A 57671-nucleotide genomic window follows, 5' to 3' on the forward strand; every position below is an offset into this window, starting at 1 on the left:
TTACGGAGCAGGGGGGATTCGAACCCCCGGTACCTCGCAGCACAACGGTTTTCAAGACCGCCGCCTTAAACCACTCGGCCACCGCTCCATAATCGGACTGTATATTAGACCAGAATAACGGCGAATGTCAATACTATCACCGTAGCCGTTTCGATTTTTCTTTTACATGGGAACCTTTAAAAACTTATTTGCATAAATTTTTTATTTTTTTTGCAAAAATACCGTAAATTTCGAGCCATTTTTGAACGCGTGCTTTATATATCAGGTACAAGATCAAAAGAGACCGGCGCCGCTTGAATGCGCCTATCCGCTCTCTTATTTTAGGAGGCTATTATGCACAATTTGAATTCGTTGATTATCGAGGGAAATGTGGTCCGCGATCCCGTTGTAAAGGCTACGCCTAAGGGAACACCGCTCTGCGTGTTTTCCATTGCGTCGAACCGCTTTTTTAAGCAGGAAGACCAAACAACTCAGGAAACTTCGTTTTTTGATGTTGAAACATGGGCACGGCTGGCGGAACTCTGCGGAGAAAATTGCACAAAGGGGCGCGGCGTGCGGGTTGTCGGGCGCTTAAAGCAAGACCGATGGGTTGGCAACGACGGTAAACACTACAGCAAGATTAAAGTGGTAGCCGAACACATCGAATTTAAGCCGGTGTTTAAAAACGGTAGACAACCTGCCGATGCGTTAGACGATATGCGCGAAGAAGCCTTACAAGAACAAGAGGCCGTGCCCGCTTTTTAAGAAAAATGCCGGTGCTTCCGAATACGGAAACGCCGGCACACACTGCTGATGGGCATCTCTAAAAACTCGGTTAGATTTTTAGAAGATGCTTCATCAGCAAAGCTGATGACGAGTTTCAATTTAAGTCTCTATATTATAATGACTTAAATTGAAACATCGCAAATTAAATCGCTATCAGAGTAACGCAACGTACGGCAATTACTTCCGGTCTTTATTTGGTGCGCTGATTTTTGATTTGCTCGATCGCGTAATCCATAGCCTGATTAAAAAATTCTTGGGGCGGTTCTTTAATAAATCCGCTGTCCATAAGCTGCTGCGTCAGCGCCCTGCTTTCGGCAATTTCGGCCTTAGCCTGTTTAAATGCTTCATCCCATGTAATGGTGATGCGGGCAAGTCCTTCTTTTATCGCCTGCATTGCGACATCGGCGGCTTCAACGGCAAAGACATCCTCGTCATCCATTTTTACAACAATATTATCGGGAGTAATTCCTTTTTTCTCCGAATAGTCGGCAATGGAGTGCGCACAACGGATTGCCATACCGTCGGAAATTTTACGTGCACGGACAAGCAGGGCTCCTTTTAAAATTCCGGGGAAACAGATGGAGTTGTTGATTTGGTTCGGAAAGTCTCCGCGTCCGGTACCGGTGATAAAGGCGCCGGCAGCTTTGGCATCGTGCGGCCAAATTTCGGGGATGGGGTTTGCACAGGTAAACACAATGGGTTTATCCCCCATTGAGGCAATCTGCTCCTTGGTTACCGTGTTGGGGCCCGGCTTGGATAGGGCGATCAGTACGTCGGCGCCTTTCAGCGCTTCGTCAAAGCTGTTTATCCGCTTGGGGTTTGTCGCTTGGCACAGCTCCCATTTGCGGTAATAGCGTGCGTCCGCTTTGATGTCATCGCGGCCTGCATGGAGTGCCCCTTGAGAATCGCAGATAATCATCTTTGCAGGATCGCCGCCGTCCTGTAGGATGAGGCGTGCAATGGTGGTGTTGGATGCGCCCGCTCCGAGCAATACGATGCGGCAGTCTCCGATTTTTTTGCCTGCAAGTTTAAGCGCATTCAGCAAACCTGCAAGCGTAATGCAGGCCGTTCCTTGGGCGTCGTCGTGCCAAACGGGGATATCGCATTCTTCCCGCAGCGTGTCCAGAACTTTAAAACAGTCCGGCTGCTGAATATCTTCCAAGTTGACCGCGCCGACGCTCGGTTCCAGCATTCGTACAAAGTCGATAATCTTATCGGGGCAGTGTTTGCCGGCGGGGAAGTTGTATTTTTTTTCTTCGTGGGGTTTAACGTAGGAATCGATGCAGATGGGATAGGCGTCTACACCACCCAAATACTTCATCAGCATACATTTACCTTCCATAACGCCGAGCCCGCCGGAAGGAGAGCAATCCCCATCGCCCAATACGCGGGTGGAATCGCTGACAACCGCTACAAGGTTGCCGCGGTTGGAAAGCATAAACGAGCTGTCATGATTATCGCGGATACCGGTAGAAACGGCCGATACGCCCGGTGTGTACCAAACGTTGAACCAGTTAAATCCATAGATTCCGCATTTCGGGACGGTTTGCAGCTTTCCCCCATAAAATTCGTGTGTTAAAAGCGAAAGCTTTTTTAAAAAGAGCGTCTTCGCCGCCGCTTTTTCATTTTCCGTAAAGTCGGAAGGAAAATGTTCCGTAATAGACTGTAAATCTTTATCAATAGTTTTCATTCTATAAGTGTATCACGCTTGTACCCACTCTGCAAGATGAAGGATTCTTAATTAACGCCCCTCTCCGTAAGCCTTTTGAAATATACGACGAAGTAGATGCGCCGTATATTTCAAAAGAGGTCTACTTGCGCCGAAATTATCCCTTATGTTACTATATGCTCCATGTTTCAACATTATAAAAAATATATAGCGGTTACAGTATATGTATTAGCAGCAGTGCTGCTCGCCGCACAGACGGTAAGCGGTAAAAAAGATATTGCTGTTTTTAGGCTTTCTCATTCGGGGGATGTCCCTTCCGAAGTAGCGGCAAGAATAGATCAACGGATTATCGGCACCGTTACTTCGTTTAAACGGTTTAACGTTATCGGTATGCAGTACCGGCTTAACTCAAGCAATGTGGCATCCTTTATCGATCAAATTAAGGGGATGAAAGAACATCAATCGGAAGTTCCCGAGACGGTATTATCGGGCGAAGAAGCTTTTACCCGTGCCGATTGGGAACGTCTCACCGGTGCTTTTCTCGTGTTTGTTCCGCGGATTACCGCCTATGATGAAAACCTTGTATTTGAAGAAATCAAAGTTGAAGATAAAAAAGTTATAAGGAAATACTGGACGGTCAGAATAGAAGGTACACTATCCATCCTCGACGTATCAGGATCTGCAGGAGAACGGGTTATACCGCTGTCCGTTAGAGAAATTTCCAAACGGCGTTCCGATGCTATTGATGCCGCAATCGATTCCTTGGAAAGTTCGGTATACGCCGCTATCAAATTTCAACCGGAATTTGCATTGGCAAGCGGTGTACTGGCGGTAGATAGGGAAAACAATACGGTTACAATCGAGCTTGGAAAAGACATCGGTATAAAGGAAGGCGATGAATATATACTTCAAAAATCCATCGCAGTCGGCGGGAAGCAGTCGGCAAAGGAAACAGGCTTTATAATTATTTCCGAAGTGCATGATACTTTTTCGATTGCAAAGGTCATTTATGCCGACCAACCGATTGTCGAAGGAGATGCGGTTAAAGAGCTTTTAAATTCCAATATCATGCTGAACGGATATGTGGGGATAACGGCTCCCGTTACCGGCGTGATGACAAAGAACTCGGCAGAATATCTGCGCATCCAACCTACATTCGGGATACGGATGGTATATAAACCGAACTTTCATTTCAGTCTATCATTCGGATATGAATATGCAATTCAGCAGCCTCTTGGAGGTTCCGATGTGTTGAGCGCCAAGCCGATGCGTCTTACGCCTTTCGGAACAGGCTATTTTGGATTTGGCGTTTATAATTTCTATGCATCGCGATTTAAGATTACGCCGGAACTGCAGTTCTGTTTTTCGGGCACAGCCGTTTCCGCTCAAACCGATTTATCCAACCCGAAGTTTAAAGACCCTATTACGGCGTCCCAACTCGGCGGGAGGCTCCTTGTATCAGCGGACTATTTTATTTCCCGAAACTGGACGGTAGGCGCCAGCGCAGGAGTGGGGTATATGCATAATTTACTAACCCCGCAAAAGGCAGCCGATAAATTGCAAGAAAGCAGTTTAACTCCGGATCCCGGACTCAAAAATGTGAATACTTATACATGGGACATTTTATCCTCACACATAAACTGTTATTTCTTTATTGGAATAACGGGACGGTTCTAAAAATAGATACGCAAACGGAGGAAATTATGAAAAAAACAATCGCGCTATATGCACTGCTGTTAACGCTGTTGACATCATGTGTTGTTGTACCGGCCGTACCGCAGTACACGGGCATCAATCCTTATTATTCGGCGTCGGGAGAGGGATATTCGTTCTTAGAGGCGCTCAACCAAGCCAAGGTAAACGCCCTGCAGCTTGCAATTATCGACCTTATCGGAGCTACGGAAGAAATGCAGAGCCGCGGTAAACTGCATCCGTTTTTTTATACGGGCTCTAATCCGAACACCTACCTTGAAACCGATTACCTGCGTATTTTACGGCGCGGTGAAACGTATCGCGGATATTATTGCGAGATCTCCGTACCGGTAAAAATGGAGGACATACGCCAAACACTCAATATGATCGGTACGTATCCTGCAAAGGGAGGGAATATTCAATCAAACCCCGAAGTACTCGATGCAAAAACAAAGAGCGCATTGCAGGGGAACAATGTCGGCTTTATCAGCGAATATGTCGATAGTATGTTGTATATGGTTGTGCCGAATCAGAAAGCAAAAGACGGGAGTACGTTTTCCAAATCTGCCGTCAACATGGCAAACAAATACTTACTTGACAACGGATACCGCGCAGTCGATTACGCTGCTGTAGAAGCATTAAAGTCGGACAGCGCTTCGCTGTTTGCGCAAGAACCGGACACGGCAGATCTTTCGGTGGTGCAGTGGATTGCGCAAAAACTCGGTGCAGATGTCTATATTGAAGTTGACGGTTTTGTACAGGGCGGCAGAGAAACCGGCGGTTATTACGGCAAAGCCGAGGTCAACTTAAAAATGTATAATCCTTCAACAGGGGAATTACTGGGAGCCGTACCCTACAGCAGTCCAAAAACTTTCGACCGTGCCGGCACTGAAGCCGCAGCACAAAATGCGATAAAATCGACAGTGTTTAAGGCGATGGGTGTTGCCGTCGATCAAGCTAAAAAAGCATTGATACGGGATTATGCGCAAGGCATTCGGTACGAAATCACTATTAACAATACTGCCGACAGTAAACTGATGAGTGCATTCCGGAATGAATTAAAAAATAAAGTCGAAACGATACGGGTAGTGCATCAATCCGCCGCTCAAACGAAATATGCGGTACAGTATTTCGGCAGAATTGAAGATATGGAGAATATCGTCTATACGGCGGCGGAAAGCGTCTCCGGCCTTGAAAATATGTCGTTGATTATGATTCGGGGCAAAACGCTTATGTTCCGGCTGGAGCGGTAAAAAAGAGCTGAGGCTCAAAGCCCTATTGCCGATTTTGCTCTACGTCAAAACACGGTAAACCGTCTTATTGCACAATAGGTATGAAACGGGTATAATAACTCATAATTCTTAATTATGAATTATTGTAGGAGCGACAATGAGCGAAAATAAATTGAAAGTTCTCGGTTGGATAGGAACGGCGTTATCCGTTTCCATGTATGTATCGTATATCCCGCAGATTATGGATAACTTGAACGGAAATAAAACCGTTTTTCTCCAACCGATGGCCGCAGCAATAAATTGTACGATATGGGGTTTATATGCATTGCTGAAAGATAAACGGGATTACCCGCTTGCAGCGGCAAACGCTCCGGGCGTTATTTTCGGATTGATAGCAGCCATCACCGCTCTATAAGGCTGTCATTATTGAGATGAAGCACCATATTGATTTCGTCTCGGTAGCTGCCGTCTTTTAATTTGTATGCATCGGGAAGCCGCCCCCATTCAATAAAACCGAACCGCTCATACAGCTTTTGTGCCCGTAGGTTATCGGAATAGACGCCAATAGGGGATACTCTTTTTCAGCATATATCATACTTAGTCGCCATTGTGCCCTGCACGCTATGCAAGTTTTTCTTCTCTTTGAAGCATTATAAATGCAGTAATAATAAATACTTCGCATAGCAATATCGATCTTTCCGCATAGTATTGTATTGTAATAAATCCGACGGCAACACCGATACCGAAACTTGCAATGATAAGCAGATACTTAAAAAACGAATGCAGGTATTTTACGTCTTTTACTGCACGATACTTTGCGAGGTTTATCATACTGCTTTTTAAGTTACCGGTAATCATGGTTGTCGCAATCGGATTACCGTCGACTTTATCGAAGTTGGCTACTTGCAGCGCTGCAATAAAAGAGATAACGGCATTAATAACATCATGCCCAAAATACGTGCCGGTTAATCCGATTGCAGCGATGGTCAATACTTCAAATATCAATACTATAACTATCCGAGTAGAGTTTTTAACATAATGCTTGTTCTTAACAAACTCTGAAATAAATATGCCGAGCGCAAACGTAGCAATCGGTAAAATATATTTAAGGGATTTATGCAGTTCCCTATTAGCGGCCGAGATAAACAACAGCACAACATTACCGGTTTGTGCGTTTGCAAATACCCTACCCTTTAACAAATAAGAGTAAGCGTCCAAAAAGCCTCCCACTAATGAGAGGCATACGCCGATTACGATATTGTCATGCAGTTTTTCTTCTTGTATTTGTACTGTATCCACCTGTAAATCCCGTTGGAACATCTTTGCAAAATTGAAAACTTTTTAGAACTACCGGTATGATATGGCTAAACTTATCACCTGTCAACGGTTGCAGAAACAGAGAATCTTTCCGTAAGCATTCCGTAAGCCTTTTGAAATAGCCTGTTGAACAGTGTACGTCCGTGTACACTGTTCAACGACAAGTTTTTCTCACGAAAAACTTGCTTTTGTTCAATTCCACGGGCATCCATGTCCGTTCTGAATTTACAAGGCGCGAGAAAAAATTAACCGCAGGCGTATCTTTGATACGTTGAGGATTAATTTTTTCGAAGCAACGAAGGAGATACCCGCATATTTCAAAAGGAATTTCCTTTTGTCTTGACCAAGATACGCCGATACTATAAAAGTAAGGTCTTAACAGGAGGAGTAGTATAATGGCAGCTAAAATAGGCATAAAACTCGCGGACGGATCGTTCCTTCCCATTATGGACGACGATTTCTCCGCCTCTGAAACGCTTGAATTAACTACGGTACGCGATGATCAGCGGAGCGTACAAATTAATTTATTCAAAAAAGAAGATGATACTTCAGATCCCCTATATATAGGTTCACTCATTGTTGAAGATATTCAGGAGAAGGCAGCGGGGGAACCGACAATAGAATTGAAGTTGGCACTTGACGAAGACAAAAATCTTTCCGCCGAAGCTGTTGATAAAGATTCAGGTTCTCATCAGACACTGCGCGTATCGTTGGAAACGTTTGCAGATCAAGCATTCGACGATGTCGATTTTGATTTAAGTTCGGAAACTGCAGACGCCGATATTGATCTTTCTACAACGCCTACGGACACCGATGATAACTCCGACGCCCATCATGAGTTTTCAGCTTCAACTTTTTATACGGATGAAGACGATGAAGAAGGACATCCGCCGAAACGCGGAATGCCTATTTGGCTTTTAATTCTGCTTATTCTGCTGGGTATCGCCGCGTTAGTGCTCGGTATTTTGTTGCTGACTAAAAAGAATCTTGCCGAAGCAACCGGACCCGGCACTATCCAACCGGACATCGCTACGGTCATCCCGTCGCAAAGAGTACCGGTGCAAGAGCCGGCCTCATCCCAACCGGAACCTTCGTTACCGGCGGATACACCGGTAACCGAACCGCCTGCCCCTCGACCGGCTGCACCTAATCCTCCGGCTCCGGCAGAACCGCCGGCTCCGCAACAGCCTATTCAACAAAAAACTCCGGCGCCCCAAGAGCCTGCAAAACAGGAACAACCCGTTAAGCCGGCAGCACCTGCGGTAAAAGAACCGGCCGCTTCCGCCCCTGCACAAAAGGCAGTCCGCTATAAGATCCGTTGGGGTGATACGCTTTGGGATTTATCGGAAACCTATTACCGCAATCCATGGCTATACACCAAGATTGCAACGCATAACAAACTTAAAAATCCTGATTTAATCATTTCGGGAACCTATATTGAAATTCCTCCGCAGTAAGATGCTCTTTGACAAGCAAGAACGTTCCATGCGTTCTTGCTTGCGCCTTTTTCCGTTCCGTTTTTCTCTTCTTTGTCTATTCCTCTTTGCCGGTTCTACCGCTGCCTGTGCAGCCGATAGAGATGCTGCTTTGTTAAAAGATTTAAAAGCAGGAAACTACGATTTCTTTTTAAAGGCCGACAACGCAGCCTACCGCAGCATCAAAATGATGGGACACAGCAGCGCCTACTATGTCGGTCTTCATCTAAAACATGCAGGATACGAACAAGCCGCCCGTTTTTACTTTGCACTCGGCAAAAGGCTGTATGAATCGCCGCTGAACCGCTTGTGCCGCGAAGAATTATACGAAACGGGCACTCCTGCCGAGCGTTTGCAGTCGGTAGAAGAACGCTTGCAGGAACTTTCCAAAACAACCGGCGCCGCAGGGCAGAGCGAATCCGTACAGTCAGAAAAAGACCGTTTAAACCGCTTGAAAGTCCGGCTCCTTTTGCAAACGGGCGCTTACGGCGAAATTGAACAATCGCCTGAAACGCTCTATCTTACCGGCTCGATGACGGCGGAACTCGCGAAAGCCTTCCCGCAGTTCGGGAAGAACATGCCGCCGTTTTTGTATAAACTTGCCGAAGCCCGCATATTGACTTTTGAAAAACGCTACACGGAAGCGTGGGTATCGGTACAGGATGCATTCGGCATGGAGCATACGGTTGCGGAACTCGCCTATCCCGAACTGCTTTCCGACATCGGCAGGGCTGGCGTTTATGGAGCAGAAAACGCTGCCGATGCAGCCTCTTTTTTTGAAGATTTTGCAATGCAGGTACGGAGCGCCGCCGCCGAAGGGCAGCTTTCCCGTGCGGATGCGCAGCGTTGCCTTTTTTATAGCCTGTTCTATGAGGCCCGATGCAGGGTAAAACTCGGCGGGACAGAACAGCACGAGCGTGCCTTAACGCTTTTTTCGCGGGCGGCGGAGCAAGCAAGCACCGACTCCGGCCTTGATTCCGCTCTGTGGTATTATTTGGATACCATGCGGATGCGGAGCCTACCCCGTTACCTTAAAGCGCTTGCGGATACGGCAGAGCGCTGGAAAAACCCTACATGGTATGCCGATTTGGTACAATCGCTGCGGGCACGGCTGACTGCGGCTAAAGATTGGAAAAACTTGGAAACGCTCTATGATGTGTTGGCAAAAACAGATCTGCCGGAGCAGCGGGCTGCCGTTGCTTATACGCTTGCCTGCGCCGGTTCGCTTCCGCAAGAGCGGACAGCTCGTTTACTGCAAGAAGCCGCCGGTGAATCGCACGATGCGCTGTATTACCGGATCTTGGCAGCGTACCGGCTCGGCGGCGCTCAGCTGTTGGAAGACACCTTCCAGCTCCGCAGCAAAAACGCTCAAACACAGCCGATCGGGCAGGCACAGCCCGGGAATATGCAAAGCAGGCAGAATGGACAGGCGCAAGCCGGCGGCGTTCAAGCTCAGTCCGGTATGCACGCCGACAGCAGTCAAGCGCAATCAGGCGGATTTTCCACCCAAGAGGCGCGGACTTATATCGACGGCTTGCTTCATTTCGGTTTATACGATATGGTCTATCCCCGCATTGCCGCCGTGTATCCGTCAATTCCCGCCGAAGAAGCGGTAGCCGTTGCCCGTACGTTAGCCGGTGAAGGCCGTTACGCCGATTCAATCCGGTTAATAGCTTTCTCCTTAAAAAATCAGGAAGATACGGCAACTACGGAGCAGCTTGAGCTCTTGTATCCCCGGCCGTGGAAGGAAACCGTTTCCAAGTATGCCGCCGAATACCGGCTGCCGGAATATCTGCTCTATGCATTAATAAGAAGCGAAAGCTTTTTTCAGCATCGGGTTATATCGGGAGCGGGAGCCGTCGGCCTTACTCAGTTAATGCCCGCTACGGCTTCGGACATTGCACGAAAATTAAAAGTTACGGATTACAGCCTGACGGATCCCGAAATAAATATCAGATTCGGCGCATATTATCTTGCGGAAATGATCCGCCGATCCGATAACCGTATTATGCCTGCCTGCTTTGCATACAATGCGGGTATATCGCGAGTCCGCGGGTGGCAAAAAAAAGCGCACGGCCTTTCAGACGACCTCTTTTTGGAGAGTTTGGAATATGCCGAAACGCGGGATTACGGACGCAAAATACTGTCCGCCGCAGCGGTATACGGGGTACTTTATTATTCCGAAAAGCCGGAAGATATTGTACTGCTGTTTTTCCCGAATGCGCTGCGCAGCACTGAATAGCGGCCGCATCGGATAATTAAATTGATATTAAATTGATATAAAGAAGTTTTCAAAATCTTCTGCAAAGGAACTGATATGACGGTTATACAAGCAATTTTTCTCGGCGCCGTTCAAGGTATTGCCGAATTTCTTCCGATTTCGAGCTCCGGCCATCTCGCCGTAGCCGAATACTTTTTGGGGCATACCGATGTTCCCATTATCTTCGATATCTTGCTGCATATCGCGACGCTCGGTGCGGTCTGCATTGTGTTTTACAAACAGATATGGCGGCTTTTGACCGTACTCGGCCGGTTTATCATCAGAAAAAATACGCCGGAGGACAGCGCGGACCTAAAACTGATTGCTGCACTGCTTATTTCTACTGCCGTTACCGGTGTTCTCGGCATCGTATTGAAAGATGTTGTGCAGGCAAAAAATATGCTGTTTATCGCGGTCTGTTTTATCATCACCGGTATTGTGCTTTTGATTTCGTCTAAAATTCAGCCGAAATCCAATACAGCCGTACCGTCCGTATTGCAAGCGGTCATTATCGGAGCGGCGCAGGGCGTCGGAGTGCTTCCGGGGATTTCCCGTTCCGGCTCCACAATCGCAGCGGCGCTGTTAACCGGCGTAAGCCGTGAAAAGGCCGGCGAGTATTCTTTTCTTCTTTCCATTCCGGCCATTCTCGCAGCGTTTATCTTTGAGCTGAAATCGGCCGATACCATAAGCGGTTCTATCGGCGCCGCAGCGCTGATTGCTGGGATGCTGACCGCCTTTATCGTAGGTTTTTTCGCATTGACCTTTCTGCTTAAATTAATACGGAAGGGCAAGCTCGGCCTATTTGCGTATTATCTTATTCCGGCGGGAATCATATTGTTCGGCGCAGTCAGTATTTTTCATCTATAAAAAGCTGGGCAAAACGCATCAGGCACTTTTGAAAATATGCATACCGTCTACGGCGTTGCTGCACAAAAATAAATGCTCAACGTACAGCAAGTACGCCTTGCGCTTTATTTTTGCTTGCGCCTTGTATCCGGTACCACTATTTTCAAAAGGCTCACGGAAAGCTGATGTTTAAAAGTCACAAACTTTTATTCTGCGATTTGTAGCTATCCTGCCTGATGCGTTTGCCCGCTTATCGGAAAAAAATGTGCGAAATTTTATTCCTTAAAATTTCACACAGAGTGGAGGGGGGAAGTAACATCGATGGGAAACCGAGAAAATCGATTTAGAATATTAGCAGTTGTTTTAAGCGTGCTGTTTTTTTGCGCCGGTATTGTATTGACGCTCGGCATTTTTCTGCCGATTACCGGATTGGTTCCGGCGAGCTATAAGCTGTTTGCCGTAGGGCAGCGGATCTTTTCGGTATACGGCTTCTCTTCTTTTTTAATTCCGCTTCTCTTTTTATACGGAGCGGTATTGCTGCTGATTCCCGGCTGGTCGCGCGAATCGAAAGCAGTGCTGCTCGGGGTTCCGCTCTATTTTGTTACCGCAATCATCGGCGAACGGCTCATCTATATTTTTGTTCCGTCCGTTTCCATCCCCCTCATCAGGCAATTTGTAACCGTTTCGATATTGATCTGCGCATTGCTGCTCATCTGTTTTGAAATTTTTTTGATGCTGACACTGAGTGAAAAACTCTCCGGCAAACGTTTCTTTGTGCGCACTCCCTCTGTAAAAGATAACGCTGCCGAAACCGATACAGCTTCCGAACATGATACGGAAGAAGGCGGCGATACGGATGAAGAGCCTGCACTTCAAACGCCGCCGGTGGAAGCGGCGATGCCGACGACAGCAGCCGCAACAGAAGAAGAGGAAACGCCGACAGAAGCATCACTATCGACGCCGGAAGCTGCGGCAGCAAAAGCGGTGGAAGCGCCGGATTCGCCCGAAACGGAACAAGCCGCAGCCGAGTCTGCAGACGCTTCGGTTCCACAGCAGGGAACGGCAAACAGCGGGTTAACTCATCCGGTAGAAACGGCAGATACCGCAGCTGCTGCGCAATCGGAAATGATTCAAACCGAACAAACACCGCCGATTCAACCGGATGCTCCTGAAATGAACGCCGCCGCTAAAGTATCGGCGACAGGAGATGACCTTCCTTTATTGGAAAATATCGAGGAGGAAGAGCAGCCTCTCCCGCTGTCAACCCCGTTATCGGCGGTTATGGATATACGGGGAGAAGAGGCTGAACGCCCTGTCTTTGACCCCGCCGATCCCAACAACCTGTTTGCCAGCTTGGAAGAAATTACCGCGCCTGTCGAACGCATCAAGCGCACGGACTCTTCCGAACCGGAGCCGGAAATACCGACGCCGGATGCGCAGATATCCGCTGCGGCGGAAAAGACTTTTACATCGCCGGATGCGCAGATAGCGGAAACGACGGAAACCATTGGGCAATTTCACAGCGGAATACCAATACAGGAAGAAGCGCCGATTCAGGAATCCCCTGCCCCGACTTTGCCGGAAGGTGCAGCGGATTCCATACCGGAAATACCGGAGAGTGCCGCCCCCGCCGCTTCTCAAACGGATAGTATCCCGCAAGCAGTTTCCCATACGGAAACTGAGGAACCGGAAATGCCGCTTGTCTTTGTAAACGGCGTGCCGCTGCCGAACGGCCGCTCGGAAATACTCGACACTATGGTCGTTATCGATTCGGAAAAACCGGAAGCTGCGGCCGAAGAAACATCCGCTCATTCGGCGTCCGACCCATCCGTGCGGGACAATGCAGACACAGGTATTGCTATCGAAACGCAGGAAACCGATAGCACCATCGATATGGCGGATGCACAGATTGGAGAGGATATCGCCGTGAGCGGCTTCGATGTCCAAGATGAAGAAGATATCGAAGACAGTGAAGCGGAAACAGATATCGGCGCTGAAGCGGCGGTAGTATCGGATGAAAATACTATAGAAGCGGATCTTGCCATTGAGGATTTCGATGCACGGAGCGGAGAAAAAGCCGAAAGCGGTGAAGCGGCAATGGAAGCGGATGAGGAATTAGAACCGGGTGCCGATGGCGGCAAAACGGAAGCAGATACCGATAGCAGCGAATCGGAAGCGGATAGGGAATTAGACTCGAATGCCGATGAAGTATTTTTGGAAACCATCGACCAAACCGTACCGGTTATCCCGGCAAAACCGGTTCCGCCTCCGCAACCGCGTAAGAAATACGCCATTCCGTTTGACCTTTTAACGAATTATCCTGACGGTGAATACTGGGTTGTCGACGATGCGACAAGGCGATCCGCGCTGATGTTGAAATCTACCTTTAATGAATTTAAAATCGACGTATCCATTACCGGTATCCGCAAAGGACCCGTTGTAACGATGTTTGAAATGCTGCCGTCGCCGGGTATTAAACTTTCAAAGATTACCAATCTGCAGGATAATATCGCGTTGCGGCTTGCAGCCTCCAGCGTCCGTATCGTAGCGCCCATACCGGGCAAGCATGCAGTCGGTATCGAAGTTCCCAATAAAAAGCGTTCGATTGTCAGCTTTCGGGAGCTGATAGAAACGGACTTACCGGAAGCGGCTAAAATGGCTATTCCCGTTGCGCTTGGAAAAGACGTAACGGGGAACCCGCAAGTTTTTGATCTCGCACAAACACCTCACCTGCTCATTGCCGGTGCAACCGGTTCGGGTAAATCGGTTTGTGTTAATTCGATTATACTGTCGATTCTCTATAACCGCCGACCCGACGAGGTAAAGCTGATTTTAGTCGACCCGAAAATCGTTGAGCTAAAATTGTACAATGACATCGCTCACCTTTTAACACCCGTCATTACCGAACCTAAGCGGGCGTTCCAAGCGCTGCAATACGCACTGTGCGAAATGGAGCGGCGGTATGCTTTGCTCGACAATATGGGTGTACGCGATATCAAGACCTTTAATGCTAAAATAAAATCGGAGCGGATTGCGACGGAAGCGCTGCCTTATATCGTCATCATCATCGATGAATTTGCAGATCTTATGGCCACGTCGGGCAAAGAACTGGAAGCGACGGTCGCACGGTTGTGCGCAATGAGCCGCGCCGTAGGTATTCATCTGGTACTTGCAACGCAGCGGCCGTCCATCGATGTTATCACCGGTTTGATTAAGGCCAACATCCCAAGCCGAATTGCATTTATGGTTGCTTCAAAAACCGATAGCAGAATCATATTGGACGAGATGGGTGCGGAAAAACTGCTCGGCAAGGGGGATATGCTGTATGTAAGCGCGGCTCGTCCCTTCCCTACCCGTATTCAGGGAGCCTTTGTCTCCGAACAGGAAGTAGAGCGTGTCGTTGCCTGCGTAAAAGAATACTGTGAGCCCGAATACATCGATGAAGAAATTTTTGTCGATGATGATGACGAGCCGTATGACAATGCCGTATTCTCCGATGATAACGATCCGCTTTATGAGCAAGCGTTGGAAATTGTTACCTTTGCAGGAAAAGCCTCCGCTTCTTATGTGCAGCGCAAACTGAAAATAGGCTACAACCGCGCAGCCCGCCTTATCGAAGAGATGGAAGCCCGCGGCATCGTCGGCCCCGCAAACGGTTCAAAAGCCCGCGAAGTTATCAGACACGTGTAGCGCTAAAACTCAAACTGAATCCTTAGATTTTCCCCTTAACAAAAACGAAGTAGAAGGATTATAATTAAACTAGAGTTTTCATAAATAGGAGGAATTATGAACACAATGGTATTGGTTATCGTCATCGTATATCTTTTACTGATGCTTTTTATCGGTTGGGCATCTTCCAAAAAGATTAAAACAAATGAAGACTTTATGGTCGCAGGAAGACGGCTCGGCCCGATTTTAATGGCGGGAACATTGACCGCTACGGAAATCGGAGGAGGCAGCTCGCTCGGTGTCGCAGAAAAGTCCTTCACCAACTGGGGGTTAAGTGCATTTTGGTATGTTGCAACCATGGGTATTGCATATATTGTCCTTGCAGTATTTGCCCCCCGTCTCCGTCGAACAATGGTTAAAACCGTACCGGAATATTTTAGACGCCGGTATAGCGGTTCGGCCGGACTCATTACCGCCATTATTATGATTTTACCGCTGATCGGTTTGACAGCCTCTCAGTTTATCGCTTCGGCAACAATCGTATCTTTTATGCTGAATGTAAACTATTCCGTAGCAGTCATTATTGTTGCAATTGTCGTTACCGCGTATTCGATTATGGGCGGTCTATGGAGTGTTACCATTACCGATTTTGTACAGGTATTCCTGATTATCATCGGTATGGCGCTTGCACTACCGTTCTCTCTCAATCTTGCAGGCGGTATGCAGGCAGTCGTAGCAAATGTTCCTCCCGACACATTCAATCCTTTTAAAGGAATCGGTATAGGAGCAATTATTTCAATGGTTGTAATGTACATTGCATCCTTTTCAGTCGGACAAGAAGCGGTATCGCGCTACTACGCTGCCCGAGATGAAAAAGCTGCCGTACAAGGGTCAATTATTTCTGCTGTGTTGAACTTTATCTATGCTTTCATTCCAACGCTTCTCGGTATTATTACGTTGGCTCTTATCAATATGAAAAAGATAGACGGCGATGTCATACTGAGCCAAGGCCCTAGATACGCACTGCCTCACTTGGCGATGGCAACAATGCCCGCGCTGATTGTCGGACTTCTCTTTTCCGGTATTATTTCTGCAACAATGTCGAGCGCAGACTCTGACTTGCTGGGTGCAGGATCAATATTCGGCAACGATATTTATAAAATTTATATCAAGCCGAATGCAACAAGCAAAGAAGTTATGAGGGTTACCCAAATCACCATGCTCATAGTCGGTGTATTCGGTATGTTCATTGCGCTGTTCAACACCGGCAGTATCATTAAACTGTTGATGTTCTCGTTTACGTTGCGGGCAGCAGGGGCATTTTTCCCGTATATCATGGGGCTCTATTGGAAACAAGCTTCAAACATCGGCGCCATTGCCTCACTCATTGCAGGAAGTATTGCCGTTATCATCCTTGAACAAACAAAGATTTCGCTTTTCGGCCTTGATCCTATCATTCCCGGATTGGCACTCAGCTTTATCTGCTTTATTATCTGCAGCAAGATATTCAAACCTAAGACTGAAAGTCTTGATTTAGCGGAAGAAAAAGACTAAGTTGAGTCTTTCTTACTTGCGCCCTACCAGTATCATGGTACGGGCGCGCTCATTATAGGGGGAGCGGTCAAAATCGCCGTATATTTCGACGGAATGAAAGCCCGATAACAGCATCAGCTGCCGTAATTCGGTTGCGGCATAGAGGCGCTGCACGAAGGTATGGTCGGCTTTAAGGCCGTCTTTTGAGTAAAGCTGCCAATGCGAGCGCAAACCCTCCCACGCGCCTTCTACCGTAAAATCGGTAAGGACGGTATAGCCTGCCCGCTCGAACCATTCCCCGGCGGTAAAATCGCGTACGGCGACTTCCCGTCCCAGCATTTCGAGGATAAAACAGCCGTCTTTTTTTAGCGACTGTGCAATATTACGGATAATAAGCGCATCTTCTTCTATTGTCTTGCAGTAGCCGAAGCTTGTATACATATTGACCGCAATATCGAAGGATGCCGGGCGTATAAATTCCCGTAAATCCGCTTGTACCCACTCGATTGTTACATTTTCCGCCGAGGCTGCTTCCGCCGCCGCATCTAAGAACGGTTTGATAAGATCGACGCCGGTAACCTGCGCCCCAAGAATAGCAAGTTCAACGGCGATACGGCCTAAACCGCATCCCGCATCAAAAATTTTTAATTCCTGCGGCGGACGGTCGGCTCCGGCCAGTTTGAAAATTCCTTCGGCAACCGCAGGGGCTTCCTTCCAACGGGAGGTGTCAAACATAATAGGCGCATATTGCACCCAAAAAGCTTCATTTTCAAACCAATCGTTCATATCACGCCCCTCGTTTCTCCGTTTTTAGGTTCAGTCTGCCGCTTACGTTACTACTTACACTACCGCGGATTGATAGCCGTACTGTTTTGCCCCGCCTCCATGCCGGTATTTGTGTCGGGATTCATCTCGATTCGTAAGAACGTATCTAAACCGGCATTCCGATTAACGCTGCCGTCGGCAATCAACTTTTGCCTCAGCACATTGGCGCGATGATTTTCGGAATCCAGTTTCAGCGATTGATTCAGCAGCGCGATTGCCTCCGCGATACCGTTACGTTCCGCGTATATCCGTGCCGATTCGTAAAGCATCTTGCTTTTAGTCCGTTTATCGGGCACAAGCTCCGCAGCGCGGGAAAAAAACTTAATTGCCATATCGGGTTCATTGCGGGCATCATAGATATAAGCCTGATCAACCGCTGAGGGAATCCTGTATCGGCTCTCGGCTTCCGCCTCGGCAAAATTTTTTAACGCTGCGGTCGAATATCCCTGTACGGCACGCCGGATACCGTCATAAAACGCGTCTTCATAGTGATTATCCGCTTTGTCGATTCCAAAACAGGCATTAAAATCGCCGGAAGAAGCGAAATACCATCGTGCATACGCCTTTACCAGCGGATTATGAGGATGCGCTTCCAAAATTTTCCACATTTCTCCGTTTCCCCGCGTATAATTTTTCGGCTGAACATAGCGGTACCGGAATTCTTCCAGCTCGAACCGTATATCGTCTTTATCGGCATTCATTGCACTTTCAAGAACCTCTTCGGCGGAAAGGGTAAACGCAGAAGAAACAAACAGGCTTTTTTCCATCTCTAACGAGTAAAAATCCTTGCTTTGCAGATATTCGTCTAAAGGATTCTTTTGACTATGCGCCGCCTCTATAGCGGAGCAGGCGCGGACATACTGTGCAACAGCGGGATAATATCCCGGATTTTGCGAAATACAATCGATAAGAATTTCGGCTTTTTCTTCTTGGGTAGGAGCAGTCATCGCTAAATTATAAAAAACTTCACTTGAAGAGTCCGCATAACGGTCGACATACATTTGCCAAAAACCGCGAGCCTGATCCATATCGCCAAGCCCCGCGCTTGCATCCGCAGCAAGCAAAAGGTGGCGGCGGGCGTATTCAAACGCTTTGGGATTATGTTCGGGGAGCCCTGCCATATCGGCATACGCGAGGGAGTAGACCAAATCGTCCAGCACCGGCTGAAAATTTCCCATATCATAAGCCAAACACGACCAAAAATAGGGGGAACGGAGCGCTTCATCTTTGGCAATGCGGGAACGGAGCGCGGCAGCCTGTGCAATTTCCCCTTGATGAGCAAGCATTGCGGCGGCATTCTCCAAGAAAATATGTTCACCGGTCAGTCTAAATCCCTCCTGCCAAAACGGCACGGGTGTCCGGTATGTTTGCTTTATTTTATCCGCTTGAATAAGCGCTTCCGTCCCGATACCGGCATAAGAAGTACCCAACAGTGCTTCCGCAATGGCTGCAGCGTCTTCTATCCGATCTTCCTGTAACAACGTATGGGTGAGTGCTGCCTTGAGCATCGGGTCATCGGGGTGTTTTTTTAAACCTGTCTGCATGGATTGCAGGGCTTGAACAGGACTATGCAGCTGCAGTTCCCGTTTTGCAATGCTTAAATACTGAACAGGGAACCGAGCTTTTTTACGCAGTGCGCTGAGACTTTTCAGTGCTTTTTGCGTGTTGCCATCTTCAATAGTGCTGTCGATTGAATTCAGTTTTTGTTGAAAAAGCTCATTCTTATCCGCTTTTGAACATGCCGCTATAAGAATGCAGAGCAAAAAGCTTGCTATAAGAAAGAGCTTAGTTTTTGTCCTTTTCATGTAAGCAGTCTAAACACTCTCGTTTGATGCTGTCAAGTACTGCGTTTACAAACTTAAAAGAATCATCGGTACCATAAATACGAGCGATGGTAACCGCTTCGTTAATTACAATTCTTGGATCGGTATCTTGCTGAAAGAGCAGTGAATAGGTACCTAACCGGAGTATAGCCTTATCAACTAATTTAAGCCGGTTAAAATCCCAATTTTCCAAATTTTTAGCGATAAGCCCGTCAATCTCATCGATATGTTCAACAGCTCCTAAAAAAAGAAGCTGCGAAAATAAAAAATCCTCGTCATGCAACTCTTTACCGGTACGCTCAACCCATGGAAAGGGCAATAAATCATCAGGCAAAAGTGATCCTGCATCCCAAGCATAAAGCGCTTGAAATGCGAGAATCCTTCCGCGTCGTCTTCCGATTGCCATTTTTAATTTTTACCATGAAAGCGTTTTTTCAAGTTCCGCGCCGGTTTTAAATACGACAAAATTTTCAGGTTTACGGAGCTCGTTGGTAACCGAAACCAGCGCATCGTTGAGCGCTTCGTTTTGGCGCTGCATAATCACCATCTTTTTTATATACTCATAAAGACTGACATTTCCACCCGGTTCTACGACATCGCTTAATCCGAGTATTTTTGCATCTTTCTTTTCTATAACGACAAAGCATTGATAATTAACGGCTGTTTCAGTTATCGGCGAAACTTCCCCTACTTTCATGTTAAAAATTTTGAGGAGCTCGTCCATCGGAATACCGAGCTGTTCTGCTGCCAAGGAAGTTTTACTGACGAAAATTTCTCCTGCCTGATAAGTAAAATTTTTTTCCTGTGATTTAGTACGGATATCGGCAGTATCTTTAGGGTTTGCCGTCAGTTTCTTTTGAATGTCTTTAATAGTTTTTTCGGCAGCACTCGGCTTGTCTCCTTTCGGAGCTACCACCAAGAAGAGCTGTACCGTGTCGGGCTGTACGAAGGACTGCTTATTCACCTCATAATATGAACGGATTTGTTCGTCGGTCGGGCTTGGGATAGATTGAAGCTCTTTTTGTTTTTTCTGCATCACATACGCTTGCGCGGTCAGCTGTGTCCGTAAAAAGCTTTTAAATTCAGCAAGCGTCATACCGTTTTGCGCTTTCATATATTCGTCAAGCGACATATTGGTTTTTTCTTTAATCAGCTTGGCAAAATCCGCTTCGGATATTTGCTGCCCCAGTTGGCTGGATACGTATTCGTTGAAGTAATTGTTTACCTCCGAATCCATGATCTTTATTCCGTCTTTTTCGGCAGCCTGTACGATTAAACGCTCATTAATAAGGCCGTCCAGTGTCTGCTGCCGCTCTGCAAAGGTCATCTTACGTCCGATTTCCTTTTCCAAGGCGGAAACGCGGGTTTTAAGCTGGCCGAGCGTAATCGGCGCCCTACCAGTGAGTTTTACTTCTGCGATAGGCTGCAGGTTGGTTTGGGCAAATGCCCCTATAGACAAACTTAATGCAATAAGCAATGTAATTACGTTTTTTCTCATCATATCCTCTTCAGACTTTGATATTGTTAAACAAACAGGAAGCCGGTAAGTTACTGACAGGCATGCTCTGTGCCTATTTTATAAGTACCGCACGGATACGTCTGATACCCGCCGATGACGATTGTTCTTTTTGAATTACGAACTTACCCAATACGCCGGTGTGTTCTACGTGTGGACCTCCGCATACCTCTTTGGAAAAATTCCCGATGGAGTATACTTTGACGGTATCTTCGTATTTTTCACCGAAAAGCGCCATCGCGCCGGCTCGTTTTGCTTCTTCAAGCGGCATTATTTCCATGGTAACCGGTAAATCAGCTTGAATCTGCTCGTTGACAATACGTTCAACTTCCGCTTTTTCTTCGGCTGTCATAGGCTGCGGATGCGAAAAGTCGAAGCGAAGCCGCTCCGCCGTAATATTCGACCCTTTTTGTTCAACATGATCGCCGAGTACCATCCGCAGCGCCTTGTGCAAAAGGTGCGTTGCAGTGTGGTATGCGGTTGTTTGTTCGGAGTGATCCGCCAAGCCGCCCTTAAAAATCTGCTCGCTGCCGGCGCGGGAGAGCTCCTGATGCTTTTTAAAGGCTTCCTCAAATTCAGCTCTATCAACGGTTAAGCCCGATTCCCGCGCAAGCTCTTCGGTAAGTTCGATGGGAAAGCCATAGGTATCGTAAAGTTTAAACGCAAGCCGCCCGGGAATAATCTTTTTGGGATTTTTTAACAGGTTCGGCTTCATTTTTTCATATTCGGCTTCACCTTTTTTGAGAGTTTCGAGGAAGCGCTTTTCTTCGGCTTCGAGTTCGGCGGTGATAGTAACTTCTTTATCCTTTAATTCCGGATACGCACCCTTGTATTGTTCAATGACAACCTTTGCAGGGATTGCTAAGAACGTACCTTCGATACCGAGTTTTCTTCCGTGGCGGACAGCCCGTCTGATAATACGGCGGAGCACATACCCTGCACCGACGTTCGACGGTACTACCGCTTTCGGGTCGCCTAAAATAACGGTTGCCGCACGGATGTGGTCACAGATGATGCGGACGGATACGTCTTTCTCTGCATCGCTTCCATATTGATAGCCGGTTATTTTTTCGATTGCGGCGATAAGCGGCGTAAAAATCTCCGTTTCGTAGACGGACTTTTTTCCTTGCAGCATGGCAACCGTGCGTTCAATCCCCATACCGGTATCGACGCAGTGCCGCTCCAGCGTGTGATAGGAGCCGTCCTGTTCCTTGCGGTACTGCATAAATACGTCGTTCCATATTTCGACATACTTACCGCAGCTGCAGCCCGGGCGACATTCATGGCCGCAGGCAGGCTTTCCCGTGTCGATGAACATTTCGGTATCGGGACCGCAAGGGCCGGTTTCTCCCGCCGGGCCCCACCAGTTATCTTCGCGGGGTAAAAAGTGAATTCTTTCTTTCGGAATACCGAGCTTTTCCCAAATCTCCGCCGATTCGGTGTCGCGCGGAACTTTGTCATCGCCTGCAAAAACAGTTACCGAAAGAAGATCGATCGGAATATCGAGGTATTGGGGGCTCGTTAAAAATTCAAAGCTGTACCCAATCGCTTCTTTTTTAAAGTAATCTCCGAGAGACCAGTTTCCCAGCATTTCAAAAAAGGTGAGATGGGAAGCGTCGCCTACCGCATCGATATCTCCGGTGCGGATACACTTTTGATAGTCCGTTAAACGGGTTCCGGCAGGGTGCGGCTCCCCCATCAGATAGGGAACAAGCGGATGCATACCTGCGGTGGTAAATAAGACGGTGGGATCGTTTTCGGGAATTACCGACTTACCGGAAATTTCCGTATGGTTTTTACTCTTAAAAAATGCAATATACTTGGAACGTAGTTCATCTGCTGTAATGTGTTTATTCATATCTTAATATAGTAAAAAAAGCCATCGAACCTGTCAACTGTCCTTTTGAAAATAAACGGTGCATCTACTGGGTCGCTCGTTCAGCGAAGTACGTCCGTGTACTTCGCTGAACACAAGTTTGACCATTGTCAAACTTGATTCTGCTTAATACGAGCGGCATCCATGCCTCCGCTTTATTTTCGGCTAGCTCCTTGTATCTACACCGTCTATTTTCAAAAGCGTTGGCTATGCAGCACGGAGAAAAGCCTACAGCAATTCCGGTACACGGTTGAGCATAAGTGTTCAATCGAGCAGTGCCGGTATTCGCTTGCCGCCCGGTAGGTATACGGAATATTTAACGGGGTGTTTACTTCGCGCCTAACCGGCTGAGGGGCAAGATAGGGGGCATCAGTCTCCAACAACAGCCGATCGTCGGGCACCATGCGTACCAGCTCCGCTATTTCGGATGCTGTTTCCGCATTGTCGGCGTAGGTAATGGTAGCCGGAAATGAAAGGTACCAGCCACGTTCCAAAAAGGCCTCCGCTTCTTTTTTTCCGTATGAGAAACAGTGGATAACCCCTCGATGCCAACCTACTTCGTCGATGCAACGGAGCGTCGGCTCAAAGCCGTCACGGGAATGAATGATAACGGCCAAACCATACCGTTCGGCAAGCGCAAGCTGTTCCAGAAAGAGCCGCTCTTCTCCGGCAAGGTCTCCGGTTCCCGTACCGGCAGCTCCGGCATGGTTCCAATACCGATCGATACCGCATTCCCCGACTGCCGAATAGGACTGCCCGCTTTTTAGGATAGCCTGAATATCGGTTTCGAGCATCCGCATCGCCTCCGCCCGATGTTCGATAGCGGCACGTCCCGGCCACAGTCCCGCAGAAAAATGGATAAAATCGGGTACGTTTCCGGCTGCACCCCATGCATCGGCAACGGCCTTATACCGCGGCATAAAATCTCCGACATCGGTACCGATATCCATTATAAAAGGATATTTTTCTTCCTGCATTGCTTTCAGTATAAGCGGAAAATGCGCCGTCTTTTGTGAAATATGGCGTAAATGACAATGAGAGTCCGTGAACAATCTTGACCACCTCTATGATTTCCAGTATAGTATATCATCTTTGCCGGAGTGGTGGAATTGGTAGACACCAGGGACTTAAAATCCCTTGACTGGAAACGGTCGTACGAGTTCAAGTCTCGTCTCCGGCAGATTGTTCTATTTCCTACCGCCTTTCTAAACACGTCTTCCTTTTTAAACACATCTTCTTCCTTAATTTACGCTTAATTTTTTTTCTTCTTTTCCGATATTGTGTGTATGAAGCTATGGGAGGATCTTATGAAAAAATACCATGTTCTAACGGCTCTGCTTGGGGCGTTGTTCTTATTGCCCCTCGGAGCGGAAGAATTACTCACAGCAGAAACTTACGCATCTTATTACGGAGAGGCTTTTAACGGCCGGCCGACATCAAGCGGCGAAATTTTCGACATGAATGCTTACACGGCAGCTCATAAAACACTACCATTCGGCACTTTTCTTGAAGTAACCAATCTTGAGAACGGAAAGAAGGTGGTGGTACGTGTAAACGACCGCGGCCCCTTCGTTGCAAACCGCGAAATAGATTTATCAAAAGCAGCAGCCGAATCGCTGGGAATGATCAGCCGCGGGGTAACGCGCGTCTCGATTAAAAAGGTAGATTCGCTTGACCATGCCGCGCTCGTAGCAACAAACGACGTTTACAGTAATGAACCGGCAGAAAACGCACAAACAGAAGCGCCGGGCGTTTCCAATACACAGCCGGAAGTAGTACCCACTCAAGAGGAAGAGGCTTCCGATGTACCGGCTAAAACGTCCGACACGGAAGCGGCGCCTGCATCAGAAACAGCACAACTTGATACGCCACAAGCGCAAACAGCATCTGAAGGCAGCCAAGCGGAAAATACCGATACCAAAAAAGACACTGAAAAACCGGCTCCTGCCAAAAAGGCACAAGCTCCGACTCCGGTTTACGCTCAAGGCAGCTCCGGCGTGCTGTGGAGAATTCAGCTGGGTGCTTTTGTACGGGAAGAGAATGCACTGCGGCTTGTTGTGCAACTGAGAAAAGCAGGGTTTGACCCCGCGTACGAACGGACTGAGAAAACGGTACGGGTTGTGCTCCCGGGCATTAAGCCTAATGATCTTGAAAAAGTAAAAGAAGAGCTGGCAGCGCATTCTTTTAGAGATTATGTTATTCGACAAGAAAGCTGGTAAACGCTCCTTTTGAAATAAACGGTGCATCTACTTCGTTGCTGCGCACAAATTAATCCTCAACGTATCAAAGATACGCCTGCGGTTAATTTGTGCTCGCGCCTCGTATCTGCACCGTCTATTTCAAAAGGCGACCTTTGCAAATATACGGCGCATCTGCGCCAAAAGTGTACATCCGTGTACACTTTTGGCTGCGAGTTTCGTGCTGGGCACGAAACATCGCTTCTGTGTAGCACGAGCGGCATCCATGCCGCTACTGAAAACAGTCCTCGACGTACAACAAGTACGCCTGCGGTTAATTTTTTCTCGCGCCTCGTAAATTCAGAACGGACATGGATGTCCGTGGAATTGAACAAAAGCAAGTTTTTCGTGAGAAAAACTTGTCGTTGAACAGTGTACACGGACGTACACTGTTCAACAGGCTATTTCAAAAGGCTTACGGAAAGGGGCTCTTGAAATATGCCGCGCATCTACTCGTCGCATTGTGATATCATAAATTTATACCCATCTTACAACCGTACCGTAAGCCGTATGGAAAGTCCCGTTAAAAGCGGGTCGATAATCAGTGCAGAAAGCATCCCCTTTCCCGTAATCCACTCCGACTGTTTTGCAAGAGCCGGCGGCAGAATCGGAACCGGAATTATTCTTCCGGCGGAAAGCTCAACGTTCGGTGTAACGGCAAAGCCAATAGAAAAGTACAACAACAGCAGAGATGTCCCCGTAAGGGTCGGCAGCGGAGTGCTGCTTTTTTCTTCTTTTCCCTTAAACAGAAATGTTTTTTTCTCTTTTGAATGCAACACATCGCTACCGCTATCATCGACAATTGAATAAAATTGTACGGCGCTATAGAAGCGGAACCTCTCCGCCGTATAGCGGTAACTGCCGCCGAATCCCAGTACGGAGCCGCTGATGCTTATATCGCGATTGTAAAAGCGATAAGGGAACAGAAAATACCCTTGATTTGCCGCAGTAAGCCGAATAGAAAAAGTCCCCGAAAAATAGATATATGATGCGAAAAGAGAGAGCGCCGAATGCGCAGCAATCGGGACATAGATGGTATTTTGAAATGCAAATACTCGTGCGGCGCCTGATGCAATCGATTCTCCGGTCTTATTAGTTAGTACGCCTTGCAGCCTGAACGCCATTATGAGGCCTTCGTACCATTGGCTTAGTTTAAACCGATGGATTGAAGCTATCGCCTCCACAGATGGCTGGGCAATTAAGAAGTTGAGATCATGCAGTCCGATTGCGGCCTGTCCCCAATACCAGTCTCCGTCATAGCGGATACGGTAAGCGGGTAACATGCAAGAAACGCCTGCGCTATAGAACCGATGTACAAGATGCTCCTCCCGCAATTCGGTATTGGGGAGGCGGATGCGCAGCCGGTTCAGCTCCCATTCCGTCAGCCCTGCTCGAAGTCCAACAGCGCATACAGTCTCTTCTGTTCCGGCTTCCACCGCTGCGCTGCCGTGCCGAAACAGCGATTCTGCACTGGCGCCGGAAAAACCTGAAAGCAGCGTAGCGCTCCCTCCGGTTACGGCAACGCAGCCATACCGAAAAGGGAGCGATGCAGCCAACCGATTCCACGAAAAGGCTCCGCTGCCCTGCTGCGTTTTGATAACAATTCCTGCACTATTACTGTATTCAAGCGCAGGATATTCAAGTGCAGGAGCGCCGCCTCCCTCCGCTTGAGGTTCCGCATAAGCGGTACACACAAGCGGAATAATAAGCAGCGCTATGCAAAAAACTTTTTTCATTGTCCCGTTTTGGCGGTGTTATTTGTAGAAGTTTATAATTTTCTTTCCGGCATCATTGTTAAGCGGAATCCCGAAATCTACAAAAATCTCGCTATTGTTATTAAATTTTACCGTTACAAAATCATCCATAAATCTTTTGAGCGTAAGATTCATATACGGGACGCTGCCGTTTGCATCATAAATCTTCGGTTTTGAACCATCCATTTCAAAGAGATTGGACAGTTTGAAGTATTCATAGGTAAAGACCTTGCCCATATCGATTTCAAACGTAGTCAGGTAGACTGGTGCTGGGTGAGACTCTCCCGGCAGTGGTTCAGGGTATACGGGCGGTTTAGCAAGCGGATTGTTTTCTCCAATTAAGATATTCGCTTTGCGTCCTTCTGCTACTGCATCCCGGATTTCTTTTACCATTGCCTGTATAAAGGCTGTATTCTTTATAAGTTCTTCTTTTGCTTTAGCCGGAAGGGTTTCCGAATCGGTCAAGCTCTTGTATGCAGCCAACAGCAAGTCAGCGCCTTTTACGATATCATCCTTTGCATTAACAATTTTTTGCTGACTTCTACCTTTCAGAAAGCCGTTATTAAAGGGGTCCTGCTTTTGGTTATAGCTGCCAAGGTTCTTTAAGATTTCATCTTCTTTTTCCCAGTTCCACTTGAGGATGTTAAGGTCGGTATTGAATGAGTAGGACTGCACAAGCTCAAAAGCTCCTTTGGCAACGGTCATACTGCCGATAAGCCCTAAAAGCTGCTCTTTTTGCAGTTCAACATCAGTATCTTCCGGGAATATACGATCCTCGCCGCTCATACCCAATCGTTTGATGAGCTGCTTGTTGATGGTAACCGACTTAGTTGCATCAAGGCTGTTTAAAACAGTAGACGCATTGGTAAATTCTTTACCGAACAGAATACCATACAGTTCATCGATGAGCTGATCAACATTTGTACTGTCGCTGTGTTCAATAATATACGCAGGAATTTGCAAGAGCGGATTAAGTTCTTTATACCAGTCTGCTGCGGGCTTTAGTTCCGGATATTGCACATGCCAAGTGGAAACTTCTTCATACTGATAGTCATAAGTGATAGAGTTATTCCAATCCTCCAAAAAATATCCTTGCGTACCATCGAACCCCTGCATCTTGTCGACATCACTATGACCAACAAGATACGTTCCTCCGTCATCAAAAGCATCAACGATCAGATATTTCCCGCTATCCGGTGAATCATCGCGAGAATACCAGCGTTTCCGGTCTTTGAGCGGTGTATCGATAATTTTCTTTAACAATGCGTTATAGCCGAGCTCACTCCATTTTCCCGCTAATGGTCCGACCGTTCCCATTTCAAAGCGAGCGAGGTTCCCATTTACCGGAATACTTACCTTGGTAGCGTCTGGCGTATCTGCAATATGCCCTTTTACACGCTTGTAAGCAAAAGAGGAACTCTTCGAAAACGTAGAAACAGAAATGCTAATAGTACCATTCTCTGTCCTAGTCTGTGATCTAGTTTCGTCCTTAAACCAGTCGAGGTTTACCAAGGCATTGAGCTTTTTCGGATAGGTTGCAAAGCCCATTTTGTTCTGCATAAAATCGACGGTCTCCGGTTTTATGCTGATGGTTGCCAGCTGTACCACTGCGTAATACGCCTTGGTGGTGTTGTTTTGTTCGGCGTTATAGGCATCTTTAAACCATGCGAGTGCGGCATCATAATCCGGTTTTTCCCTGCTCAGTTCATCAATACCTGCTTTGATATAGAGCTTCCAGTCAGTACTGGAGGATGGATTTACTTCCTGTGTTGCATCAGGTTTTTCCGTTTCGGTACCGTCGGCATTTTTTACTAACGGAGTTACTTTCGGCTTTGTGCCTTCTTTTACACCGCCGGTCAGTACGATACCATTTTTTATATCGTCCACGGTAACCGTTTTTGTCTGCTCCTTCCCCTGCGCATCAGTCCATGTAATTTTATAGCCCGAATACGTGGTTCCATCAGGAGCTTTTGGAAATACATCGGCCGCGACCATCTGCTGCGCTGCAGGCTTTGTATTGTCCTGATTAGCTGGATTCTGCGGTTTTTGCGGATCATTCAGTCCGCCGCATGCCGTTATAAAGATACTTGCAGCAAAAAATGCGGCAAGCACACCGAGTGAAAACAATCTATGTTTTCTCATCGAAAATCCTCCTTGTAACAGATCCTCATAAGTGTCTGTTATACATAAACTTTCTTCTATATTATCCCCCCCCCCCTAGAAAGTCAAGCGAAAAAATTCATCCTATTACCACCGCTTGATGAAAAGGCTAAAAGAGGCGATACTATTGCGCATGTCGTATTTTATATATTGTACCGTCGAAGTTGTGATGCTCGTTTTAGGTTTGGTGTGTTTTTTTGCCTTGTATTTTATCCCTGCGGGGTACGGCAAGCTGATCGATAAAAAATGGGGATTCAGCTTTAACAATAAGGCGGCGTGGATGCTGATGGAGTGTCCTACCCTTATCGTTATGCTCTCATTACTGTTCACGCTTGACTATGCGCACAAACCGGTGCGGATAGTGCTTGTGTCATTTTTCCTTGCACACTATATTCAGCGCACGCTGATTTTCCCGATGCTGATTAAGGGCCACAGCAAAATGCCGCTTACAATAGTAGCGATGGGTATGGTTTTTAATACGGTTAACGCCTTTCTAATCGGTTTGTGGATTTTTTATTTTTCTCCTGCGGAGATGTATAGCCGGCACTGGCTTACCGATCCTCGTTTTATCCTCGGCGCGGTCTTCTTTTGTGCCGGTATGTTTATCAATATACAATCCGATTCCTATATCCGTTCGCTGAGAGCAAATGGAGACAGTAAGCATTACTATCCGTGTAAGGGGGTGTACCGCTACGTTACCAGCGCGAATTACTTCGGTGAATTGCTGGAATGGTTCGGTTTTGCCGTTCTCACGTGGTCATCCGCCGGTTTCTTGTTTTTATTTTGGACAGCCTGCAATTTAGTACCGCGCTCTCACGCACTGTATAAAAAATATGCACAAGACTTTCCCGACGAAGTTGCCCGCTATAAACCTAAGCGGATTATCCCCTTTTTGTATTAAGGGGGACATCTGAAACCCCTTAGATTTAGTTGCGGCGTTTTTCGTATACAGCTATATCCCGTGCATCCTCCGCGGAATACGATTCCGTTTCATCGGTTGTGTGGTCGTCATACCATAGTTGTGCATAAAACGGAATATGCTGCGCGAGTTTGCCGAAATTCCACGGCGGTGTGCTGCAGCATTCGGGACACCAATGCCCTGTTTTAAGCACTAAGTAGGGACTTGCTGCAAACCGATGACCGTTATGGCACTGCCATTGCAGCGGGCTGTACATATCGCCGCGGGTCATCGTTTTGTTGATGCACTCACCACCTCGGAAGGCTGCCGCCTGCTGCATATCTCCAATATCAAGCTCTGCCGTCCGTTTCGTTTCATCATAGCCGTGATTCAAAAGTACCGCGTTTGCTGCAAGCGATGCTTCGTCTTTCAATGCTTCGTAATCCAAAAATGTACCGGTTTCAGGATTTTGGTTTCTGCACAATAAAGGAAAGTTTTCCCAGCTGCGCGAAATTGCCTGATACGCTTCGAGCGAGCCGAAAAACGCATCTACTCTTTTTTTAAGATTGTGCGTTACCCAAAAGACCGGGGCATTGTTTGTGCGCAACAGCGGCATAATTGCGAATCGCTTAACGAGACGGGGAAACGGCTTACCCAATTTAAAATACCATAATTTTTTTTCTAGCTTGGAAAAAAACTCCTCAAAACCTTCATGCTGAAAATCAAGATATTTATTTAATATGTGAGAATCGGCAAACCACATACAATGAAAATTGCGGCTTGCATTCCATTCAGGCCGGAAAATTTCAACGGCGCTCCGTCCCATCATTTTAAATCCACGGTCAAGTGTTTCAAAGCCGGTAACCCGTGCGGCCTTTCCGTTGCCGATATTGTAGACTTTTTTCCAAAACTCTGCGCCGAGTGTTCCGTTTGTATCTTTTTCAACAAGATTTTTTAACAGCAGCCCCGACGTACGCGCAGTTGCCCACTCTATCGGGGTATTCCAGCACGTATGGAACATAAGTCCGTCATTCATGTTATTGAAGAGTACGTCGTCATATAAAATGCCGCTTTGACGGAGCGAAACCCAGCATAAAGGAGATTCAATCACCGCGCGTTCGGCCTTTACCTTGCTTGCCGCATACATGTCGAATGCGCTCGGCATAAGCGGGTCGCCTACTCTTCCCCACGGATGTTTAAATGTTCTATTGCCGTATTCCGCAACAGTACCGATGTAAACGAATTTGGTCTTTTCGATTTGCCCGCTCTCTACAACAGCATGGAGCAGATTTTGCGTTCCCTGCCAATTAGTGCGGAATGCTTCATCATGATGATGATCGGCTGCGGGGGGAATAATCGCAGCACAGTGAAGCACATAGTCAACATCTTTTACACCGGCGAGGCAATCGCCGTAATTTTGTATATCGCCGAATAGAACTTCAATATTTTCGTTTTTTTGAAGCTTTTTTGCCAATTTTATGTTCGGCTTTTTAGGCCGTAACAGAATCCTGCAGCGGAAATTTCCCGTCTGCGCTATTTGCTTTAACGCTTCGGACCCCATCGTTCCGGACACACCGGTAATAAAAACTTTTTTCATGTATCTCTCCTCAATGTGCAAAATACCGGTATTCCACCGTATAATGCGATGTACCTTACGCGAAAGAATCTCCGTTTGTCAAGCTAACATTTTCAGCTGATATTTTCAAACTTTGTATTTTTTGCCGTGTTGCATTTTAGAGAAAAAACACGGTAAGATAGCGGAATGGAACGGGATTGCTTTCATAAAAAAGATACATTCCTCCTTATCGAATGCACGGCGGTATTTGTTCTGTTGTTACTTCCGCCGCTCTTTTCGGCAGTCCCGTTTACCCTTCCGCCGAAGCCGATAGGTCTTTATGCGCACAGTATCTTTTGCTTGGGCACGATATCCGCAGCCGCCTATGAAGAAGTGTTATACCGGCTCTATACCCCCAGCCGGCTGCACCGCATCTATAGCGATTATATTAAACCGCTACTGCCGGAAAATTCTCATGCCGGCGCTTTTTTTGCTTTTTTCTTCACCGAATTTCCCGCTCTTTTACTCTTCACGCTGGCGCACCGTTACCTTGGACTTCCTTCCATGCTCTTTGCCGCAGGATCCGGCATCGTATTCCGCTATGCTTATCTAAAGCTCACGCGGGTGTTTCATCCGGCATTCAGCATCACCCTTGTTGCTGCAGTACACGGACTGTGGAATATCGGCGTGTATTATTACCTGTGGGGACACAGCGTTGCCGCTTAACTTTCTACAGCAGCGCTGTTCTTGTTGGTTATCGCGTATTGATACAAGTGTAAATAGAGTTATAAACCAGCTTCATTATTGTGATCATAGAGGTCTCCCATAGCACATTACGGTTATATAGTATACTATAATTAAAGCGTTGGTTAATAGAAAATGAACATATACGATTTAATTGCCGAACGGTACAGCGAACTCTTTCCGCTTGAAACTGAAAAACTCGATTTTATCCGGTACCTTTGTCCCTTGCCGGGCAGACTCTGCGATGCAGGCTGTGCAACCGGCGATCTTGCAATTGGATTACGGCAACAGGGGTATAGCGTATGCGGACTTGATTTGAATGCAAAGATGATCGGAATTGCCGAACAAAAAGCTTCCCATACATTCGGCATCCGCACCTCCGGAGAACTCACATTCCATCAAGCAGACATCGCCGATATTCTGCAATTCGGTACCTGTAACGGTGTACTGTGTTTCGGCAATACACTCCCGCATCTACCTGATCAAACGGCACTCCGCCATTTTTTCAGCGCTGTGTATCAGTCTTTACAAGAGCACGGTGTTTTTATTGTTGAAGTCCTCAATTACGACCGCATCCTTGCTGAGAAAAAAATGGACTTTAAAGATAAAGAAACGGACGCCTTCATTTTTAAGCGGCGCTATGATTTTTTACCGGACGGGAATATCAAGTTTACCATAGAGTTTATCGACAAGCAGCACAATACCGTAGGTTCGGACTTTACCGTATTACATCCATTACAGCGCAAAACACTGTTAGCTTTGTTTGAACAAGCAGGCTTCCAATCCGTTGCCTCTTATTCGGATTACAGCTTTACCGAAAGCCATACAGCGGATTACGCCGTAGTGTATACAGCAAAGAAATAAGGAGCGATTCATGCGAAACGTAAAAGACCTTTACATGGCACTCATTTTTTTTATAATTATTGTGATAAACGGTATATCCGCAGAAAAGAAGCAAGACTACAAAGTGCTGATAGGCATGGATCATAAAAAAGTGATGCAGCTTAAAGAAATTAAAACACTGGTAATCGATGCGGAGTTTTTCTCTGAGGAGGAAATAGCGCACCTCCATGCAAACGGAAACACAAATATACTTTCTTATTTAAATATCGGCTCTATCGAAACATTCCGCGATGATTATAAAGAATTTGAAGAGATCACTTTAGGAGACTATGAAAATTGGGATGAAGAAAAATGGGTAAACGTCGCGGATAAACGGTGGCAAAAAAGAATAAAAAACAAAGCGCAGCTTTTATTGCAAAAAGGCATAGACGGTTTTTTCCTTGATAATGCCGATGTTTATTATCAGTATCAAACGCCTGCAATATATCAAGGACTTATGTCTATTTTACGGGAAATACATCAAGAGCATAAACCTATCATCATAAACGGCGGAGACACGTTTATCACGGAAGCGATTAAGCAAAACGCTATCAGCGGGATAGTAACCGGAGTCAATCAGGAAAGCGTATTTACCGAAATACATTTTAAGACTAACACGTTTGGAGCAAAACCGGCAGAAGACAGAGCATATTTTATGGAATATCTGGCTCAATGTAAAACGTATGGACTCACCGTCTATTTACTCGAATACGGAGCAAATAAAAAACTGGAAAAAGAAATAAAAGCATATTGCGAACGTAACGGATTTATCTACGACATTTCCCATTCATTGCAGCTCGACAAAGCTTTTTGACAGATATCATTTTTGATACATCTTACCAAGTGGCTTCATTTCCCGTAGAGCGTTTTGCGCTTCGGTGTACTCATTGTACGGCACGGCGCCGTCCTTTCCGATAATCGAATTTTCGTGTCCTTTTCCCAGCAACAATACCGCGTCATTTGCCTGCGCAAGGGAGAATGCCTTGCGGATCGCCGTAGGCCTGTCCGGAATAATAAACAGTTCCTCCCCGCGTTTTTTATCGGGGCATCCTGCGGCGATCATCTCCAAAAGTTCAACGGGGTCTTCGCCGCGGGGGTCTTCGTCGGTGAGGATGATAATATCGCAGTATTCTGCAGCAATTCTCCCCTGCTCCGGCCGCTTGACGGTATCGCGTTCTCCGCCCGAACCAAACACCGCAATCACGCGGCCGCCTTTTGCCTTAATACGCTCACGGACAGGCGGCATAATCAGCTGAAACGACGACGGCGTATGTGCATAGTCGATAATTACTTCAAAATCCTGCCCCGCCTCGACGCGGCACATTCTGCCCTTTACCGGCACAAGCCGCTTCAATAGCGGCACAAGCTCATCGAGCGGCAGTCCCGTGAGATTATGGACGGCGATAAGAGCGGCGAGGATATTGTACACATTAAAAAAACCGGCTACCGGAACGGCGGCTTCAAACGATTTCTGCATACCGTCAAGTGCCGCACGGATTGTAAAGGTTAAACCGTTTTCCCCTTCCTGCACGCCATCGGCATATAAGCCGCCTGCAAAGTTCGGGAATGGGGCAGCCGCATCGACGGCGCTCTTCCGTAACGAAAAGCCGAACACCGGCTGCTTTGTCGCCTGTGCAAAATAGTCGGCGGAGGGATCTTCAAGATTAACTATGCCGAACGGCGCAACCGTACCGTTTTTTTTCTTATGAGCATGAGTGTCCAATGCGCGGAATAAGTTCGCTTTATCGTAGCGGTACTGTTCAAAAGTGCCGTGAAATTCCAAATGTTCCTGCGTAACATTCATAAATATTCCCGCATCGAACCGGACATGCAGCAAGCGCGCCGTTCGGGGAGAAAGCCCGTGAGAAGAAGCTTCCACCACGGCGTATTCGCAGCCATTATCCCGCATACGGGCAAGCCGCTCCTGCACCGTAATCGATTCGGGCGTTGTCTGATGTGCAGGATTGGCAACCGGTTCATCCCCAAGCGAAAAAGACACGGTCGAAGAAAACCCCGCTTTTTTTCCGGCAAGCCGCAGCAGCTGCCAGATAAAGTCGACGGTGCTGGTTTTCCCTTCCGTACCGGTTACGCCGATTGTTATCAGATCTTGAGAAGGTTCGTCAAAAAAAGCGGCTGCGGCTGCGGCCATCGCAGCTCGGACGTCCGGTACTTGCACGTAGCAAGTATGAGCCTGATATGCCGGGAGAGGCTTTTCATGGATAACCGTAACGGCGCCCTTCGCAACAGCCGCATCGATAAACTTTGAACCGTCGGTATGTACACCGGGCAAGGCAAAAAAAGCGGCTCCCTCTCGCACTTCACGGGAATCATACGAAAGCGAATGCACCGTAACATCGGCGCCGCGAACCGCTATCGGCTCTATCGATACAAGACATTGAAGAATTGATTTTGCATAGTGTTGCACGTACATATCGGCAAGTATAAACGTCGAGGCATATTCAGACAAGAGGTTTTCTTTCGATGCATTTAAGTTGTATTTAAGTGAACCAATAATGTAAAAATCTGCCGATATCCGCCGATATTAACAGAAGATATTTGGGGATGTTTCAAAAGTCGGTTGCTTTTTTAACAGCCTCATTTGGAGGTTTTTATGAGACGAAGTATGGGTATCACCATATTGCAAATTGCACTTGTTTTTTTCTTATTGGTCAGCGGCGTAACGGGGCTGATGCAATCCAGTGCCGGTAATTTAAATCCGGTCGTTACATTTCTCACCCAATTGATAAAAAGTTCAACCGTAAGCACTATAATCATCATTACGATTGCAGTCTGCGAGCTCATCGCCGGTTTTTTCTTGCTGATGGGTTTGTTTACATTCTCTCCGCAGATTCTCAATGTGATTCTGATTATTTTTACCGTCTTGTGGATTATCAACATTGTTTTGGTTGACTTTATCGGAACATTTAACAGCGGCATACACGGTGTACACGGTTTATTAACCTATCTGCAGCAGCTTTCCGCCCACCTGATGGTGCTGGGCGCCCTCATCTGCGTACAATACCGTAACTAATCAAACGGCAAAATAATGAAAAAGCCTCTAAAAACTCCGGTTCTTAGAGGCTTTCCGTGCATCTTTCACCGCATACCCCAGCTCTGTTTCTATCCAACGGACAAGTCGAATAACGGATAAACCGAACAAAACGAGGGGCAAAAAATTTATGCGGTTTTTTCCGAAATCAGTTTTAACGTCGGCTTTTCGGTTTCTTCAATCACTTTTTTGGTGATATGCAGCTCTTTTTGCCCCTTCATCGACGGAGCTTCAAACATCGCATCAAGCATCAGCCTTTCTACAATGGAACGAAGACCGCGTGCACCGGTATTTTGATCCAGCGCTTGCTGAGAAATAGCGTCAAGGGCAGCGTCATCAAAAGTGAGCTTAACATTATCAAGCTTAAACGATTCTTGGAACTGCTTGATAATGGCATTCTTGGGTTCGACAAGAATACGGCGCAGATCTGCAAGTTTTAAATCGCTAAGCGGAACGCTAATCGGTAAACGCCCGATTAACTCGGGAATAATGCCGAACTTTACCAGATCGTCGGGGATAAGTTTATCGTACAGTTCCTGCAAATTCTTTTCTTTTGCAGACCGTACATCCGCACCGAATCCCATCGGATTCTCCGCAACACGCGTTTGAATAATCGTGTCAAGTCCGACAAAGGCACCGCCGCAGATAAACAGAATATTGGACGTATCGATTTTAAGCATATCCTGATTAGGATGCTTGCGTCCGCCTTGCGGAGGCACCGAAGCGACGGTTCCTTCAACGATTTTCAACAGTGCCTGCTGAACCCCTTCGCCGGAAACATCACGGGTAATCGACACGTTTTCGCTTTTCCGTGCAATCTTATCGATTTCATCAATAAAAATAATACCGCGTTCCGCACGGGCAATATCACCGTCGGCGTTTTGGATAAGTTTTAAAAGGATATTTTCGACATCCTCACCGACATACCCTGCTTCGGTTAAGGTTGTTGCATCTGCAATGGCAAACGGAACCTTCATCTTTTGTGCAAGCGTCCGCGCCAGCAACGTTTTTCCCGACCCTGTCGGCCCTATCAATAAAACATTTGATTTTTCAATAACAACGGCATTCCGGTCGGCCGGCGGATGCATAATCCGCTTGTAGTGGTTATAAACGGCAACCGACAACACCCGTTTGGCCTTCTCTTGCCCGATAACATATTCGTCAAGATAGGCTTTTAATTCCATCGGAGTAGGAATATCCCCTGAAAGCTGCAAGGGCATAGCCATTTTATAAGCGGTCAAGTACTCCTTGCAAAGTTGGATACAGTGATCGCAGATGGCAACTCCCGATCCGGGGACAATTTTGCGGCCTGCATCTTCCCGCTTACCGCAAAAAGAACAAACCAAAGAAGGATCGCTTCTTAATTTAGGCATTTTTTCTCCTATCCATAACCATATCGACGATGCCGTATTCGCAAGCCTCCTGCGCAGACATAAAGAAATCCCGCTCCATGTCTTCGGCGACCGCGCTTTCCGTTTTACCGGTGTGGTGGGCACAGTATTGGATAATCAGTTTTTTTAAACGGAGTATCTCCCGTGCCTGTATTGTAATATCGCTCGCTTGCCCCTGCGCGCCGCCCCACGGCTGATGAATCATCACGCGGGATGAAGGCAGTGCAAAGCGTTTTCCTTTGCTTCCCCCTGCCAAAAGGACGGCAGCCATACTCGCAGCCTGCCCCAGACAGATGGTTTGCACATTAGGATGAATATGCTGCATTGTATCGTAAACGGCAAGCCCTGCCGTTACCGAACCGCCGGGGCTGTTAATATACAGACTGATATCTTTATCGGGATTCTGAGATTCCAAAAACAGCAGCTGCGCAACAACCAGATCGGCGGTTGCGTCCGTTATTTCGCCGTCAACAAAGATAATACGGTCTTTTAGCAGGCGTGAAAAAATATCGTAGCTGCGCTCCCCGTTTCCCGTCTGTTCAATAACATAGGGAACAAGGCTATGCATCTGTTCCGACATCGGCGACTCCCTCTCCAAGCAATTGTTCTACCGTCAGCTTTTCTCCCGATTTTACCGTCGATTTTTCAAAAAGCTGCGCATAGAGTTTTTTCTCTTTAATATCGTCGATCAAATATTCTTTGTCGCGGGGATTCCCGTCATAATGTTTTTTAACATCTTCCGCCGATGCCCCGGTACGTTCGGCTATCGAAGCATATTCCGCTTCAACATCTTCCGGAGAAGCGGTTATACCCCGGTCTTCCAGCAATTTTTCGACAATGATGCGGGTTTTAAGCCGTAACTCCGCCTCAGTCCGCCATTCGGTCATCGCAGAAGCTTTAGATAACTTACCGTTGATATCAATCGTTAATTTTTCCAAGCTTTCCGGCGACATTCCCAACCGCTGCGCCAACATAGCCCACCGGCCTTCGAGTTCCGCCTTAACCATGGATTCGGGCAATTCGATAGGATTTGCTTCCGCCATCTGTTTAAGCAGCTCGTCGGTCTTTTTCCGCTCCAGCACATCTGCTACCTGACGGGTAAGATTTTTCGATATGTCGGCTTTTAAATCCGCAAGCGTTTTATATTTTTCGCTTACATCCTGTGCCAAATCATCGTCGATAGCGGGAAGCTCTTTGCGCTTCAAAGCCGTTACGGTAACCCTTAACTTAATTGTCTTTCCGGCAAGCTGTTTGTCGATATGTTCGGCAGGATATGTCTTGACAATAACCTTCTCTTCGCCCTTCTTCATACCGATGAGCTCATCGTCCACACCGTAGTGGAACTGCCCCTTGCCGACGGTAAACACAAAATCATTCCGTTTAGAAGTTTCGATTTCCGCATCGGAATCATCAAGCTGTACATAGTTAATCGTTACGATATTATCATTCTGTACGGTGTCGGTATCGGCGCAATCGATTACAAGCGCATTCCGCTCCTGTATCAATGCCAATTCCTTTTCGATATCGCCGTCGATAACGGACACTTCGGGCACCGATACCGTAAAGCCCTCCACCTTGGACAGTTCCACTTTGGGCAGTACGTCGTACATAACCGCAAACGCCATGTCGGCATCCAGCTTGAAATCGGGTGTACCGTCAAGTTCAGGCTGCGAATACGGCAGCGGACGCGAATATTTATCCGCAGATTCAAATACTTCTTCCAATACGTTTTGAATTACTTCGTCATACGTTTCGGCACGTAGCGTATCGCCGAATTTCTGTTCAAGGATTTTTACCGGCACTTTGCCTTTACGAAAGCCCGGTATTTGAAGCTGTTTCGCATATTTTTTCGTTAAAAGCGCATATCGGTTTTGCACCTCATCCTGCTTAACGGTAATCGAAAGTTTCATCCGAGACTTTTCGATGGGGGTAAATTCTTTCGTAAAATTCATTGGCTTATCCTTATGATCCTAAAAAAGTTCCTTGCAAGAGAACGTTATTTCTCTTTCACCGGCAACATCCGGTTAAAAAAAAAGCGATTCGGTTGTACCGAATCGCTTCTGTAAGAGCGGGAAACGGGGATTGAACCCGCGACATCCACCTTGGCAAGGTGGCGCTCTACCACTGAGCTATTCCCGCAAAAATTGTATCGCTCGGTATATACTGTTGTGGAATCCTGCGAGAGGAGGGACTTGAACCCTCATGCCGAGGCACCAGATCCTAAGTCTGGCGTGTCTGCCAATTCCACCACTCTCGCTCACAAAGTGAGTCGAAACAATATACCGATGATTTTTAGGAATGTCAAGTCCTAGCCTTTAGGATACTTAACTCCTATTCATCTTGAGCCATGCAGGCTTCGAACCTGCGACCCACAGATTAAGAGTCTGTTGCTCTACCAGCTGAGCTAATGGCCCGTCAATGTCTTAGCAAGACTGAACGAGTATTCCATAATTTTAAAAGAAAGTCAATACCTCGGATAAACGTTTACCGCCGTTTTATGCTATACTGATTTATGCTATACTACACCGCAAGGAGTTTTTTATGAAAGTAAATATACACCGGCTTTTAAAAGAGGCAACAGACGCTGCCCCGCAGGCCGAGTGGATCGGATTACGGAGAGTTACCAACCGCCTGACGATGTTTTCCGCCATAGACGGTAAATTTGACCAAGCTGCAGGCGGCGCCGACGAAGGTGTTATGCTGGAGGTATTGTACAAGGGAACCTTCGGCTATGCGGCAACCGCCGACCTCAGCAGCGGCGGGATCAAACGCGCAGCGGAGCAAGCTTTTGCAGCTGCACAGGCAGCGCAGCCTTACGGCATCTACCGTTTTGACCGGACGGTACGCCCCGCCGCGCAGGTACGCTATGCCACAAAACGCGAAAAATTAAGCGGGATTCCCGCCGCCGAAACGGTGGATCTCTTGTGCAGTATCTGCGATGCGGCAAAAGTTTCTTCCGGCATTATACAAACCGCTGCCTATTGCCAAACCGGCATCAGCGAAACGGAAACGGTTTCCACCAACGGCGCAGATATCCGGCAAACCGTCCGTTTCGGCGGCATCAACATGAATGCCGTCGCGCGGGAAGGAGATATTATCCAGCAGCGGAGCGCGCACGGACATTCGGCGCTTACCTATCAGGGCGGCAGGGAGCTGTTCAACCCGGAGACGCTGCATGAGCAAGCACGCAAAGCAGGTACGGAAGCCGTTGAGCTCTTGACCGCCGAACCGTGCCCGACCGGAAAGCGGACACTCGTACTGATGCCCGACCAGATGATGCTGCAAATTCACGAAAGCGTCGGGCATGCGCTGGAGATAGACCGCATCCTCGGCGACGAGCGCAACTTTGCAGGCGGCAGCTTTATCACGCTGGAGGATGTCGGCAGCTTCCGCTACGGCTCCCCGCTGATGAACGTCGCCTTCGACCCGACCATCGCGCAGGAACTGGCAAGCTACGGAGCCGACGACATCGGCAACACCGCGGTAAAAGAATACCTGATTAAAGGCGGCATCTTGATACGGGCGCTCGGCAGTTTGGAAAGCCAAAAACGTTCGGGGCTGCACGGCGTTGCCAACCAGCGTGCCTGTTCATGGAACCGCCCGCCCATCGACCGGATGGCAAACCTCAACCTCGAAGCGGGAACGAGCAGCTTCGATTCGATAATCTCTTCTATCGAAAACGGCATTCTGATGTTCTCCAACCGTTCATGGTCAATCGACGACTACCGCAATAAATTCCAATTCGGCTGCGAGTACGCTAAGTTGATCGAAAACGGCAAACTGACAAAAACCGTGCGCGACCCGAACTACCGCGGCATTTCACGGTTCTTTTGGAACAACCTCTGCGCAGTCGGCGACCAAAGCACCTTCGGAGTGTTCGGCACCCCGAATTGCGGCAAGGGAGAGCCAAATCAAGTGATACGGGTAGGACACGCAAGTCCCGTATGCGCATTCAGCGATGTTGAAGTATTTGGAGGCGGAAAATGAGTTGTGATCAAGAAATGATGTGCGAAATGGATTCCGATTTTAAATGGCATTTTGAATCGCTTGCGGAATTCTTTTTTGACGAACTGTTACCCAATGAGCAGGCATCCGTAAGCTACAGCGCGGAGGATACCTACTTTCTGCGCATGAATCACGCCAAGGTACGGCAAAACGGTTTTGTGCGGCAGGCGGAAATCTCGGTTACCCTGTATAAAAACAAGAGAACCTACAGTTTTGTACAAGGTTTGAGCTGCCTTATCGATCAGGATAAGGAGACCCTTGCCGCAGCGCTGGAAGATGCACGCAGCATTATTGCGCAGCTCCCCGAAGATCCCTATCAGTCTATCCCGATTGCGGACGATGATTCCGAAACGATTTATGACGGTACCCTGCTCCCGCAAGGTACAATAGAAAAGACACTGCTTGAGCCTGTTTCCGATTTGGATTTTGCCGGTCTTTTTTCACAGGGGATAATCTGCCGCGGCGCTGCCAATACTGCGGGCTCACGGCATTGGTTCCAGACAAGGACATTCATATTCGACTATTCAATTTGGCTGAAGAACGGACGCGCCGTAAAAGGATTGTACGCGGGGCGCGACTGGCAGCAAGCGGAATACGAAAAGCGCATCGCGGATGCACGGCAGAGTTTACAGGTACTTGCGCTCGAACCGAAAAAAATCGAGCCGGGCAAATACCGCGTTTTTATTGCTGCGGATGCCTTGGTGGATGTCGTAGAGTTTTTCTCGTGGAACGGCTTCGGGGAGCGGGGAATGCAGCAGGGCGAAAGCGCCTATCTTGCATTAAAAGAAGGGCGGGAACGGTTTTCCGAAGCCTTCAATTTAACTCAAGATTTTTCCATCGGTGTGGAACCTGCGTTTAACGGCGAAGGAGAAGCCGCCCCGGAAAAACTAACCGTTATCGAAAAAGGAAAGCTCGTTCATACCATCGTAAGTTCCCGCTCGGAAAAACAGTACGGAACAAAAGCAAACGGAGCCGATGCAGACGAGGGCTTCCGTTCCGCGGTAATCGGCGCGGGTACGCTTGCCGAAGCGGATGCGCTCAAGGAACTGGGCACGGGTATCTACATTTCAAACTTCCACTACCTAAACTGGAGCGATCCTGCAACTGCCCGCGTAACGGGTATGACCCGCTTTGCCTGCCTCTGGGTAGAAAACGGAAAAGTCGTAGCCCCCATTGCGGATATGCGCTGGGATGAGTCCCTGTACAATATGTTCGGAGCAAACCTCATTGCGCTCACCAAAGAACGGAAGCTCTTTGTAGACACCAATACCTACGAAGAACGCGCGGTAGGCGGCTGTCTTTTGCCCGGAATCTTGGTTAAGGATTTCAACTGCACGCTGTAAAATTGTGCGAGACACCCGATAAGGTGTGGCGCCGTAACCGGCGCTTCCGCAGCCGAAGACGCCGCCGGAAGTTATATAGCGGGGATTGCGAAAAAGGAACTACCTTTTGAGACATCCCCGCTATTGATGCGGTCAATGCGGCGATACATTTTATCCCTAACGCGGGTGTTATAATGTGAGTGTTATTAAGAAGATACTGCCCATTAAATATCTACAAGCTGTTGCTTATGTTTTTGCTTATTCGCATACATAGCATCATCCGCTTGTATAAAATGTTGTATCAGATCGTTATGATTGCCGTTTATAATTGAACAACCTACTGAAATGGAAACCTTCCAAGACTTTTTTTGATTTGTACAGAGTGTTTCTATTTTTTTTACGATAGTTGCTGCATCCGTTTCGGTACAGTGCGGGATAAAGGCAACAAATTCATCTCCCCCTATACGGAACAGCGTATTCGGCGTATTTATCGCTTGCTGCAGTATCGCCGCGCATGTTTGAATATAATCGTCCCCTGCACTGTGGCCGAATGTGTCGTTGACCTCTTTAAGATCATCAATATCGGCGGCAAGCAAAAGACAGGGTTTTACGGCATTTTGTACGATTGTTCCTTTTCGTAATTCAAAGCAGTTGCGGTTTAAACATCCGCAGAGAGCATCGGTAAATGCGTTTTGTTCAATCTTTTGTATAAGTTCACCCAACATACCGGCATCATACATAATAATGGTTGTCCCGATGCTTTTGTTGCTTTGAGGGTTTAAAACCGGCTTTTTATGACAAAGGAATACCTTTCCCGTTGTTCTGTGCTGCATGTACAGCGCATAATCGGTCTGATTTCGAGATTGAATAGGCACAAAAAAACGGCCGCAGAACATATCGCCGTACAACGCATACGGTTGGATGGGTATATTCGATTGAGTAAAAAATTGCACGGCAACGGTATTTGCTTTAAGTAATTCGCTTTTTGTATTAAAGATGAGCACCGGTTGAGTAAAATCTTCAAAGAAATCTTTTTTTCCGAGATAGAGTCCTTTTTGATCCATATCGCGATAGGTTAAGAAATACAGTGCGTTAATACTGAACAAATGAGCAAGCAGCGAAAGTAAGGTTATCAGTTCCGTTTGTGCAATAAACGTGCCGATGATATTCATTACGGTAAACATGCAGACGGCAGCCGTTATGGCGATAACTTCTTTACGGTTTTTTACTTGAGGTGAAAACAGTTTGATAAAAAATAAAACACACGAAAGGAAGATTAGCGCATAGCTGTACAGGATATGTACGTAAAACCATGCACCATAAATATATGGACGGGCTCCCATATCGAATGTTTCCGCTTCCGGATTTAAACTGATAAAAAACGAGTGCTTGTTTGCCGTAATGCTCAGGATACAAGTTATGACGGGAATAATCGCTACCAATCTGCGGCAGAAAGAAGGAACATTCGGTATGCAGTAGAATTGTGCATAGTAAAATAAAAACAGCGCTGAAAATGCAATACACGTATAGATGAATCGTGTCATAATAAAACTCAGCTGAAGTTCGTGTGTTTGCACTAAAAAAAAGCGTATTAAATTCCAAAAACCGATCATGGAAGCTAAGTAAGCAATAGGTTTAAAGACAGGATTTTCTGTGCTCTTTGTTAATGAACATACCGCTATGATAAAGGCGGTTATCGCGTTAAGAATGCGAAAAAAATTAAGGATATCCGTCATATTTATAGGAGCGAATTATAAGGGCGATTTTTTATACTGTCAATCTTTTATATATACTTTTCCGGTGCGGCAGTCCTGTTAAGTTTCTAACACCGCTTATACGCAAATCGGTTTCCGTTCTATGTGGACACCGAGTGCGTTGAACCGGTCGATGAGGTGTTCATAGCCGCGTTCGATTTGATATACGTTCCGAATAAGGCTTTCACCGCGGGCACAGCAGGCGGCAATTACAAGTGCCATCCCCGCGCGCACATCGGGAGAAACCAGCTCGGAACCGTGCAGGGTACCGGGGCCGGTAACGACGGCGCGGTGCGGGTCGCAAAGCGTAATACGGGCGCCCATACCGATGAGCTTATCGACAAAGAACATACGGGCTTCAAACATCTTTTCGTGGATAAGCACCGTGCCTTCCACCTGTGTGGCGATAACCGTCATAATACTGGTAAGGTCGGCAGGGAAACCCGGCCACGGCGCGTCGTCAATCTTAGGGATCATACCGCCGAGGTCGCAGTTGACCTTTAAACTCTGCTGCGCGGGAACGGTAAGGCTCGTCCCGTCGATTTCCCAACGGATACCAAGCTTGTTAAACGCAAGCTTTATCGGCCGCATATCGGGCGGATTAATATCGGTAATGGTAAGAGAGCCGTGCGTTACCGCTGCAAGTCCGATAAACGAACCCACTTCCATGTAATCCGCCCCGATGCGGTATTCGGCGCCGCGCAGCTGCCGCACACCCTGAATGGTAAGAATATTCGAACCGATACCGCTTATCTTTGCTCCCATTGTATTCAACAGTTTGCAGAGATCTTGAATGTGCGGCTCGCTTGCCGCATTGGTGATAACGGTTTCTCCCTCGGCGATTACCGCAGCCATCACCGCATTTTCGGTAGCGGTTACGGAGGCTTCATCCAAGAAAATATCCTGTCCAATAAGTTTATTCGCCGAAAATAAAAAATGCCCGTTTATCTTTACCTGTGCACCGAGTTCCGTTAGAGCCAAAAAATGCGTATCCAGCCGCCGCCGGCCGATAACATCGCCGCCGGGCGGGGTCATCATAACTTTTCCGTGACGGGCAAGCAGCGGCCCTGCAAACAAAATAGATGCCCGTATCTTTTGGGCAAGCGGCGCCGGCACCTCATAACCGGTTACGGTTTTTAATTGCAGCGTATATTCATTCGGAGCGCATTTGGTTACTGTTCCGCCGAACGATTTGAAGATTTCAAACATTACAAAAACATCTTCAATTTCGGGGAGATTCTTTAAGGTAACGGGCTGATCGGTAAGAACGGCGGCGGCGATACAAGGAAGCGCGGCATTCTTATTTCCACTTGCCTTAACGGTACCTTTTACCGGAAAACCGCCTTCAATATGATATTCATACATGAGCTACTCCAAATTTTCTCACGTTTATCACCTAACGGCGCCGCGCCTAAAACATCTGAAAAATCGCCGATCTGTAACCGGTTATACGCTAAAGAGGCAGCGCGGCAGAGGTGATTAAATGCTGTATTTTTTCTTTTAATGCAAGACGGATGGGTAGCACAGGGTAGTCCGGCTTATCGATGAGCTGCACAAAGAGTTGCTTTTGACCGACAGGATTAACTTCAATTAAAAAGCTTATTTTTCCTTTTTGTTCTCTTTCTAAAATATTGTAAACGGCAGTTGCCTCAAATTCTTCCCGATAATAGATGAGAGAATTCTTTTTTTCAATATCGATAATATCCTCTACAAGCACTGCTTCCGTCTCCGTTTAATTTAAAATCGATGATACCCCATTTATCAAAGTTTTGACAAGGGGAGCTAATTCATATTCGGCTAAATCGCCGACTTGAATAATATCTTTTTCTTCTATACTTGATACAATATCGTGCAATAAAGCCGTTATATCTTTCTGATACTCATGAATCGATTTTTCTTCAATTTGTATATCGATCGGCAGTTCCGTTACATCGGATAAAAGCAGCGACCGATACAGCTCATTCAGTTTTCCCGAAAAAGTCCCGAGCAGGTTCAGCACCTGCACGTCCTTTCCGGTCTGCATGTATACCGGTATCTGTTCAAACTCTTCTGCATATCCGGACAGTTCTTTCATCAAACCCTTCATGTAGTTGCGGATTTCCGCCCCGGAGAATGTTGAAAGCTCGATTGTAATATCGGTATCAACCGGCTGCGTAAAAAGCAGATCAAGCTCTTGCGAAGTCAGTTCTTTACCGTCAACCGAAATCTGTACGATTGTTTCGTGTTCGCGGCAGCAGGCTTCTTCAATACTGCCCAGCACTTCGCCGAGCGTTTTTTCGTTTTCAAGCGTATACGACAGTTCTTCGCCGTTAATTTTTATTACCATTTATAGCTCTACTCCTCAAGTTATCATTTTTCGGCAATTATGTAGATATATCCGCAGCGTACTAGTTATCCGAACCGCCTCTATTTTGCCTGCTGAAATTATTGATCATATCCGACTGCTTTTGCAGATTCCGCAAAGACCCATCCATATCCCCATACTTCTGTCGCAGCTCCTGTTCTTTTTTTTCCAGTGCTTGATCGTACCGTGCAATTTTATCCTTGCTTGTTTTAATCCGGGCTGCCAATCCGTTTGTCCGCGTAGAAAAAATTCCACCCCGCTGTACATACGGATCTATCTGTTTAAATACCTGATACGCAACCCCGTCATCGATTAACACATCGTTATCGGTATCATATCCGAAGAGGTAACGGACATCTTCTATCGAATTTTTTAAAGCTTCATCCAGTTTCTTTTCATCGATTTCCAAGTATCCACGGAGCCGGGCTTCGTTAAGCGCCGAACTTGTGTCCGACTTGGTCGATATGCCAATTTGGGATAACGTCCGTATCGGGGTATCGGTATTTCTGCGGTACACATTTGCCACAATCTGACGCAGATTATTCTTTAAAGAAGACAGCGTCGTATCGCCGAAAAGAGCCCCGAGATTTTCTTCCGCCGTTTTACGCTCATCGTCGGTAAAATATTCGATTTCGTCGATAACCGCTTGCTGATTGCTCGTTACGATATTGATTTCGGCCAAAAGCCGGTTGTATTTTGCGACAAATTCGATAATCGCATCTTTTGCCGGCTGCGGATCCGGTTTAATACTGATGCTTTCCGGTTTATCGGTTTTATCTTCCAACTGTAGTGTTACTCCCGGAATAAGATCGTCTATCTTATTTGTGCTCCGCTTTACAGGAATACCTTCAAACGTAAGAGATGCCTCCTGTGCCTGCGAAACGGGATTAACCGGTATGTACTCGCCCGTTGCTTTCGGGTCATATACTTTAATCTGCGCCAACGAAACGGTCTTATCGGTGTTGTTATTGTGCACGGTAATTCCGGTAATGTCGCCGTATTCGCTCAGCGGAATGCTGAAAGTTTGAACTTCGGCCGTATCGGCAAGCGGGGGCAACGGGATAAGCGTTCCGCGCGATGAAACCAAAGACAGTACATTATAGTCTTCCACAGGAGCGGCCGGTACCGGATTTAGGCCGAGTGTTTCGGGCACGATACTTGAATCGCTCGGTGCATTGGTTACGGTTACGCCCTTGTACGACACCGTACCGACTTGCTCGTAAATAGGATTTCCTCCGGAAGAAGCTTGCTCTCCTTGACCGGAAGGCGGCGCGGATACATCAGCATTATTCTGCAGAGACACGGTATATTCCAGCACGTACTGCTGCGAACCTCGTACCGGCTTGGAAAACGCAATACGTTCCGTTGTCTGCGCAGGAACTGCGATCTCCGTTTTTTCGACATCGACTGCGAGGCGATCGTTCTTTTTTATCAGACCGTTTTCAAGTGCAAAGGATAACGCATCATCGGAAAACTCTAATCTATTTGCTTCTCCCGTCAGCTGCGATTCAAAAAGCAACGAAACGGCGCCCGGCGACGTTTTTATTTCCGAAATACGGATAACATCTTTTCCTTTTTTATTGACGGCATCGATAAAGCTCCGGTATTTTCCGCCCTGCCAATTTACCGACAGTTTTTTTTCGCCGACGGTAAAGGTATATAGGCCTTTCGGAACTTGAAAATCTTTCGATACTTCGTTTGATAAAAAAGAATCGGCCTGAGCAATCTGATTGATGGAAATTTTAAAGGTTTGTTCGCGGGCATCCCGTGAAGCGGTTGCCGTTACCGCCCGTTCATTGGAAGATGCAACGGTCTTTTCGACGAAAGGGTTATTAAAAGAATATAAGTCCCGTGTTTTTTCCCGGATTTCGGTAGAGAATTGGTTTATTTTTCGCCAAATAGCATTCTGCTGTTCATATTTTTTTAAATCTTCAGCTGCTGAATCGCGCGGGGCACGCTCTTTTTTCATCAGCGTTTCAATGAGATTATCATATTTACCGGCCCCTATGCCGGGAATATTCATGTCTGACACTTTACCCCCTTTACCGTCAAGGCCGGATAAACCCTCTCTATTAGTATTTTCGGCTGTAATATCAATAAGCTTTATGACATCAAATTAGTTACGTGTTTTGTAGGATAAACTTATGAATTCCAACCGTTTAAAAGAATATTTCTAAAAATTTAAGTTTTTAGAGCTCCCCAAAGGTCTTTAGATAAAAAAAAGGAAGAAGAAGGGCGCGGCTTCTTCTTCCTTTTCGGTTTCGGGAAAAGAGATAACATCCAGAGATCTCTTTTACTCAATCCTCAACTGTTGATTTAAGGATTTGTGTGTATTCCCGATTTTCCTGAGCGCTATTGAAGGAGACGAACAACCGACTGGGGTTGTGTATTCGCCTGTGCGAGCATTGCTGTGCCGGACTGCATCAAGATTTGATTCTTGGTGTATTCGACAACTTCTTTAGCCATATCAGCATCGCGGATGCGTGATTCAGCAGCTTGCAAGTTTTCAGAAGCGATTGCAACACCATTATATGCAAGTTCAAAACGGTTCTGATATGCACCGAGGTCTGCGCGCTGCTTGTTGATCTGCTTTAACGCATTGTCGATAGTACCGATTGCCATGTTAGCGCCTTCTACAGAGGAAATGGTGATCATATCACCTTCGCCGCCCTGTGCACCGCCTGCAAGACCAAGAGCCATAGCGGTCATTGTGCCAACAAAGAGCTTTTCGGACTGATCCATGTTTGCACCAACATGCAACTGCATCGGGCCGGTTGCAGAATCTTTCGCAAAGCGTCCGGTAAGCAAGTTCATACCGTTGAATTGAGCATGGCTTGCAATGCGGTCTACTTCGTCTACGAGCTGAGAAACTTCAACCTGAATTTGCATACGGTCTTCTGCAGAATAGATACCGTTGGCAGCCTGAACTGCTAACTCGCGCATACGCTGCATAATATCGGTGGTTTCAGCTAAATATCCTTCTGTTGCTTGGATAAAAGAAACACCGTTCTGTATGTTCTGCCCTGCTTGATTCAAACCGCGAATTTGGCTTCTCATTTTTTCGGATACTGCAAGTCCGGAAGCATCGTCGCCTGCGCGGTTAATGCGCATACCGCTGGAAAGCTTTTCGATGTCTTTTGCAATGCTTGTCTCGACAATGCCTGTGTGGCGCTGTGCATACATAGCGCTCATGTTGTGGTTAATAATCATATAACCCTCCTTGAAGTCTGCTTCCGGCATCCATGCCGGAAATGGTCGCTGTATAAAAACGTTACGGAAATTGGTTGCGCCTTTTCCCTCTGTTTTTTACACAGTATTATTGGCTTCCGATGTACTGACCGAAGACCAATAATACTGCTATACAGAGCTTCTTAAGGGTATTTTTCAAAGATCATGATAACGAAAATCGAAAGTACCACTCCGGTTCTCGTTATTACGGTGGTTAGTATACTCTCTTGCCTAAAAAAAGACAAGAGGAAACTTTTAAAAACCTCAGTTTTTAAAAGTTTACCTTAGATTCAGCTACGACGTTTAAAATTAAGTCATTATTGTATAAAGACTTAATTTTAAACTCGACGGGCATCTGCAAAAACTGACCGAGTTTTTTACAGATGCCCAAGAGAGTTATGCCCAAAATTACCGCAATAATGAAAGCACAAGCTGCGTGTTTGAATTCGCTTGCGCCAACATTGCCGTACCGGACTGATTGAGTATTTGATTTCTCGTGTACTCAACCATCTGCTTGGCCATATCCGCATCGCGGATACGTGATTCGGATGCCTGCATATTTTCTGCGGCGATGTCAATTCCGACAACGGCCATTTCCAGTCTGTTCTGGTATGCGCCGAGGTCTGCCCGCTGCTTGTTGATTTTCTTTAACGCCTCGTCGATTGTACCGATACTGTGATTAGCGTCTTCCGCAGTTTCGATAGTCATCGTTCTATTATCGCTCAGATCACGTACGCCGAGAGCATGAGCGGTCATAGTACCGATATACACACGGATACGTTGATCCATATTGGCGCCGATGTGGAACCACATAGATCCCGTTACGGCATTTTCTCCGCCTTCACGTGCAAAACGTCCGGTCAGCATATTCATGCCGTTGAACTGAGCGGAACTTGCAATGCGGTCAACTTCGGCAACAAGCTGAGAAACTTCAACCTGAATTTGCATGCGGTCTTCCGCACTGTAAATGCCGTTTGACGCTTGCACCGCCAACTCGCGGATACGCTGCATAATATCGGTGGTTTCCTGCAAGTACGCTTCGGCAACCTGAATAAAGCTGATCCCGTTCGATGCGTTTGCCGAGGCTTGATTTAAGCCGCGGATTTGAGCGCGCATTTTTTCGGAAACAGCAAGACCGGAAGCATCGTCGCCTGCACGGTTGATACGCAAACCGCTTGACAGTTTTTCGATGTCCTTGCCGATACGTACATCGGTAACACCTAATGTACGCTGTGCAAACATTGCACTCATGTTGTGATTGATAACCATAGCATTCCTCCATGAAATGTGGTACTGAAAAGCATCCGTGCTTTTCAAGAAATAAGGAACCGCTAAAAGCTTAGGCGCTTATCAGAGGTTCCGGATAGAATATCTCCATATCTTTTATCGGTAGTATAAGCTGAAAACTTTAGCCTTTGTGCAAAATTTTTCTAACATTTTGCACGGTTTTACTGTTGTTTCAGCTAATCCTATCCCTGCTTATTCCGCAGCAAACCATTCTAGTTTTGCATCCATCTTCGCTACATTATTTCGATAGTCATTCAGTAAAACAGCCGGAACCTTTATGCTGCCTACCGTTAAACTCTTGCAATCCCAGAAAGCATTATTAAATTTGCCTTCGCTATATTTGCATTTCAGTGTAACGGATGTAAGTGCTCTGCATTTGAAAAAACAGCTGGTCATATCCGTAACACCATCGGGGATATTCGGTACTTGCATAAGGCTGGTACAGAACCCAAAGCATCTAGTCATATCCGTAACACTATCCGGGATGTTCGGCACTTGCTGAAGCTTTGTACAGTCGTAAAAGCAACTGTCCATATCCGTAACTCCGTCGGGGATGTTCGGTGCTTGCATCAGGTTTGCACAGTCTTCAAAGCAACTGTCCATCTTCCTAACTCCATCAGGAATGCCGGATACGTGTACCAGGCTTGTGCAATTGTAAAAGCAGTTGGCCATATCTGTAAGACCGGCTATTGCTGTATCGCCGAATGTAAGTGCAACCCGTTTTGTGGGATATTTTTGCAGTGTCTTTCCCAACGGACTTGCTTCGGAAGCACTCCCCAGCAACTTGTCTGCTGTAAGGCCGGTTACTTTAATGTAATTAATTTCACTTTCGGATGCGGTGTTTTTAAGATAAGAGTCTAACGCATTGTATGCGATTAACTTATATGTGATAAGCTTAAACGTTACGGTTACCGTTGTATTTGCAGTAACTTTTATCTTCGCAATCGTATTTTCTACCTGTCCGCCTTCCATAAGCGCAGACGAAGGGGTCACTGACCACGTATCTACGATATAACTTTGATTGGGCACTGTACTTTGACTGGGTTCTGCCGTAAAGATAACGGTCTTTTCCGTTTCAACTTGTACAGGCGAGGTAACTGCTTTTCCGTCTATCATGGCAGTAAGTTTTCCGTTCTCACCATTTACGGTAAAGGTTACCGTAAACTTTTCCGCAGATGAGCTCGCGCTTACATTCGGGTTGCAGCCTACTACTAAAACAGCAAGCATTACCATTGCACCCCAGCTAAAGAGCCGGTTCATTTTTTTCTTATTACTATTCATAGTACATCTCCTGATATGTTTTAACCGCAGAGCGGTTTATTTTCCTAAATACTGATGCGTTTACTCTCCGATTCGCACTATCTTAGACCGGACAGTCAGCCAAAATTGGCAATACAAAGTGAAAAAGATTGATAATTGTGAATTATTAATTATATCCGCTGTACAACATGAGAAAGCTGAACAGGACAAGGCCTCTTTGCGTTTACCGATGAGAAAAAATAATTGTATGCATAAAAATATAAAGATTTGTCTAACGAGCTGTGAGCTGTGAGCTGTGAGCTGTGAGCTGTGAGCTGTGAGCTGTGAGCTGTGAGCTGTGAGCTGTGAGCTGTGAGGATTGTATTACAGGTTGTGTACGTGTCAAGTCCTGTGTGCATTTTTTGCACTTTTTGGGGAGACTGATGATGCTGTGATAATCCGATACTTCGGCTCAACATAGGCATTATTATAGGGATAAAAATAAGGAAATGCAATATCTCGCATTTTGAAAACATACACCGCAGTAGATGCGCCCTATCTTTTTGCCCCCTCCGTAAGCCTTTTGAAAAACTTGCTACTGCTTACAACCACCGCCGTCCGGGCTTCTGCTCAATCCCACGGACATCCATATCCGTTCTGATACGTTGAGGATTGGAATTTGCGTAGCAACGCAGTAGTATTTCCCTCTGCCAACGCTTTTGAAAATAGACGATGCAGGTGCTAGGAGCGTACAAAAAACACCCGCAGGCGTACTTGTTGTACGTCGAGGACTGTTTTTTGTGAAGCGACAACGCAGATGCGTCGTATATTTTTGAAAATTCTCTTTCCGTCAGCCTTTTGAAAATAGACAGTACAGATACAAGGCGCTTAGCAAATTCCAACCGCAGGCGTATCTTTGATACGTTGAGGATTGGAATTTGCGTAGCAACGCAGTAGATGTGCTGTATATTTTCAAAAGCCTTGTTTCTCACACTATTACCATATATACTATGAAAAACAAGGCTTCAATTTTTGGAGGTTTTTATGATTCACAAACGTTTTATGCATCTATCGGTTGCATTATTGTTCAGTCTTTCCGTACTGATGTCATGCGCAACGACGGACAAGGCACGTACACAGGAGCCGGTCTATGAACCGCTGCAGGGAACCGTTTCGTCGGTTGACAAGTACGGAAACTTGACAACGGACATTACCGAAGCGGCGCTGAAAGGAAAAGGCTATGAGCTCGGCGACGTATTACTCGCAAAACTCGGGGATAAGACCGTAACGGCGCCCTTTGTTGACACCTATAGCGACGTTAATAGAGGGGATTACCTGATTAGAATTTCACACGGATTTACAGCTATCGCGATGAGCTACGATAACTGCAGCGGCAAAACCGGCGCAGTTGAAGGGACTTCGGTAACGCTCTCGCTTTCCAAGAAAGGTGCGTATCTACAGGAATACGAAATGCGCCATTTGGTAAAGTCGGAAAAGCGTGAAGATTACGCTTCCGATGCGGTATTTGCAAACTTCCGCGCCATTCAGGCGGGTTCCATCGCTGCAAACAGACTGTACCGAGGATGCAATCCGGTACTCGACGACGCCCGTGCCCCGTATGCGGCCAAACTTGTCGAAGAAGCCAAAATCGCTACCGTTATCAATCTTGCAGACAGCGCCGAAAGCATGGCGGCTCATCTTGCTGCAGCACCTTATTATGAACAGCTGGTAAAAGACGGGCAGGTTATAACCCTTAATATGGGAATTGACTTTAACGATCCCGCATTTATCGGAAAATTGAAGGACGGGCTGATCTTTATGGGACAGCACGAAGGACCGTTCTACGTTCATTGCAATGAAGGAAAAGACCGCGCGGGCATGGTTGCCGCCGTACTTGAAGCATTAATGGGTGCGACAGTGCAGCAGGTTTCCGACGATTATATGGTATCGTACATGAACTACTTTAACGTCAAGAAAACCGATGCACGGTATCCGGTAATTGCAAAGATTATTACCGATATGTTCGTAAAAATGAACGGCGGCAAAGCAATTACCGACGCCAACTTGAAATCCGTTGCGGAAAACTATCTGACCAAAACCGTCGGACTTACCGCACAGCAAGTAAACACGCTCAAACAAAAACTACAATAACGAAGCGATCTGGGCAACCGCATCGGAAATACTTAAAGCGGTTGCCTTCCTTTTGCGCGAAATTTTGAATAAAATTTTGCGCAGTTTATCTTAGAAGAAGGGTAAACGCATCAGAGAAATAAAGCAGATTCCGCAGAATATATAGGCAGGACAACCATTTGAGCCGCAACACGGCGAAATTCTGGTTGAACAGCCTATATATTCTGCGGGCGTACTGTAAAAGCTGATGCGTTTGCCCTGCGAAATGAGGCTCTATGGATACCGGCGATTTAAATACACACGAACAAACCCGCTCACCGGAAGGGCACAATATGCCACCTATTCCGGACACCGATACGGCACAAAATGCCGATACGGTGCAGCCGTCTTCTCCGCTCACATCCAAAAAGCGGAAGAAGAGCGGATTTTTCAAAAAAATCGGCATCCTTCTTCTCGTCCTTATTCTGATTATTCTCCTACCCCTTGCCGGTCTTATCGGATATTCGTTGATAGACCGGACGAATCCTGCGCGGCATATTGCAGACGGGTATTACACCGCAGTTACAATTCGCTCCGCAAGCGACACACTGCAAAAGGGACTATACCTCAGCGCCGTCGATTCGCTGCTTTCTTCCCCCGAAACGGCATCGCTGCAAAGTAATCTCCGTGCGCTGCGCTCAAACACCACGCTGCAATCCGATTGGTTTAAGCGGCTGCTCAACGTCCCGATTAACATTGCAGTCTATGAGGGCAATAACGCAGCGCTTATTGCAGATATCGGAATCCGTTCCGCCGCCGTCCGGCTGCTTCCTCTCGTTGCTGTGATTAAACCGGAACTGTTCGATTCGATACCGAATCTTTCGCAAACCGAATTTGACATAAACGGCAAAAGGAAAGCGGGCTTTCTGTTTCAGCTGACATACGATCAGAGACTCTATATCTGTTTTTATAAAAACCTCATCATCGCGGCGACTTCGGAAGATTTACTTTATTCGTGTATCGCTGAAAACTCTGAAGCGAGCGGTAAACGGTTGACTGCACTGCTGCGTTCTTCGAACCGCGGAGCTGTCAGCATCTATGCGGAACCGTCGTATTTTATTTCCGGCATTGCAGCAAAACAGGATATCGCCGGCAATATAGTGAGGGAACTCGCCTTTCCCGAGCCGGCGGCGCTTAACGTCAACTTTGATGAAAAAACGGTTTCTTTACACAGTATTATCAAATGGGTTTCCGAACGATCCGAAGTGAACGCTATATTGCAGCGCCGCTCTACGCTGCCGTCCATCTTGTCCCGTCTTCCTGAAGGGACAGCCTATTTAACCCTGCTGAACCTAGGCGACCCTCAATTCCTCTACGAAAACACCCGGTCTTTTTTCTCTCCGGAATTAACTAAGACATTCAATTCTGCGGATAAGAACAGTAAATTCTTTTTTAACAAAGACTTAAACCAGCTTGTTTTTGAATGGACGGGTAGTGAACTCGGTGTGTTCGGTCATAAGGATTCTCAAACTCCGGTTTTCTTTATTTCGTTAAAAGACGAAGCAAAATGCCGCTATCTGTTTGAAGATTTATTTAACACGATATTTATCGACCGCAGCATTTCGGCCGTAGTCGACGGCAACCGCATTCCGCGCATTATATTCCCGTCATGGTTATCGGGACTGTTGCGCGCTTTTCATATCGACCTGCCGGAACCGTTTTATATGATACAGGACGGCTATTTATATCTTTCCAACAGTGCGGAAGCGCTCGGCGTGTGCAAAAAAGAAACAGATGCAGGTAAATTCATGGTAAAGACCGATGAATGGAAGAAAATTGCAAAATCCGTTTCCGCCGAAACCTCTTTTTTAGTGTACTATTCGCTGGATCGGAGCATTCCGTTCTTCTTGGAACAAAACGCATTGCTCAAAACCGCCTTTAAAAATTACGGTAAGGGCGTATTATCGCTGCGGTTTGCGGCGGAACGCCAAGTATCTTTGGATTTCTATACGCAGAAAACCGATGCCCGTAAACTGGAAGAAATTTCCGCCTTTCCGCGTTCCCTCTCTCAACGCCCGGAAACCGACATCATCTGCGCAAAAACTGCCGCCAATATCCCTTATATTTTTTGGACAAACGGTTCAAATGTGCATAGCATGAATCTTTTAACCGGAAGCGAAACAACACTTTCACTCGACGGAAAGGCAGGCATTGCCGCCGACATGAAGCAGTCGAAGCTGCAATCGCTGTGGGCGGTTTCCGCCCGCGGTTCCATCTACCGAGTAAATGAAAATCTGGAACCTTTTGCAGGATTCCCCGTGCTGACGGCGGAAAAGCTGTTCCCGGCACCGGTTGCGTTTAACGGCGGCATCGTTGCTCCGCTTTCCTCCGACTCAGGCCTGCTCTTTGCAGGAGCGGCAGACAGCTGGTTTACTTCCGGCATGATGAACGCTAAGCTGCGGACAGCTCCCATCGTATTCAAGGACGGCATTGCGGCGCTGCCCCGCTCGTTTGAAAGCAGCTTGTATATGTTCAATAAAGAAGGGAAGGTAATTGAAGGGTATCCCCTCGAACTTGACGGTATCTTTGCCGCAGCGCCGGTCTTTTTTGAAGAAACAAAGGGAAAGCCCGCCGCCGCCTTTGTAAGCGAAGACGGCAGATTTTCTATCCGCAGCCTGGCGGAGAATTATGAGGAGCTTGCCGCCTGCGATCTGAATACCGTATGCAAGGCTGACTTGGCGTATTCGGCGTCTTTGCGGGCATTTTTCGTCGTTTCTCAGGACGGGCACCTCTTCAAATTCAACACCGCCGGCGCCATAACCGATTCGCTGCCGTTAAAAACAGGCGCTGCGGATGACTACCGCATCACCCTGCTCGACGTAACCGGCGACGGTAAAGACGAAATATTTGTTTCCGGAGGAGGAAACGCTCTTTACGGGTATACCTCCGGCTTTGCACCGCTGGACGGTTTTCCCCTTGCCGGTACGGGCACCTCGTATCTTCTCGACATCGACGGAGATTCGCTACCCGAACTCATTACGCACGGTATCGATTCAAAAGTGCATGCGTATAGAGGAGCAGCATTAAGGTAATGATGAAGTATACACAGCTGCCTGTTTATGAACAAAAGGCACGTATTTTAGAGAGTTTGGAACGACATCAGGTGATTGTTGTCGAAAGCCCGACCGGTTCGGGAAAGACCACCCAGCTGCCGG

Annotated in this window: 44 protein-coding genes and 5 tRNA genes (1 of these 49 cut by a window edge); 21 read left to right on the top strand and 28 right to left on the bottom strand. The window is 47.0% G+C overall.

The annotated features are described in order from the left end of the window. Positions 1-3: 3 nt before the first annotated feature. Positions 4-88 (bottom strand) — tRNA-Ser (locus HMPREF1222_RS05920). A gap of 245 nt (positions 89-333) precedes the next feature. Between HMPREF1222_RS05920 and HMPREF1222_RS05925 the strand changes: the two genes are divergently transcribed. Then, positions 334-744 carry a single-stranded DNA-binding protein gene (locus tag HMPREF1222_RS05925; RefSeq protein ID WP_016518625.1) on the top strand — a complete coding sequence of 137 codons (411 nt, stop codon included), beginning with the start codon at positions 334-336 and terminating at the stop codon, positions 742-744. A 211-nt stretch (positions 745-955) separates the two neighbouring features. Here HMPREF1222_RS05925 and HMPREF1222_RS05930 read toward each other — a convergent pair whose 3' ends face one another. Continuing rightward, the gene (locus tag HMPREF1222_RS05930; protein WP_016518626.1) at positions 956-2455 is read right to left on the bottom strand and encodes an NAD(P)-dependent malic enzyme; all 1500 of its coding nucleotides are present in this window, start codon (positions 2453-2455) and stop codon (positions 956-958) included. Positions 2456-2617: 162 nt separating this feature from the next. Between HMPREF1222_RS05930 and HMPREF1222_RS05935 the strand changes: the two genes are divergently transcribed. From HMPREF1222_RS05935 to HMPREF1222_RS05945, 3 genes are all read left to right on the top strand, one after another. Then, positions 2618-4111 (top strand): hypothetical protein, encoded by a 1494-nt coding sequence (locus tag HMPREF1222_RS05935; RefSeq protein ID WP_016518627.1) that lies wholly within the window; start codon positions 2618-2620, stop codon positions 4109-4111. 26 nt (positions 4112-4137) lie between these two features. After that, positions 4138-5379, top strand: a complete 1242-nt coding sequence (locus HMPREF1222_RS05940; protein ID WP_016518628.1) for a hypothetical protein — start codon at positions 4138-4140, stop codon at positions 5377-5379. A gap of 136 nt (positions 5380-5515) precedes the next feature. Further along, the gene (locus HMPREF1222_RS05945; RefSeq protein ID WP_016518629.1) at positions 5516-5773 is read left to right on the top strand and encodes a SemiSWEET family transporter; all 258 of its coding nucleotides are present in this window, start codon (positions 5516-5518) and stop codon (positions 5771-5773) included. Between the two features lie 57 nt (positions 5774-5830). Here the strand turns inward: HMPREF1222_RS05945 and HMPREF1222_RS13275 are convergent, their stop codons facing one another. Together HMPREF1222_RS13275 and HMPREF1222_RS05950 are read right to left on the bottom strand one after the other, a co-directional pair. After that, a complete protein-coding gene (locus HMPREF1222_RS13275) occupies positions 5831-5953 on the bottom strand; it encodes a hypothetical protein (protein WP_280451637.1) in 123 nt (40 codons plus the stop codon). Between the two features lie 26 nt (positions 5954-5979). Next, positions 5980-6657 (bottom strand): YoaK family protein, encoded by a 678-nt coding sequence (locus HMPREF1222_RS05950; protein ID WP_244870122.1) that lies wholly within the window; start codon positions 6655-6657, stop codon positions 5980-5982. 413 nt (positions 6658-7070) lie between these two features. Here HMPREF1222_RS05950 and HMPREF1222_RS05955 point away from each other — a divergent pair, with 413 nt between their 5' ends. The 5 genes from HMPREF1222_RS05955 to HMPREF1222_RS05975 all read left to right on the top strand — a co-directional run bounded on the left by HMPREF1222_RS05955 (position 7071) and on the right by HMPREF1222_RS05975 (position 16479). Next, positions 7071-8132 (top strand): Hsp70 family protein, encoded by a 1062-nt coding sequence (locus HMPREF1222_RS05955; RefSeq protein ID WP_016518631.1) that lies wholly within the window; start codon positions 7071-7073, stop codon positions 8130-8132. A 28-nt stretch (positions 8133-8160) separates the two neighbouring features. Next, a complete protein-coding gene (locus tag HMPREF1222_RS05960; RefSeq protein ID WP_244870123.1) occupies positions 8161-10392 on the top strand; it encodes a flagellar assembly lytic transglycosylase in 2232 nt (743 codons plus the stop codon). Positions 10393-10467: 75 nt separating this feature from the next. Continuing rightward, positions 10468-11277, top strand: coding sequence for an undecaprenyl-diphosphate phosphatase (locus tag HMPREF1222_RS05965; protein WP_016518633.1), 810 nt, complete (start codon positions 10468-10470; stop codon positions 11275-11277). Between the two features lie 300 nt (positions 11278-11577). Then, on the top strand, positions 11578-14946 hold the full coding sequence (locus HMPREF1222_RS05970) for a DNA translocase FtsK (RefSeq protein WP_016518634.1): 3369 nt from the start codon (positions 11578-11580) through the stop codon (positions 14944-14946). 96 nt (positions 14947-15042) lie between these two features. Then, complete coding sequence (locus HMPREF1222_RS05975) at positions 15043-16479, top strand: sodium:solute symporter family protein (protein ID WP_016518635.1); 1437 nt, start codon at positions 15043-15045, stop codon at positions 16477-16479. 12 nt (positions 16480-16491) lie between these two features. On the opposite strand, the gene HMPREF1222_RS05980 is transcribed toward HMPREF1222_RS05975, so the two are convergent. From HMPREF1222_RS05980 to HMPREF1222_RS06005, 6 genes are all read right to left on the bottom strand, one after another. Further along, on the bottom strand, positions 16492-17244 hold the full coding sequence (locus HMPREF1222_RS05980) for a class I SAM-dependent methyltransferase (RefSeq protein ID WP_016518636.1): 753 nt from the start codon (positions 17242-17244) through the stop codon (positions 16492-16494). Positions 17245-17303: 59 nt separating this feature from the next. Further along, positions 17304-19088 carry a tetratricopeptide repeat protein gene (locus tag HMPREF1222_RS05985; protein WP_016518637.1) on the bottom strand — a complete coding sequence of 595 codons (1785 nt, stop codon included), beginning with the start codon at positions 19086-19088 and terminating at the stop codon, positions 17304-17306. Beyond that, positions 19069-19512, bottom strand: coding sequence for a transcription antitermination factor NusB (nusB, locus tag HMPREF1222_RS05990; RefSeq protein ID WP_016518638.1), 444 nt, complete (start codon positions 19510-19512; stop codon positions 19069-19071). The genes HMPREF1222_RS05985 and nusB overlap by 20 nt, the downstream gene beginning before the upstream one ends. Positions 19513-19521: 9 nt before the next feature. Further along, on the bottom strand, positions 19522-20604 hold the full coding sequence (locus HMPREF1222_RS05995; protein WP_016518639.1) for an MOSP complex formation periplasmic protein, TDE1658 family: 1083 nt from the start codon (positions 20602-20604) through the stop codon (positions 19522-19524). Between the two features lie 73 nt (positions 20605-20677). Then, positions 20678-22480: an alanine--tRNA ligase gene (locus tag HMPREF1222_RS06000; RefSeq protein ID WP_016518640.1), complete on the bottom strand. Its 1803-nt coding sequence runs from the start codon at positions 22478-22480 to the stop codon at positions 20678-20680. A 212-nt stretch (positions 22481-22692) separates the two neighbouring features. Next, positions 22693-23550, bottom strand: a complete 858-nt coding sequence (locus HMPREF1222_RS06005; protein ID WP_016518641.1) for a TatD family hydrolase — start codon at positions 23548-23550, stop codon at positions 22693-22695. A gap of 42 nt (positions 23551-23592) precedes the next feature. Here HMPREF1222_RS06005 and HMPREF1222_RS06010 point away from each other — a divergent pair. Together HMPREF1222_RS06010 and HMPREF1222_RS06015 are read left to right on the top strand one after the other, a co-directional pair. Continuing rightward, positions 23593-23678 (top strand) — tRNA-Leu (locus tag HMPREF1222_RS06010). A gap of 127 nt (positions 23679-23805) precedes the next feature. Beyond that, positions 23806-24717, top strand: coding sequence for a septal ring lytic transglycosylase RlpA family protein (locus HMPREF1222_RS06015; protein WP_016518642.1), 912 nt, complete (start codon positions 23806-23808; stop codon positions 24715-24717). Positions 24718-25223: 506 nt separating this feature from the next. Here the strand turns inward: HMPREF1222_RS06015 and HMPREF1222_RS06020 are convergent. Further along, positions 25224-26471 (bottom strand): hypothetical protein, encoded by a 1248-nt coding sequence (locus tag HMPREF1222_RS06020; protein ID WP_016518643.1) that lies wholly within the window; start codon positions 26469-26471, stop codon positions 25224-25226. A gap of 18 nt (positions 26472-26489) precedes the next feature. Continuing rightward, positions 26490-28631: a hypothetical protein gene (locus HMPREF1222_RS06025; protein ID WP_016518644.1), complete on the bottom strand. Its 2142-nt coding sequence runs from the start codon at positions 28629-28631 to the stop codon at positions 26490-26492. A gap of 151 nt (positions 28632-28782) precedes the next feature. On the opposite strand from HMPREF1222_RS06025, the gene HMPREF1222_RS06030 reads away from it, so the two are divergent. Beyond that, positions 28783-29550 (top strand): DUF1295 domain-containing protein, encoded by a 768-nt coding sequence (locus HMPREF1222_RS06030; RefSeq protein WP_016518645.1) that lies wholly within the window; start codon positions 28783-28785, stop codon positions 29548-29550. 25 nt (positions 29551-29575) lie between these two features. On the opposite strand, the gene HMPREF1222_RS06035 is transcribed toward HMPREF1222_RS06030, so the two are convergent. Next, positions 29576-31144 carry an NAD-dependent epimerase/dehydratase family protein gene (locus tag HMPREF1222_RS06035; protein WP_016518646.1) on the bottom strand — a complete coding sequence of 523 codons (1569 nt, stop codon included), beginning with the start codon at positions 31142-31144 and terminating at the stop codon, positions 29576-29578. A gap of 165 nt (positions 31145-31309) precedes the next feature. On the opposite strand from HMPREF1222_RS06035, the gene HMPREF1222_RS06040 reads away from it, so the two are divergent. From HMPREF1222_RS06040 to HMPREF1222_RS06050, 3 genes are all read left to right on the top strand, one after another. Further along, on the top strand, positions 31310-31828 hold the full coding sequence (locus HMPREF1222_RS06040) for a CPBP family glutamic-type intramembrane protease (protein ID WP_016518647.1): 519 nt from the start codon (positions 31310-31312) through the stop codon (positions 31826-31828). 153 nt (positions 31829-31981) lie between these two features. Further along, positions 31982-32710: a class I SAM-dependent methyltransferase gene (locus HMPREF1222_RS06045; RefSeq protein ID WP_016518648.1), complete on the top strand. Its 729-nt coding sequence runs from the start codon at positions 31982-31984 to the stop codon at positions 32708-32710. A gap of 10 nt (positions 32711-32720) precedes the next feature. Next, complete coding sequence (locus HMPREF1222_RS06050; protein ID WP_016518649.1) at positions 32721-33542, top strand: glycoside hydrolase family 191 protein; 822 nt, start codon at positions 32721-32723, stop codon at positions 33540-33542. A 6-nt stretch (positions 33543-33548) separates the two neighbouring features. On the opposite strand, the gene HMPREF1222_RS06055 is transcribed toward HMPREF1222_RS06050, so the two are convergent. After that, positions 33549-35159, bottom strand: a complete 1611-nt coding sequence (locus tag HMPREF1222_RS06055) for a UDP-N-acetylmuramoyl-L-alanyl-D-glutamate--2,6-diaminopimelate ligase (RefSeq protein ID WP_016518650.1) — start codon at positions 35157-35159, stop codon at positions 33549-33551. A gap of 180 nt (positions 35160-35339) precedes the next feature. Here HMPREF1222_RS06055 and HMPREF1222_RS06060 point away from each other — a divergent pair, with 180 nt between their 5' ends. Further along, the gene (locus tag HMPREF1222_RS06060) at positions 35340-35759 is read left to right on the top strand and encodes a hypothetical protein (RefSeq protein WP_016518651.1); all 420 of its coding nucleotides are present in this window, start codon (positions 35340-35342) and stop codon (positions 35757-35759) included. A 146-nt stretch (positions 35760-35905) separates the two neighbouring features. On the opposite strand, the gene clpX is transcribed toward HMPREF1222_RS06060, so the two are convergent. The 6 genes from clpX to HMPREF1222_RS06090 all read right to left on the bottom strand — a co-directional run bounded on the left by clpX (position 35906) and on the right by HMPREF1222_RS06090 (position 39582). Next, entirely contained in the window at positions 35906-37150 is a 1245-nt protein-coding gene (gene clpX / locus HMPREF1222_RS06065) for an ATP-dependent Clp protease ATP-binding subunit ClpX (RefSeq protein ID WP_016518652.1), read from the bottom strand. Further along, a complete protein-coding gene (gene clpP, locus HMPREF1222_RS06070; RefSeq protein WP_006187805.1) occupies positions 37143-37748 on the bottom strand; it encodes an ATP-dependent Clp endopeptidase proteolytic subunit ClpP in 606 nt (201 codons plus the stop codon). The genes clpX and clpP overlap by 8 nt, the downstream gene beginning before the upstream one ends. Next, the gene (gene tig / locus HMPREF1222_RS06075; RefSeq protein ID WP_016518653.1) at positions 37729-39120 is read right to left on the bottom strand and encodes a trigger factor; all 1392 of its coding nucleotides are present in this window, start codon (positions 39118-39120) and stop codon (positions 37729-37731) included. The genes clpP and tig overlap by 20 nt, the downstream gene beginning before the upstream one ends. 115 nt (positions 39121-39235) lie before the next feature. Further along, a tRNA-Gly gene (locus HMPREF1222_RS06080) sits at positions 39236-39307 on the bottom strand. Positions 39308-39345: 38 nt separating this feature from the next. Beyond that, positions 39346-39425 (bottom strand) — tRNA-Leu (locus HMPREF1222_RS06085). An 84-nt stretch (positions 39426-39509) separates the two neighbouring features. Then, a tRNA-Lys gene (locus HMPREF1222_RS06090) sits at positions 39510-39582 on the bottom strand. 127 nt (positions 39583-39709) lie between these two features. On the opposite strand from HMPREF1222_RS06090, the gene HMPREF1222_RS06095 reads away from it, so the two are divergent. Continuing rightward, entirely contained in the window at positions 39710-41155 is a 1446-nt protein-coding gene (locus HMPREF1222_RS06095) for a TldD/PmbA family protein (RefSeq protein WP_016518654.1), read from the top strand. Beyond that, positions 41152-42516, top strand: a complete 1365-nt coding sequence (locus tag HMPREF1222_RS06100) for a TldD/PmbA family protein (protein WP_016518655.1) — start codon at positions 41152-41154, stop codon at positions 42514-42516. Before HMPREF1222_RS06095 ends, HMPREF1222_RS06100 begins: the two co-directional genes overlap by 4 nt. Positions 42517-42719: 203 nt before the next feature. Here the strand turns inward: HMPREF1222_RS06100 and HMPREF1222_RS06105 are convergent, their stop codons facing one another. From HMPREF1222_RS06105 to HMPREF1222_RS06140, 8 genes are all read right to left on the bottom strand, one after another. Further along, positions 42720-44231 carry a histidine kinase N-terminal 7TM domain-containing diguanylate cyclase gene (locus tag HMPREF1222_RS06105; RefSeq protein ID WP_016518656.1) on the bottom strand — a complete coding sequence of 504 codons (1512 nt, stop codon included), beginning with the start codon at positions 44229-44231 and terminating at the stop codon, positions 42720-42722. Between the two features lie 96 nt (positions 44232-44327). Continuing rightward, positions 44328-45614, bottom strand: a complete 1287-nt coding sequence (murA, locus tag HMPREF1222_RS06110) for a UDP-N-acetylglucosamine 1-carboxyvinyltransferase (protein WP_016518657.1) — start codon at positions 45612-45614, stop codon at positions 44328-44330. 88 nt (positions 45615-45702) lie between these two features. Further along, the gene (locus tag HMPREF1222_RS06115; RefSeq protein ID WP_006187795.1) at positions 45703-45966 is read right to left on the bottom strand and encodes a hypothetical protein; all 264 of its coding nucleotides are present in this window, start codon (positions 45964-45966) and stop codon (positions 45703-45705) included. A 15-nt stretch (positions 45967-45981) separates the two neighbouring features. Then, entirely contained in the window at positions 45982-46575 is a 594-nt protein-coding gene (locus HMPREF1222_RS06120) for a hypothetical protein (RefSeq protein ID WP_016518658.1), read from the bottom strand. 61 nt (positions 46576-46636) lie between these two features. Next, positions 46637-48616 (bottom strand): flagellar filament capping protein FliD, encoded by a 1980-nt coding sequence (gene fliD, locus HMPREF1222_RS06125; RefSeq protein WP_016518659.1) that lies wholly within the window; start codon positions 48614-48616, stop codon positions 46637-46639. Between the two features lie 329 nt (positions 48617-48945). Beyond that, entirely contained in the window at positions 48946-49803 is an 858-nt protein-coding gene (locus HMPREF1222_RS06130) for a flagellin N-terminal helical domain-containing protein (RefSeq protein WP_006187791.1), read from the bottom strand. A gap of 426 nt (positions 49804-50229) precedes the next feature. Next, positions 50230-51090 (bottom strand): flagellin N-terminal helical domain-containing protein, encoded by an 861-nt coding sequence (locus HMPREF1222_RS06135; RefSeq protein ID WP_006187788.1) that lies wholly within the window; start codon positions 51088-51090, stop codon positions 50230-50232. A 210-nt stretch (positions 51091-51300) separates the two neighbouring features. Then, on the bottom strand, positions 51301-52389 hold the full coding sequence (locus HMPREF1222_RS06140; RefSeq protein WP_016518660.1) for a leucine-rich repeat domain-containing protein: 1089 nt from the start codon (positions 52387-52389) through the stop codon (positions 51301-51303). A 1002-nt stretch (positions 52390-53391) separates the two neighbouring features. Here HMPREF1222_RS06140 and HMPREF1222_RS06145 point away from each other — a divergent pair. The 3 genes from HMPREF1222_RS06145 to HMPREF1222_RS06155 all read left to right on the top strand — a co-directional run. Continuing rightward, entirely contained in the window at positions 53392-54498 is a 1107-nt protein-coding gene (locus HMPREF1222_RS06145) for a tyrosine-protein phosphatase (RefSeq protein WP_016518661.1), read from the top strand. Positions 54499-54752: 254 nt separating this feature from the next. Next, positions 54753-57548: a VCBS repeat-containing protein gene (locus tag HMPREF1222_RS06150; protein WP_016518662.1), complete on the top strand. Its 2796-nt coding sequence runs from the start codon at positions 54753-54755 to the stop codon at positions 57546-57548. A gap of 2 nt (positions 57549-57550) precedes the next feature. Continuing rightward, a protein-coding gene (locus HMPREF1222_RS06155; RefSeq protein WP_038076935.1) for a helicase-related protein crosses the window boundary here: on the top strand, positions 57551-57671 show its beginning. The gene runs 2567 nt beyond the window's last position; 121 of the gene's 2688 nt are visible here — the first part of the coding sequence; the start codon lies at positions 57551-57553; its stop codon lies beyond the right edge, outside the window.

Source organism: Treponema vincentii F0403 (genome assembly GCF_000412995.1).
GTDB lineage: Bacteria > Spirochaetota > Spirochaetia > Treponematales > Treponemataceae > Treponema > Treponema vincentii.

Excerpts from the sequence above, each read along its gene's own strand:
- HMPREF1222_RS05925 (WP_016518625.1), top strand. The coding sequence starts at position 334 with ATGCACAATTTGAATTCGTTGATTATCGAGGGAAATGTGGTCCGCGAT.
- HMPREF1222_RS05930 (WP_016518626.1), bottom strand. The coding sequence starts at position 2,455 with ATGAAAACTATTGATAAAGATTTACAGTCTATTACGGAACATTTTCCT.
- HMPREF1222_RS05935 (WP_016518627.1), top strand. The coding sequence starts at position 2,618 with ATGTTTCAACATTATAAAAAATATATAGCGGTTACAGTATATGTATTA.
- HMPREF1222_RS05940 (WP_016518628.1), top strand. The coding sequence starts at position 4,138 with ATGAAAAAAACAATCGCGCTATATGCACTGCTGTTAACGCTGTTGACA.
- HMPREF1222_RS05945 (WP_016518629.1), top strand. The coding sequence starts at position 5,516 with ATGAGCGAAAATAAATTGAAAGTTCTCGGTTGGATAGGAACGGCGTTA.
- HMPREF1222_RS13275 (WP_280451637.1), bottom strand. The coding sequence starts at position 5,953 with ATGATATATGCTGAAAAAGAGTATCCCCTATTGGCGTCTATTCCGATA.
- HMPREF1222_RS05955 (WP_016518631.1), top strand. The coding sequence starts at position 7,071 with ATGGCAGCTAAAATAGGCATAAAACTCGCGGACGGATCGTTCCTTCCC.
- HMPREF1222_RS05960 (WP_244870123.1), top strand. The coding sequence starts at position 8,161 with ATGCGTTCTTGCTTGCGCCTTTTTCCGTTCCGTTTTTCTCTTCTTTGT.
- HMPREF1222_RS05965 (WP_016518633.1), top strand. The coding sequence starts at position 10,468 with ATGACGGTTATACAAGCAATTTTTCTCGGCGCCGTTCAAGGTATTGCC.
- HMPREF1222_RS05970 (WP_016518634.1), top strand. The coding sequence starts at position 11,578 with ATGGGAAACCGAGAAAATCGATTTAGAATATTAGCAGTTGTTTTAAGC.
- HMPREF1222_RS05975 (WP_016518635.1), top strand. The coding sequence starts at position 15,043 with ATGAACACAATGGTATTGGTTATCGTCATCGTATATCTTTTACTGATG.
- HMPREF1222_RS05980 (WP_016518636.1), bottom strand. The coding sequence starts at position 17,244 with ATGAACGATTGGTTTGAAAATGAAGCTTTTTGGGTGCAATATGCGCCT.
- HMPREF1222_RS05985 (WP_016518637.1), bottom strand. The coding sequence starts at position 19,088 with ATGAAAAGGACAAAAACTAAGCTCTTTCTTATAGCAAGCTTTTTGCTC.
- nusB (WP_016518638.1), bottom strand. The coding sequence starts at position 19,512 with ATGGCAATCGGAAGACGACGCGGAAGGATTCTCGCATTTCAAGCGCTT.
- HMPREF1222_RS05995 (WP_016518639.1), bottom strand. The coding sequence starts at position 20,604 with ATGAGAAAAAACGTAATTACATTGCTTATTGCATTAAGTTTGTCTATA.
- HMPREF1222_RS06000 (WP_016518640.1), bottom strand. The coding sequence starts at position 22,480 with ATGAATAAACACATTACAGCAGATGAACTACGTTCCAAGTATATTGCA.
- HMPREF1222_RS06015 (WP_016518642.1), top strand. The coding sequence starts at position 23,806 with ATGAAAAAATACCATGTTCTAACGGCTCTGCTTGGGGCGTTGTTCTTA.
- HMPREF1222_RS06020 (WP_016518643.1), bottom strand. The coding sequence starts at position 26,471 with ATGAAAAAAGTTTTTTGCATAGCGCTGCTTATTATTCCGCTTGTGTGT.
- HMPREF1222_RS06025 (WP_016518644.1), bottom strand. The coding sequence starts at position 28,631 with ATGAGAAAACATAGATTGTTTTCACTCGGTGTGCTTGCCGCATTTTTT.
- HMPREF1222_RS06030 (WP_016518645.1), top strand. The coding sequence starts at position 28,783 with ATGTCGTATTTTATATATTGTACCGTCGAAGTTGTGATGCTCGTTTTA.
- HMPREF1222_RS06035 (WP_016518646.1), bottom strand. The coding sequence starts at position 31,144 with ATGAAAAAAGTTTTTATTACCGGTGTGTCCGGAACGATGGGGTCCGAA.
- HMPREF1222_RS06040 (WP_016518647.1), top strand. The coding sequence starts at position 31,310 with ATGGAACGGGATTGCTTTCATAAAAAAGATACATTCCTCCTTATCGAA.
- HMPREF1222_RS06045 (WP_016518648.1), top strand. The coding sequence starts at position 31,982 with ATGAACATATACGATTTAATTGCCGAACGGTACAGCGAACTCTTTCCG.
- HMPREF1222_RS06050 (WP_016518649.1), top strand. The coding sequence starts at position 32,721 with ATGCGAAACGTAAAAGACCTTTACATGGCACTCATTTTTTTTATAATT.
- HMPREF1222_RS06055 (WP_016518650.1), bottom strand. The coding sequence starts at position 35,159 with ATGTACGTGCAACACTATGCAAAATCAATTCTTCAATGTCTTGTATCG.
- HMPREF1222_RS06060 (WP_016518651.1), top strand. The coding sequence starts at position 35,340 with ATGAGACGAAGTATGGGTATCACCATATTGCAAATTGCACTTGTTTTT.
- clpX (WP_016518652.1), bottom strand. The coding sequence starts at position 37,150 with ATGCCTAAATTAAGAAGCGATCCTTCTTTGGTTTGTTCTTTTTGCGGT.
- clpP (WP_006187805.1), bottom strand. The coding sequence starts at position 37,748 with ATGTCGGAACAGATGCATAGCCTTGTTCCCTATGTTATTGAACAGACG.
- tig (WP_016518653.1), bottom strand. The coding sequence starts at position 39,120 with ATGAATTTTACGAAAGAATTTACCCCCATCGAAAAGTCTCGGATGAAA.
- HMPREF1222_RS06095 (WP_016518654.1), top strand. The coding sequence starts at position 39,710 with ATGAAAGTAAATATACACCGGCTTTTAAAAGAGGCAACAGACGCTGCC.
- HMPREF1222_RS06100 (WP_016518655.1), top strand. The coding sequence starts at position 41,152 with ATGAGTTGTGATCAAGAAATGATGTGCGAAATGGATTCCGATTTTAAA.
- HMPREF1222_RS06105 (WP_016518656.1), bottom strand. The coding sequence starts at position 44,231 with ATGACGGATATCCTTAATTTTTTTCGCATTCTTAACGCGATAACCGCC.
- murA (WP_016518657.1), bottom strand. The coding sequence starts at position 45,614 with ATGTATGAATATCATATTGAAGGCGGTTTTCCGGTAAAAGGTACCGTT.
- HMPREF1222_RS06120 (WP_016518658.1), bottom strand. The coding sequence starts at position 46,575 with ATGGTAATAAAAATTAACGGCGAAGAACTGTCGTATACGCTTGAAAAC.
- fliD (WP_016518659.1), bottom strand. The coding sequence starts at position 48,616 with ATGAATATTCCCGGCATAGGGGCCGGTAAATATGATAATCTCATTGAA.
- HMPREF1222_RS06130 (WP_006187791.1), bottom strand. The coding sequence starts at position 49,803 with ATGATTATTAACCACAACATGAGCGCTATGTATGCACAGCGCCACACA.
- HMPREF1222_RS06135 (WP_006187788.1), bottom strand. The coding sequence starts at position 51,090 with ATGGTTATCAATCACAACATGAGTGCAATGTTTGCACAGCGTACATTA.
- HMPREF1222_RS06140 (WP_016518660.1), bottom strand. The coding sequence starts at position 52,389 with ATGAATAGTAATAAGAAAAAAATGAACCGGCTCTTTAGCTGGGGTGCA.
- HMPREF1222_RS06145 (WP_016518661.1), top strand. The coding sequence starts at position 53,392 with ATGATTCACAAACGTTTTATGCATCTATCGGTTGCATTATTGTTCAGT.
- HMPREF1222_RS06150 (WP_016518662.1), top strand. The coding sequence starts at position 54,753 with ATGGATACCGGCGATTTAAATACACACGAACAAACCCGCTCACCGGAA.